Here is a 51,269-nt window from a genome sequence, read left to right on the forward strand (position 1 = left end):
GATCAATCAGTAAAAATCCACACAAGTTGTTCTTCATAATCTCTTAATGATCTTTCTAACATCTCGTCAATGCTAGAAGCTGGACTTCAATAAACTTAACAACTCAACGCTTCGCGTTTCGTTCGTTTCCGTCTATCTCGTCGGTATGGTGCTCATTATAGGGCAATTTCTTACACGTGCAAGTGCTTTTCACTCACAACGAACACGAGTGTTTTATTTTTATGCACCATTATGGTTCAAAAAATACACTTTACTCACATAAATACATGATATTTATTACAAATATCATGTAAAATATTTTTCCTATTTTGTGCGCTTAGTTTTTTTCAGGTGCTGCTTTAATCACCACACTCTGTATAACTACTGGGTTTACAGGGACATTCTGGTGCATTCCATAGTTCGCAGTTGGAACTTTTACGATTTTATCGACGATATCCATACCTTTAGTGACCTTACCAAAAACAGCATATCCCGCATTCATTGCACTTTTATTGAGGAAGTCATTGTCTGCAACATTAATAAAGAACTGACTACTTGCTGAATCAGGATGATTCATCCGTGCCATTGCCAATGTGCCACGCTTATTGCTCAAGCCATTACTTGATTCATTCTTAATCGCCGCTTTTGTTGGCTTCTCCTGCATCTTGACATCCATGCCCCCACCCTGAACCATAAATCCAGGAATCACGCGATGAAAGATTGTACCGTTATAAAATTTTTCTTTTGCATAGCTTTCAAAGTTTTTAGCTGAGATAGGTGCTTTGTCATTGAATAGCTCAATTTCAATATTGCCTTGAGAGGTTTTCATTTCGACAATAGTATTGGCAGCAAAACTGCTTAAGCTCACACAGCCAAGTGCTGCGGTAAATAAAATCTGTTTTAACATTTGCTAACTCTTCTGGTTGATCTCGTACTTGTTATTGACTGTATATTAGTCTTTGATGATTAAAAAGTAATTATTCTGCCATTATTAAAACGAGAACAATGATGACGCAAATAATACCGTCGGACACTGCATTGACACATTTACCGCCTTGGCAACTGCGTGGCGATGCTTTTATTTTGAATTATTGGATCTCTCCGAGTTTTATCCAACGAGCGCAGATGTTCCGTTTAGCGACATCAGCTTTGGGTCGTGTGGTTCAGGTGTTATTGGTCCGATACCATGATTCGCCTGTGGGTCCTTATGACGAATTGCTGATTTTAGATCACCCTTTATGGAGTAAGAAAAGGTTAAGTTCGATACCTAAGATTTATGTTTCGACAGATATCTCTGTCATTCATGGCCAAAAACTCTGGGGTATTCCTAAAGAGTTGGCAAAGTTTGAATGGCAACAACATGACAATGAAGTGGTCTGTACTATAGAAGTTGAACAACAAAAAATGCAGATCCGTTTAAAAAAATCACGTTTACAGCGTTCTTTCTATATTAATAGTCATCATATCCCAGCAGCGATGTTGCAAATCAGACAAGCGTGGGAAGGTAAGCGCTATCAATTTTCACCGAAGTTTCGCGGACGGCTCTCTAAACTGAAACAGGTAGAATGGCATAACACACAGGACATTTTTCCAAATTTTTCTGAAGCACGATTATTGCAAAGCTTTTATGTCCCAGAATTTAGCCTCGTTTTTCCTGCTGCAAAAATCCAAGATAAATAACCCAATAAATAAAAACCCAGTGTTTCACGTGAAACACTGGGTTTACTTTATATAAAGGAATGATTAGCTACGTTTATCCCAAAATTTACGGAACTTCGTACTAATCTCGATCACGTATTTTTTAGCTCGGTGCGAAACCGGGGTTAAATTGATAAAACCATGGGTTTGATCGGTATATTCTTGATAAAACACTTTCACCCCTTGCTGACGGAGTTTATGCGAATAAATTTCACCTTCGTCATGTAAAACGTCATGCCCTGCCGTCACGATATACGCGGGTGCGATACCTGCCAATTTTCCATAGGTTGGTGAAATTAATGGATCATCTAAGGCCACTGCATGTTGTTCCGCATATAAAGCAGTTACGACATCAATATCTTTTTCAGTCAGAACCAAACCATCTTTATAAGCATAGAAAGATGGGTGGCGACTTTTGAAATCCACCACGGGATAAATTAATAGCTGAGCTTGCGGGGCAAAAACTTTCTGAGCACTGCGCTGCGCAACTGCGGTAGCAATATTGCCGCCTGCACTATCCCCTGCCACCGCAATTCGATTTTTTAGAATTTTAAACTGACGACTATTTTGATAAGTCCAAGCCAAGGCATCTTCACAACTTTGCATTAATTGAGCTGGGCTGGCCTCTGGCGTGAGTGGATAATCAATACTTAAAACTTGTGCTTTGGCATGCACGGCCAATAAACGACAAACTTCATCATGCGTGTCTAGACCACCCACCACAAAACCACCACCGTGATAGAACACGATCATCGGTAATTTTTTATTTGGAGCAGGATGATAATGACGCGCAAACAGCGTAGCACTTTGTAAAGGTAGACGTATATCTTGCACTTGTTTCACAAAGGTCGGCTTGGTCTTGATCGACTCCATCTGTAAATCAAATAATTTACGAGACTTCACATAGTCTTCAGTCACAAAGCCTGACTTACCTTGCTTGAGTTGAGCCGCCATCATGCATTTCACCAGCGGATCTAATTCTGGAAAAATAAACGGATAATCGAGACGTTTTGCGAGGCTTTCTTTGGCAAAGTTAGGAAGACGATCAAGTAACCGAGCAGCCGTACCTTGGCCTTTATCTTTCATATTTTTAAGTGATTCATTCAATGCAAACATGCTCTATCCTTCGAATTATGCTCTTCATACTTTCTACATGATCTAGGTCAAATGTGACCATATTCACATATAAGTCTCAACATCGACATACATAGTACAAACCTAGTTAAGCTAATCTTCTTTTATAGAGTTGTCATTGACAATTTACCCAAGTTTTATGGGTTGATTATGCTAACCCATTCTCGATAAAGGATACTCACCATGGCTAAAAAGATCATCCTTCTGTCTTTTGCGACTGCTTTTTTGGCTGTAGGCTGCGTAGCATTCCCTGAAGATGGTTACTACGATGGACGTTATGATCAACGTTATGACCGCCGTTATGATCATAATGATCGACGCTATGATAATCGTTATGATCGCCGTTACGACAGTCGTTATGAACAAGACCGCCGTACATGGGAACGTCAGCAACAACAACGTAATCGTTTAGAGCTCGAACGTAGAAAGCAGCAACTTGACCAGCGTAACTGGGAACAAAATCGTAAAAATCAACAAGAGTGGGATCGTCGTAAAAACGAACTCGAACGTCAACGTCTAGAACAACAGCGTAAATACTCTGAAGCTGAACGTCGTAAACGTGCTGAACAAGATCGTCAAAAAGTCAGCAAAGAGCGTCAGCGCTTAGAAGAACAGCGCCGTAAAGCCAGTCAAGATCGTAGAAAACAAATTGAGCAAGAGCGCAAAAAAAATATTCAAGATTTAAGAAAGGCATCAGATCAACAACGTAAAGCGGCTGAAGAACGTCGTCGCGCATGGGAAAATCGCCGTTAATTGATGTTTTTTTCAGATCGGTTAGAAGTAAAAAGCTCATCTACAGGATGGGCTTTTTTTCGTTCACTAAAAATAGAAAAGGTAAAAAAAAGCAATAGAAAAAAAATAGACAGAAGAGGCATCCTATCTTCTGTCTATTCTTGACTGCCTGTTGTTACAGGTCAGAGAGCATTAAACAATCTTATTGCTGAACTGTAGGTTGTGGTGCAGGCGCAGATTGAACTTCAGCACCTTGAGCTGATGGATCTGCTTGAACCACAGCACCCGATTGCTCTGTTGTTACAGATGCTTCAGTTGCAGACGTTACTTGTGCGGTTTCCGGAGATTCTACAGTTTCTTGAGAAGTACAACCCACCGCAGCTAAACCAAAACCTAAAACTGCGACAGCGAATAAACCAATTTTTTTCATCTTCATTATTTCCTTCATTGAATCATTAAAAGCAAAGCTCAACTTTGCCCGAGTCATAATGGAAAAAAATTCTGTGAAGTTCCCACCTTCTGAGTTGTACTTTGTACGAGGCACGGTACAGCTTATGAAATGTTTTATTAATTAGGCGGTTTTCTTTCATTTTAAGGCTTTACATCATTTTTTTAACTCAAGTGCTTTGTTTTTTATTAAAAAAATAAATATAAATGATTTTGAATAAAGCGTGATCACAGCTTTTGAATACAACAAAGTTCAACAAAACTTGCAACTCAGTTACTTAAGTGGCTGTTTTTATAAATTTCATGCAAAAAAAAAGCCTGCTTATGAGAGAAGCAGGCCATGAAAAACACATTTGAAATAAATTAAGAAACTACAGCGATAGAATCTGAAACAAAGAATACTGTGCTGATCATTTTTTGTGAAATATTTAATAAAACTGATACTAAGAGTTTTTATGTATAAATATTAACCACTATTTTTTGAGGCAAAAAAAATGCTGATTCTTGGGAAATCAGCATGGAAAAGTGTTTCTAAAATCTAGAGGTAGTCACCATATCCCTCTCTCCAGTGGATATGGTCACTTCCGATAGATAAATTATGCAAATTTTCAGGCACAAAGAGAAACCGTTAAAATTTATGATGAAAATCTATAAATCCGATCAAAATATGATTATACATTCAAATCAATAATTTATATTTTCATAGAATTTAATTTTGCAGTCGATATTTGGCTGAAAAACCATTTATTTGAATAAAAAATTGCATTTAATCGCTGACTTCGCTTGAATTTTTATACCCTGCCCCGATTTCTTTTATTAATCATGAATTCAAAACGCATGGCAGTTACGCATCGATGTCGTTTGAACGCACAGCTATAAGGACTGAACATGTTTAAGAACCCATTTAAACGGAGTAAATCAATGGCGACTGAGCAAAACCAAGACGCTCAAGATCTTCAACAAGAGCAAGCAGAACAGCAAACTCAAGCTGAAAACGAGCAAGCTGAAGTTTCAGTTGAAGATTTACAAGCACAAATCACCAATTTAGAAGAAAGCTTAAAACTTGAAAAAGCACGTACTGCAAATGCCGTATATGAAGCGCAAAAAAGTGTAGAGCGCATTCAACGCGAATCTGAAAAGCATAAAGATACTGTGCTGGAAAAATTTGCAAAACAATTGCTTGAGTCAGTTGATAACCTTGAACGCGCGATTGCTGCGGCAGGTGATGAAAAATCAGGTTTATCTGAAGGTGTAGAACTTACACTGAAATCATTGCTCAGCACTTTAGAAAAATTTGGTGTGGTTGCTGTGGATACTGCAAATGGTTTCAATGCAGATCTTCATCAGGCTGTGGGCATCGATCCAAATGCCAAATCGAATGAAATCGGAACAGTATTGCAAAAAGGCTATAGTTTAAACGGTCGCCTATTACGCCCTGCTATGGTTATGGTTGGTGCATAAAGACAAATTTTCTGAGACGAATTAAAAATTTTAACCAATATTACTTGAAAATTTTTGATTGGCTCTCATATCGGATAACAAGCGAAAACATCGTAAAAGAATTTTAGAGGAAACATCCAAATGGCGAAAATCATTGGTATTGACTTAGGTACTACAAACTCTTGCGTAGCAGTACTTGAAGGCGACAAAGTAAAAGTAATCGACAACGCTGAAGGCGCTCGTACAACCCCATCTATTATTGCGTATAAAGACGGCGAGATCCTTGTCGGTCAATCTGCTAAGCGTCAAGCAGTGACTAACCCTAAAAACACATTATTTGCAATCAAACGTTTGATCGGTCGTAAGTACCAAGACCAAGCTGTGCAAAAAGATATCGGCCTTGTACCTTACAAAATCATCAAAGCTGACAATGGCGATGCTTGGGTTGATGTAAACGACAAGAAACTTGCACCACAACAAATCTCTGCTGAAATCTTGAAAAAGATGAAAAAAACAGCTGAAGACTACCTTGGTGAAACAGTAACTGAAGCGGTAATTACTGTTCCTGCGTACTTTAACGATGCTCAACGTCAAGCGACTAAAGATGCAGGTAAAATTGCTGGTTTAGATGTTAAACGTATCATCAACGAACCAACAGCTGCTGCACTTGCGTTCGGTATGGACAAAAAAGAAGGCGACCGTAAAGTTGCGGTTTACGACTTAGGTGGTGGTACTTTCGACGTATCAATCATTGAAATCGCTGACCTTGATGGCGACCAACAAATCGAAGTGTTGTCTACAAACGGTGATACATTCCTTGGTGGTGAAGACTTCGATAATGCATTAATTGAATACTTGGTTGAAGAGTTCAAGAAAGAACAAAGCGTAAACTTGAAACAAGATCCGCTTGCACTTCAACGTTTAAAAGAAGCTGCTGAAAAAGCAAAAATCGAGCTTTCTTCTTCGAATGCAACAGAAATCAACCTTCCATACATCACAGCAGATGCGACTGGTCCTAAACACTTAGTGATCAACGTGACTCGCTCTAAACTTGAAGGTTTAGTTGCTGAATTGGTTGCTCGTACAATTGAACCATGTAAGATTGCACTTAAAGATGCAGGTCTTTCAACCTCTGACATCTCTGACGTAATCTTGGTGGGTGGTCAGTCTCGTATGCCACTTGTACAACAAAAAGTACAAGAGTTCTTCGGCCGTGAGCCACGTAAAGACGTGAACCCAGATGAAGCTGTAGCGATGGGTGCTGCGATTCAAGGTGCAGTACTTTCAGGTGATAAAACTGACGTACTTCTTCTTGACGTAACTCCGCTTACACTTGGTATTGAAACAATGGGTGGCGTGTTAACAGCGATCATTGAGAAAAACACGACGATTCCTGCGAAGAAATCTCAAGTGTTCTCAACTGCTGCAGACAACCAACCAGCTGTAGACATTTCAGTTTACCAAGGTGAACGTAAAATGGCTCAACAAAACAAATTGTTGGGTAACTTCCAATTGGGCGATATTCCACCTGCTCCACGTGGTGTACCACAAATTGAAGTATCATTTGACATCAACGCTGATGGTATCTTGAAAGTATCTGCAAAAGATAAGAGCACAGGTAAAGAGCAATCAATTCAAATTAAAGCTAACTCTGGTTTGAGCGATGCTGAAATTGAAGCGATGATCAAAGATGCTGAAGCGAATGCTGAAGAAGATCGTAAATTTGAAGAATTAGCGAAAGCACGTAACGAAGCTGATGCACTTGTTTCTTCTGCTCAAAAAGCAGTAAAAGATCTTGGTGAACAGGTAACTGCTGATGAGAAATCTGCAATCGATGCTGCTGTAGCTGAGCTCGAAGCAGCGACTAAAGAAAACGATGTAGATGCAATCAAAGCGAAAACTGAAGCACTTCAAAACATCATTATGCCGATCACTCAACGTGCTTATGAAGCTGCACAAGGTCAAGGCGGTGCTGAAGGTTTTGATCCTAACGCTTTCCAAGGCGCTGAAGGTCAAGCTCAAAAAGCAGATGACGGCGTTGTAGATGCTGAGTTCACTGAAGTGAAAGATGACAAAAAATAATTTGTCGCTTTAACTGAGTCTTTCAAAGCTCAAAAAGACCGCGCGAAAGCGCGGTTTTTTTGTGGATGATTTTATCTGCATCAGGCAATATTCAAATAACACGCTAAAGTTCAAACAGCCACATTCTTCTCGACTGCCAATCTGTCTATACTTAGATTTGCATAGCGCTAAATTTCAGTTAAATTAATGCAAAATAATCAAGTTTTGCGACGCTATGCGTTTGATTTTAATTATTGTTGTCATCGTTTTGAGTACTTGGTGGATCTATCAAACCAAGCAGCATCCTCAACTGAAATTTAATTCAATTTCAGATCGACTTTTACACCCTCTCGATACCCGACTGCGTTATCGGGTTGCTGATGTCGATCCGCGTTTTGGATTAAGCCAGCAACAAGTCATTCAACTTAGCCAAGAAGCCGCAGAGATATGGCATAAAGGGACACTCAAACCGTTATTTATCTATGACCCAAATGCACAACTGGCGATCCATCTAATTTATGATGATCGCCAAGAACAATACAATGCCTATAAGCAAGTCCAAAAGACCTTAGCCGCAGATAAAGCCCGTAATGATTTATATGCCGAGAACTTAGCAAATTCGAGAAAAGGTCTGGAGATGAATGAGCAACAGCTCCGATCAAAACAAGCCATGATCCGTGCGGAAATCGCACAGCTGTCGCAAGAACGTATGAATTGGAGCCGAATAGAGCATGCACAAGACCCCAATATGCAACGCGTTGAAAGAGAACTTGAGCAAGTTAAAGCACAAGCGATGCAATTAGACCAAGAAATAGATCGATTTAATCAGCAAAATGATCAATTTAACCAACAAGTCTTAAGCTATAACCAGCAAATCGATCAATATAATGCAGGCGTGATACAAGCCAGTCAGCGCTTTCCTGCTCGAGAGTTTCATAAAGGCGTTTTTATGGGGGATCAGATTCAGATTTATCAATTTGATGCCGAAGATGATTTACGCCTTACCCTTGCCCACGAACTCGGACATGCTCTCGGCTTATCTCACCATAATGACCCTGCTGCATTAATGTACCCAATCTTAGGCGCGCAACAATTAGAAAACTTTAAACTGATGCCAGCAGACCAAGGCTTACTATATTATCGTTAGAACACCCTGAGCAAAAAAAACCATACAATTTATAAGGATATTATAGGATTCACCAACAATAATTAGCATTTCATGTTATTGTTGATTTGCAATAATTCCCTTATATCAATGACATCTTACGTGGAGAGCAATGTGAGTTACTACCATATCTTAATTGAAGTGAATGACCACATCAGCACGATTGAACAAACCCGTGATATTGAGATTTTTGATATTACAGACATTCAACCTTATCTCCATGCGGTACTTTTACCCTTTTTTAATGAGCAATTAATTGAGCTCGAAGACGAAAATCTTGAGTTTAAAGATGTCTTGCATTTACAGGTCAAACAAACCCTATTGCCGATCCGTGACCTCATCGAAGAAGAACAACGCCTGCTTCCGAGTGATACCGATGTCACCATTACGGCATATGAAATTTTTAATAATTATCAATTGACTCAAGACGTGACTACCGTAATTTTAGATCTATTAGAAGCACTAAAATTTGAAGCCTAATATCGATTTTAAACATTAAAAAAGCCCTCTAAATGAGGGCTTTTTTATGGCTCAATTCATCATCGCGATTAGATCGAGAATGAAGATCCACATCCACACGTGGTTGTCGCATTCGGGTTTTGAACCACAAATCGAGAACCTTCAAGACCTTCAATATAGTCGACTGTTGAACCAACTAAATATTGATAGCTCAGTGAATCAACCAACATCTTCACATCACCATTGATGAATTCAGCATCATCTTCGTTTTGGCTTTCAGCAAAATTAAACCCATATGAGAAACCTGAACAACCACCACCAGTCACATATACACGTAACATAAGGTCTTGATTACCTTCACTCTCACGCAATTGGCGTACTTTATTGGCAGCATTGTCAGTCAGCACAAGTGCTTGAGCATTCATGATGGATTCCTCTGAGTCATTGGGGTGTCTTTAAAAAGAAAAGACCATATTTCAAGTATAACATACTCAATATATGGTCAGTCTTCACAGTTTAAAGTTAAATCAGAGTATTTTTCTCAAGATTCATTTAAAACTTATTTATAGTTTTCTTCCTGTAATGCGCATTCGAAGTTTTTCGGATCTTGTTTACAGCGGAATTGCCATAATAGTTTCATCATTCGCTTGTCGTAGATACCACGTTTAGTCAAATCAATACGCGCTTCACGCATCATTTTTTGATAACCAGCTTTGTCTGCAGTTGGAACATCCATCCAATATTTGGCTGGAATTTCCGATTTCATTTTTCCTAAAATGGTGAATGCACGAGGTAATTGTGTTTTGACCCAATCACGTGATTTTTGTCCATAACCTGCAGGGAATTTATCTGGGCGAATAATGATATTTCCCGTCACTTGTAAAATTGGATAATTGACGATTGCGCCTTTGCTGCCTAAACCTTTATGTAATTCCAATGGTTTGAACACCGCAGCAGGTGCCCCAATTATATCTACCTGACCATTGTTAAATTTGGCGCCAAAATTGGTTACATCAGCACTGACTGCTTGAGCTCCGACCTGCTGCACCATAATTTTCTGTGCTTCATCATAGTCAAGCACCGCAATTTTTTTACCTGCTGCTTTAGCGACAGTATTAATACTTCGGTCATTCACTAACAGATAGGCATCACCAACAGGTATCACACCTGCCACTTCATATTTACTATTAACCATGCTCTTAGCAAATGTTGGACTTGCAAGACCTTGCATAACTTTTACGGCCAATTTCAAATCTGGAATCGCACCAATGGCATCTAAAGAACCGGTAAAATTATTGAATTGGCGACCACGCATACCAGTAACACTGATCCCATCACATTTACCAGCTTTAAAATCTTCTGCAATCACCGCTTCATTTTGACCGACGCGGAGCTCAATGTCTGCGCCCCAGTTTTTTGCCGCCAATTGATAATCTTTCATCAGGGTAAAAACATCACCATTTTTACCGACCAAATCAAATACGCATACCACTTGCTTCGCTTGAGCTACGCCATTTACCGCTATTAATGCAGCAGCAACACTCAATGCCTTTGTCCATTGTTTCATACTGACTTTCCTTGTTTTTTAATGTTTTTGTTTTTAACCATTTTTTTAATTTTGGGTCATGCTGAGTTCGATTCAATTGACTCACAGCCCACGATTTGAATTTAGATTACCTGAATATTTTGCTGACTCAATGGCGAGAATGACCTATAAATTTGCAAAAAAAAGCCTGGATAAATCCAGACTTTTTTCTTTAAATATCAGCTTATTCGCCGCCAAGTGAACATTCAAAATTAGCTTTATCGACAGAACAACGTGCCTTTTTCAAAACAGACATCATGCCTGCATCGTAAATGCCACGCTTCGTCATATCCATACGACCTTCACGCAGTAATTTTTGATATTTGGTTTTATCTTCTGCACTTAGGTTAAGTTTATATTTCGCAGGAATACCCGCTTCTAGACGGTTAATCATCGCGATACTCTTCGGTAAGTGTTTCACAAACCAATCACGAGATTTTTGACCAAAGCCTGCAGGAAACTGATCAGGACGAATAATAAAGTCCGCAGTCACTTGTAAAACTGGGAAGTTAAACATCGCACCATTGGTACCTAAACCTTTATAGATCTCTAATGGTTTGTAGGCATATGCAGGCGCACCCACCATATCCACCTGACCATTATTAAACTTCGCCACAAAGTTAGATACATCTGAAATCACAGCTTGAGCGCCGACACGTTGCACCATGATTTTTTGTGCTTCGTCATAGCCTAAAACTGCAAACTTTTTACCTGCTGCTTTTTCAATTGAGTCAATTTTTTTGTCTTTGACAAAGATGAACGCTGAACCTAGTGGGGCAATACCCGCCACTTCATATTTCTTACCACCTAGATTGCTGACCATTTTTGCAGCATTACGTTGGTCTAATGCAAAGGTAATCGCACGTTGTGCAATCGCATTGCTTGGTGCGCCACCCAGCGCATCAATAGAGCCTGCAAATTTATTGTACTGACGGGCACGCATCGCCGTCATAAATACGCCGTCACATTTACCTGCTTTGAAGTCATTGTCGGCTACTGCTTCGTCTTGACGCGGAATTAAGTTAATTTCAGCACCCCAGCCTTTTGCTGCAAGCGCCCATTCCTGAGCCATTTGATATGACTCGCCTGACTTACCCAGTAAGTCAAATACACAGATATCTACTTTTGCTGCCTGAGCTGAACCAGCAAAGCCAATTGCAGCAAACGTAGCCAATGATAGGAGCGTTTTTTTCATTCTATTTTCCTTTCAAATCTTTTTATGGTTCAGAGGTGTCCTTACACAAGCCCGATATTAAGCAAGTTAAATTAAAAAAAATAGAGCATTTACTCCATTTATTTATGTCATTTTGGCATATTCTGTTTTTCTGTGATGCATATCACTTTTTATATAAAGTAAAATTATAAATATAATCATCATCTTATATTTGCAAAAATGGCTTTTTACATTTACAGCGATTGCATCAAAATTTACAAAGAAATACAGAAAAAAGCTTATTCACCCGCCACTGAACACTCAAAATTGGTTCGCTCAATCGTACAACGGGCTTTTTTTAGTACCGTCATCATGGTGGAGTCATAGATCCCTTGTTTGGTTAAATCCATCCGTCCTTCACGCAATATTTTCTGATACTTCAACTGATCATCTTTGCTGAGATTCATCTTATATTTGGCAGGAATTTCAGCTTCCATGCGTTTTACCATGGCAAAACTTTTTGGTAATTGCTTAACAAACCATTGCCGAGAAGGTTCAGCAAAACCTTCTGGGAATTTATTATTACGAATAATCAAGTCTGCCGTGACATTCACCACAGGAAAATTCACCATCGCCCCAGTAGTGCCTAAGCCTTTTGAAATTTCGAGTGGTTTAAAGGCATAAGCCGGTGCAGCCACAATTTCAACTTCAGCCTGATTAAACTTGCGAATAAAATTAGAAATTTCTGACATCACTGGCACAGCGCCAACACGGTCTACCATCACTTTTTGCGCATAGTCATAATGTAAAATGGCAAATTTTTTACCTTCAGCTTTTTCTAAATTATTGATATTGCGATCACGGACAAAAATGTAGGCTGAACCAATTTGCCCGATCCCTGCCACTTCATAACTATCTTTGCCTAGATTGCTAATCAGTCGTTTACTGTTCCGTTTATCTAAGACATAGGTAATGGCTTTTTGTGCGATAGTATTATTCGGTACACCGCCAATGGCATCAATCGAACCGGCAAATTTGTTATACGCACGTGCCCGCATCGAGGTCATATAAAATGCGTCACATTTCCCTTCTTTAAAATCTTTATCGACTTTGGATTCATCTTGATATGAAATCAATTGAACTTGTGCTCCCCATGCCTTACTGGCCAGAGACCACTCTTCCATCAGCTTATAAGATTCCCCCGCTTTTCCAAGTAAATCGAACACACAAACCTTCTGATTGGCATAGCTTTGTGCAGACATCACACCTGAAAGAAGCGATAAAATTAAAATTCCTTTTCTCATTTCTTATATTCCCAATATGTTTTATTAATCCATTTAAAACAACAACTTGAAATATTTTTTTAATACTATAGCCCTTTCAATATACCTAAATACGTGGAATCTGTCACATTTTTTCAGATGGTTGCGATGCTTTGTTTTTTCTTTTGCAAAGCCATCCATTAGAATAACCCCACATTCTTCTTGTTTAGTTAGTTCCATGATTCAGTTAGACCAACTTTCCATTCGTCGCGGTGGGCGTGTTTTATTTCAAAAAGCATCTATGCAATTGCATCCAGGCTGGAAAATCGGCTTAACCGGTGTAAATGGTGCGGGTAAATCCACTCTTTTTTCTGCGCTTTTAGGTGGAATGGAATCTGATGGTGGTTCATTAACTCGTCCTGCGGTATGGACCGTCGCGCATATGGCACAAGAAATCAAAGCACTGGATATGAAAGCGATTGATTTCGTTCTATCAGGCGATGAGGAATATTGGGATATACAACATAAACTTGAACATCCAGAACAATTAGACAATGAAGCGTTGGCACACTTATATGGCCGATTTGATGAAATCCATGGCTATACAGCTCCATCCAAAGCCTCACAACTGATGGCCGGCCTGGGTTTCTTTGAACATCAGTCCCAGCTCAATGTTTCAAGCTTTTCAGGTGGTTGGCGTATGCGTTTAAACCTTGCGCGTACCCTGATGAGCCGTTCCGACCTCTTATTACTCGATGAACCAACCAACCACTTAGACTTAGATGCGATTTTGTGGTTAGAAGATTGGTTAAAAGCTTACGAAGGCACACTGATCTTGATTTCACATGACCGTGATTTCTTAGATGCGGTGACTGATCATATTTTACACATCGAAAATCAAGAGCTGACGCTTTACACCGGTAACTATTCAACCTTTGAACGCACCCGTTCTGAGCGCTTGGCACAACAACAACAAGCCTATGAAAAACAACTTGAAACCCGTGCACATCTCCAAAAATTTATTGACCGTTTTAAAGCCAAAGCCACCAAAGCCAAACAGGCTCAAAGCCGTATTAAACAATTAGAACGCATGCAGGAACTTTCTGCCGCGCATGTCGATACACCATTTACCTTTAGTTTCCGTGAGCCAACCAAAATGAGCTCACCGCTGCTGCAAATGGAACATGTCGATATTGGCTATGGTGACAAACTGATTGCCACCAATGTGAATTTACAGATTACCCCAAACAGTCGCATTGGTTTACTGGGAATGAATGGTGCAGGTAAATCAACCTTAATTAAATCCTTGGTTGGAGACCTTCCCTTATTACAAGGGACGCGCAAAGCTTCTGAACTGTTGAATATTGGCTATTTTGCGCAGCATCAAATGGATGCTTTAGATGGCAATGCCAGCCCGATGTTGCAATTATCTCGAATCGCTGACAAAAAAATCAGTGAAGCTGCATTACGTTCATTTTTAGGCAGCTTTGGTTTTAGTGGCGAACGCATGGATACACCAAGTGAAGGCTTTTCAGGCGGTGAACGAGCACGATTAGCTTTGGCTTTGATTGTTTGGCAGCGCCCCAATGTTTTAATTCTAGATGAACCGACCAACCATTTAGACCTTGATATGCGTCATGCCCTAACTATGGCATTACAAGATTTTGAAGGCGCTGTGGTTTTGGTTTCGCATGAACGTCAATTGATTGCCAGCGTTTGTGACGAATTATTGTTGGTACATCATGGGAAATGTCGCGAATTTGATGGCGACCTCGTGGCTTATGCCGATTGGCTGCGTCAAGCACGGATTGACATGATGAAAAATAGCCAACAAGCCCCTACTCCCATCAAATCTCAAGTTGAAACTAAACCGACGATTTCCAAAGTCGATAAAGAAGCGCAGCGCAAAGAAGCTGCACGTCAGCGTGAATTGACCCGCCCGATTCGTAAAAACATTGAAAAAAATGAAGCGCAAATCAGCAAAATTCAGCCACGCTTAAACGAAATCGAGGAATTATTAGCAGACAGTGCTTTATATGAAGCCAGTCGAAAAGATGACTTACTCAAACTGATGAATGAGCAAACAGAATTAAAAGCCAAACTTGAATCTGTCGAAGAGCAAATGCTTGAATTAATGATGGAATTAGAAGAAATGGAAAGTAGTTTTGAGGCTTAATTTAAAAGTCAAAACCCTAGATTTGCATTATTAAGAAAACCTAACTTAAGCTCAAAAAATCAATCGCCGTGAAATTTAAATGTTCCACGGCGATTTTTTATTTATACTTCACAATAATAATCACGCTATAAATCTAAAAAATATTTAAAAAATCGAATGTTCATATCCAACTGGTTATTACATTGTTAAAGCATTTCTATTCGTAAAGAATCTAAAAATTCAGCGATCGCTTTTACCCTAATTTTGTAAATGAATTCAAAAAATATACTTCACATCAAACTCATTACCACAGTTATCCACAAAAGCCATTTTTAAATTCAAATCTTAGTTTTAAATTCATTTTTTATTTTTTAAATTCAAAATATCGAACCACCTTTTTTATGGATAAATATTTTTAAATGATGTTATCCACAATTATAAATGACTTTGATGTTGAACACTATTAAATGTGAAAATTCACAAAACTTATCCATATTTGCAAGATGGATGCATTTTATCTCCATTCACGACATCAATTTAAACTTTTTATTGTTTAAGATAAGGCAGAAGGATGGGCTTTTTTTGCCTTTAAAAAACGTAATTCTTGTATTTTCCAGGTCTGATCAAAATGCCAGATTTCCTGTATTTGCTGCTGTGTTTCAGCTAAACCAATTAAAATTTTGCACTCAGTTTGGTCACGATTAAACTCATAATCTTCAAATTCTACGTCTGGTTTTTGTGGTTTCCAAACCCCATTTTTCACTGCATGTGCAATACGTTCATAGCGGACATAATTACTTTCGACACGCCCGTCTTGCTCATAAACCACCTTAAAGTGCTCATCTTCGTATTCGGCTAAAACAGTATAATTTCCGGTAAAAAATGCATTTACCCAGATGTCACGAATGTGTTCAAGTTGATTGTCCATCATATATAGACCTCTTATTTTTAGCTGCTAAGTTCAAATAGATTTGAGCTTAGCATCAGAATAAGTCAATTTTATAAAACACAAATTGGCGATTTAATATTCAATTTTATTTAAGATAGCATAAAAAAAAGCACTCCCAAGAGTGCTTTTTTGAATGATTCTGTAATCAGAATTTAGGCATCAATATCCGCATTTAACGCATTTTCCTCGATGAAGGCACGACGTGGTTCCACATCATCACCCATCAAGCAAGAGAACATACGATCAGCTTCAATCGCATCCTGTACCGTTACTTGCAGCATGTTACGGTTCTCAGGATCCATTGTAGTTTCCCAAAGCTGTTCAGCATTCATCTCACCCAAACCTTTATAGCGCTGAATCATCATGCCACGGCGTGAGTCTTGTAGGATGTTTTGCCAAACCTGATGGAAGCTGCTCACTGGAATTTTGCGCTCGCCTTTTTGTAGGTAAGCACCTTCTTCCAATAAGGTGAACCAACTCTTCGAATTTTTGAGTAAACGCGCATATTCACCTGAACCTAATAGACCTGAATCTAACAAGTATTGGTGTGGTAAGTTATGAACATAGATGGTAATACGCGGGAAATAGGTCGCTGACTTATTGCCTTCGGTATCCTCATTCTCAAACGTTTCTAAACTTAATTCAGGACGTAAGCTAGGCTGAGTTTTCTCAATATTGGCACGTAGCTGCTCACCCCAAGTCTGTACATAGTCTTGGTTACTTGCTTGATCTAACTTAAAGCCGTCCACTGCCAATAAACCATCCAACACACTTGCAGGATAACGTACAGTCAGACGATGCAAGCTCTTTTGAGAGGTTTGATAATCCGCAATCACACCCGCTAAAGCCTCACCACGAATGGCTGGCGCTTCTGCACTGATGTGTAATTCAAGCTCATCAATTGCATTTGAAATCAGGTAAGTCTCAAGTGCATCATTATCTTTGATGTACTGTTCTTGCTTGCCTTTTTTCAGCTTATACAACGGTGGCTGTGCAATATAAATATATCCACGTTCCACAAGTTCTGGCATTTGACGGAAGAAGAAGGTCAATAGTAGCGTACGAATGTGCGAACCATCGACGTCGGCATCGGTCATGATGATGATTTTGTGATAACGCAGTTTATCTGGGTTGTATTCCTCACGGCCAATACCACAGCCTAAAGCAGTAATCAACGTTCCCACTTCTTGTGAAGAAATCATCTTGTCAAAACGTGCACGTTCCACGTTGAGGATTTTACCTTTCAGCGGCAAAATCGCTTGCATCTTACGGTTACGGCCCTGTTTTGCAGAACCGCCCGCAGAGTCACCTTCGACTAAGTAAAGTTCAGACAATGCAGGATCTTTTTCCTGACAATCGGCCAATTTACCTGGCAGGCCTGCAATATCAAGCGCACTCTTACGACGAGTCATTTCACGTGCTTTACGCGCTGCATCACGCGCACGTGCTGCATCAATAATTTTGCCTGCAATCGATTTAGCAGCTTGTGGATTCTCTAAAAGATATTCAGAGAACGATTTATTCATGGCTTGTTCAACCGCAGTTTTCACTTCGCTCGACACCAATTTTTCTTTGGTTTGCGAAGAGAATTTTGGATCAGGCACTTTCACCGAAACAATTGCAGTTAAGCCTTCACGCGCATCATCACCAGAAACCGCCACTTTCTCTTTTTTGAGTAAGTTTTCGCTTTCCATGTAGCTGTTTAAGCCACGGGTTAATGCAGCACGGAAACCCGCTAAATGCGTACCGCCATCTTTTTGTGGAATGTTATTGGTAAAGCAACGAACATTTTCCTGATAAGAATCGTTCCACTGCAATGCAACTTCTACACCAATGCCATTATCGGCTTGAGTAGTGAAGTGGAAGATATCATTCAGATGGGTTTTGCCTTGGTTAATATATTTTACAAACTCAGACAAACCACCTTCATAGTCATAAACGTGTTCTAAATTGATACGTTCGTCACGTAGTACAATTCGCACACCTGCATTCAGGAAAGATAATTCACGTAAACGACGCGCCAAAATATCGACATTAAAAATCGTTTGACTGAAGGTTTCAGAACTTGGCCAAAAACGGACTGTTGTACCTGAAGTTTCAGTCACACCAGTTTCACGTAATTTATAGACAGGATCGCCATGGCGATATTCCTGCTCATAGCTCTTACCCGCACGACGAATATTTAATAGGAGCTTTTCTGATAAAGCGTTTACAACTGAAACGCCAACACCGTGAAGACCACCTGAAACCTTATAACTGTTATCGTCAAATTTACCGCCCGCATGCAGAATCGTTAAAATCACTTCTGCTGCAGAAACACCTTCTTCTGGGTGAATGTCGGTAGGAATACCACGGCCGTTATCCGATACGCTTACAGATTCATCTTCATGGATGGTGACTTGAATTTCGTCACAATGACCTGCCAACGCTTCATCAATTGAGTTATCGACAACTTCAAACACCATATGGTGTAGGCCAGTACCATCGTCAGTATCACCAATATACATGCCCGGACGCTTACGTACAGCGTCTAGACCACGTAATACTTTGATGCTAGAGGAATCATAAGCTTTTTCTATGGTTTGTTCTGTTTGAGAAGCAGCTTGATCTTCTGAACTCATGGTTTCTCCCTAGTGAAAAATAGGTCTATCCAAAGGTGGTATTTCATTGCACAACAGCCTGCACCGTACCATTTTCAACTTTGAATAATTGATAAGAAATAGATAAATCATGTAAGTGTTTTTGCACTGAATCATGGTCTAAAGTGGTAATAAAAACTTGACTACCAAGATGGCTTAAACGCTCAATTAAACGCTGTTGTGCGGTTAAATCTAATTCTGCTGTCAGATCATCTAATAATACCACAGTTTCCTTATTACAAGCATGTAGCATTGCAATCTGTGACAGTTTTAACGCCATGATCAATAACTTTTTTTGCCCACGAGAGAGTACAACATCTGCATCCCCCATAGCGGTTTTTAACCTTAAATCTGCACGGTGCGGACCATACTCGGTATAGCCACGCTCGCAGTCTTTAAAATGCTGATTGGTCAGATCATTCAACAGCCCTGTTTCGGCATGAAAGCCTGCATTGTATTCCAGTGTCACTGTTAAATCAGGCAATAAGGCTTCTAGATCTTGTTGAAAATATCGAATCCACTGTTCCACCACATTACTGCGCAGACTATGCAAGATCTCACCATAGTCACTGAGCATTTTGTTCCACGGTTCTAAGTCAGACAAACTCAAATGACGTCGTGATTTCAGCAAACTATTCCGTTGTTTTAATGCCCGTGCATAATATTGCCATGTATGGTAAAACTCTGGTTCCACGTGGAACATCAACCAATCTAAAAGTTGACGTCGTGGCTTCGCACCATGATCAATAATATCCGTACTTTGTGGGTCGATGAGTTGTAGCGGTAAAATCTTAGCCAACTGCCCTTGTGTCCCCACTAGGTCGCCATTGACTTTAATCACATGCTCGCCCGACTGCATTTTTTGCATACCAATGCGGTCTGTTGCAGACTGCGCAAAGACAACAGCGTCAGGGCTATTATTTTGAATATAGTTTTTCGGAATATGGGTTCGAAAAGAACGTCCAGTTGCCAGCAAATGTACTGCTTCTAATACAGACGTTTTACCTGAACCATTTTGCCCATAAAAGACATTAAACGGCTGCAACCCTGAGAGTGCAACCGTCTTTAAATTTCGAACACGTTCTACATGTAAACGCGTGATATGCATAATAATTGAGACGTTAGTCCGAATTAAACACGCATTGGCATCACAACATAGGTTTGATCTTGTTGTTGTGGATCTTGTACCAATACCGACTGGTTCGCTTCTGTCATGGTCATTGCAACATCATCACCATCCAATACATTCAGAACTTCCAATAAGTACTGTGCATTAAACGACATTTCCATCGGTGCATCTGCATATTGAATCGCAAGATCTTCGATTGCTTCATCTTGCTCAGGGTTATTGGCACGAAGTTGTAAAGTGTCCGCATCAAAATTCAAGAATACGCCGCGCAATTTTTCATTACTTAAAATCGCTACACGTTGCAGTGATTGTTTAAATACATCATGTGCAATGCGCACGTTTTTATCGCCACCACGTGGAATCACACGGCGGTAGTCTGGGAATTTACCATCGATCAATTTTGTGGTGAAACGTACGGTAATATCACCCTGCTCTTTATCACGGCTGGCAATGGTAATTGTTACATTTAATAATTCACGACCAATTAACAACGATAATTGCTCGTCTTCAACACTCAATAGACGCTGCAATTCACCTACGGCTTTACGTGGAACAATCGCTTGCATTGCTTGTGTCGCATTCGAGCTTGCCGCTGTTTCACACATCGCCAAACGGTGACCATCGGTCGTTACTGCACGCAATTGATTTTCATCAATTTCAAGCAAAGTACCCGTCAAATAAAAACGCACATCTTGAACCGCCATGGCAAAAGATGTTTTCTCGAATAAACGCTTTAACTCACGTTGAGTCACACCAACTTGAGTGCCTTGAGTATTTTCAGTGGTTAATAATGGATAGTCTTCTGCAGGCAAAGTACCCAATACAAAACGACTGTTTCCAGATTTTAAAATACAACGTTGGTCTTCAGTAATTTGCAAATCAATCAATGCCGCTGACGGTAATGATTTACAGATATCCATCAGTTTACGCGCAGGAACTGTCGTCACCCCTGCTTGTAAACAAGCACCGTCTGCCAGCGGTGTACTCGCAACCAATTCTACTTCTAGGTCAGAACCTGTAATGATCAATGCTTGCTCAGTAACCTGTACTTTGACATTGGATAAGATATTTAAGGTATGGCGACGCTCAACCGCTCCTACGACATGTGACAGAACATTCAGTAAGCTTTCTTTCGCGATTTTTAAACGCACAATACATTCCTCTAAAAACTGAAGACAGACAAAATAAATTAATTTTTTAGCAGTGTACTATGCGGCAGAATATACCGCATTGCAAGAACAGAATTTGAACAAAAAGACTTAACTTTGCAGCAGACGTTGCAAGTTTTTATAGTCCTCATTGAAGATTGGATCTTCTTCACGCAGGCTTTGTACTTTTTCACAGGCATGCATCACAGTACTGTGGTCACGGTTACCAAAAGCCATACCAATTTCAGGGAAACTATCCCCTGTCAGCTCACGTGCTAGCCCCATAGCCAACTGACGTGGACGTGCATAAATACGTGTACGTTTTGGGCCAACCAATTCTTTGAGTGGAATACGGAAATATTCACTCACTACACGCTGAATATTTTCAGTACTGATGGTACGTGCACGAATCGCTAACACATCTTTTAATGATTCACGCACCACATCAAGGTCGATAGCGGTACCTTTAAAACGAGAAATGGCTACAACTTTATTCAGCGCACCTTCTAGTTCACGAACATTGGCAACCACTTGTTGAGCAATAAACAGCGCACAATTACGTGGAAGTTCCACGCCATTGCTTTCCGCTTTTTTCAGTAAAATTTCAATACGAGTTTCGATATCTGGTGGTTCAACACCCACCGATAAGCCCCACGAAAAACGTGAAACCAAACGTGGATCTAGCTCAGTCAGTTCTTTTGGATAACGATCTGAGGTTAAAATGATTTGCTTAGATTCATCTAATAACGCGTTGAAGGTATAGAAAAACTCAACCAAGCTGGCCTCTTTACCCGCCAACAAATGAATATCATCCACCAATAACAAATCTAACGAACGACAGTTTTTCTTAAATTCTTCGACCTTACCTTGCTGTAACGAGCTCACAAAGTCTTGTACAAAACTTTCAGCCGTCATGTACATCACACGTGCATTCGGCTTCGCTTGCAATAATGCATTACCCACTGCTTGCATTAAGTGGGTTTTACCTAAACCTGTCGGCCCATACAAAAATAAGGGATTATGTTGTGAAGCACCGGGTTGTGTAAGTACTTTACGACAGGTTTCTGCCGCCATCTGATTGGAACGGCCTTCAACAAACAAGGAAAAGGTAAATAATGGGTTAAGCTGACGCTTACGGTTATTTTTTGAAGACGTCTCTTCTTTTTCTTTTTTAGGACGATTCGGTGCAGACACTTGCGGCGTTGACTCTAATGCTGCGGTGGTTGTTGCAGGTTGTTCAGCTGCAGATAAAATTGCACCAGGCCGTGAATCAACCAAAATCTCGACTTTACGTACCCGACCTTCAGACAACTGTTCCGCTAAAATAGAGATCAGTTCTAAATGGTGCTCTTGAATATAGCGTGTCCAATACGGATTCGGTGCATAGAGTTTTAGACTATCACCTGCATCTTCTGCCACTAGTGGGCGTATCCACATTGTATAGACATTTCCTGAAAGCTCTTGTCGCAAGCGAGTTAAGCAGTCTGTCCAAAGCATGTGAAACCCCTATTTCAGTCCATTGTACGAAAAAAATAATTCAACCCCGCCTAAGCGGGCAGCCATTCTAACCATCTTATCCACATCTGTCATGAACAAATCAGTCGAAATCGATCAAAAAAACGCAAATTGAGTTTAAATTTAAATTTAAATCGCGTGTGGATAAGTTTATCCGCAAGCTGTGGATAAATTATAGCACAAAGTTATCCACAAACTATCAAAATTATAAAAACATCATTATCCACAATATAATTATTTGTTTTTTAAATCTAAAAATGCTTTTTCCACAGAAAACATCAACACTAATAATAATAAATTTAAATTTTAAAATTTGAATTTATTTATAAGATCGACCCATTCTGGGGATAACTTGATGGTTGGTTTAAATTCAAATTTAAATTCATAAAACCAATTCACAAATTTGAGATTGTGGATAAATCTGTGAGTAAACTTGAAGATAACTTAAATAATTAATATATACAATAATTTAGCCTGTGAGTATCTTAATTTAAAACTTTCTGACTGATTTCTAATCCTTATATTATCTTGATATATCACAGCCTAGATTTTGAAAGAAAGCGTGTTTTTCATTGACAGCTCAAGCAATGAGCACTAAAATCGCGAACCTTTACTGAAAGATCATTTTTGGAGTTTCGATATGAAACGTACTTTCCAACCTTCTGAGTTGAAACGTAAACGCGTTCATGGTTTCCGTGCTCGCATGGCTACTAAAGCTGGCCGTCAAGTATTAGCGCGTCGTCGTGCAAAAGGTCGTCACAGCTTAACTGTTTAATTTCAGTTAAGACTGTCAAGACTTGGGTGTTATGACAACACTTTACGGCTTTAGCACAGATGTGCGAATACACTGTGCTGCCGATTATAAAAGTGTGTTCGATGGTGCGCTTTTTAAAGTGCATCAACCCCATTTCTTATTTCTAGCAAAAATCTCCGAACAGCCGAATAGCCGTTTGGGTATTGTTGTTGCTAAGAAAAAAGTGCGCCGCGCACATGAAAGAAATCGAGTAAAACGACTTGCACGCGAAAGTTTTCGCCTGCATCAACAGCAGTCTAATGTATTAGATATTGTCGTTATGCCAAAAATGGGCATAGAGGCGGTACCGAATGCAGAGTTGCATCAGCAATTACAATTTGCTTGGCAAAAATTGCAGCGCCTTGCAAATAAGCATAAAAAAATAGCTACCTCCTCACAAGCGTAGAGATGACCAATGGTTCGTTTACTGCATTGGCTCATTCGTTTCTATCAGATTGCGATTAGTCCTTTATTGGGACCACGCTGTCGTTATATTCCAACATGTTCTCAATATTCTTTGGAAGCAGTCCATCAACATGGTGCTGTACGGGGAGTGTGTCTAGCTGTTCAGCGTATTTGCCGTTGTCATCCTTGGGGCGGTTCAGGCTATGATCCTGTTCCATCAAAAGCAATTCGTTTTATTTCATTTCAGCAAATAGATTCTCAAACGCGTCACGTTGCTGTACCCTTTCGTGAACGTTTATTGAACCAAAATCACTCTAACCACTTGGGGTAATACCTATGCAACAATGGGCCAGGATTGCAATTCTAGGGGCCATGTTTGTTGTCGCATATTTGCTCATTTTGGCTTGGCAGAAAGATTATGGACATGCGGAACAAAAACCTCAGCAAAATGCTGCGGTGGTAACGCATGAAGTATCTGCCGATTTGCCAAATGGCCAGACAGCTACGGCTGCTACTGATGTGCCGCAAGCAAATAATGCTGCTACACAACAAACAACAGATGCCACTGCACCTGTTAGTCAACAGTTAATTTCAGTACAAACTGACCTTTACCATCTTTGGATTAATCCAAAGGGTGGCGATATTGTTCGTATTGAATTACTCAATCATGACAAAAATAAAGACAGCGACGAACCGTTTGTAATGCTTGAAAGCGATGCAAAACGTACTTATGTTGCTCAGTCTGGCTTAATTGGTCTTAATGGCCCTGACAGCAATCCGAAAGGACGTCCAACCTATGAGATTGAAAAATCTTCATATACGTTAAATGACGCAAAAGCTGTGAAGGGTAAAGATGGCCAAACAGCAAAAGTTTTGTCAGTACCAATGGTTTATAAAACAGCAGATGGTGTAGAGGTTATTAAAACCTTTAACTTTACTGAAGGTGAATACCCTGTTGTCGTGAATCATAAAATCGTGAACCGCAGTGCTCAGAACTGGCAAGGTCAAATGTTTGGTCAGCTTAAACGCGACAACTCTGAAGATCCGGGTAAATCTGATCAAGGTATTTTCACTTTAGGTACATTCCTTGGTGGTGCATGGGGTTCGCCTGAAGAACATTACAACAAGCTTAAATTTGCTAACTTCAATGAAGAAAAATTGAATGTTGAAGCAACTGGCGGTTGGGTTGCAATGGTTCAGCATTACTTCGTGAGCGCGTGGATTCCTGGACAGATCAAATTAACGCAAGCCAATGGTCAACCGTATGCTGCGAAACTTGAGTCACGTAAATCTACTGATGATATGAACATCATTCAGTTCACATCACCTGCAATTAATGTTCCTGCAGGAACAGTGGCAGAAGTAGATGCAACGTTCTATTCAGGTCCAAAAATCCAATCTGAATTAAAAGAATTGGCAGTTGGTTTAAACCAAACTGTAGACTACGGTTGGTTATGGCCTATTGCGAAATTATTGTTTGTCGGTCTTGAGTTTTTCCACGGTTTAGTGGGTAACTGGGGTTGGTCAATTATTCTATTGACCATTCTGGTGAAACTGATCTTATGGCCATTGTCGTCGAAGAGCTACCGCTCTATGGCGAAAATGCGTGTGATTGCACCTGAAATGCAACGCATGAAAGAAGAGTTCGGTGAAGACCGTATGCGCTTCTCGCAAGAAATGATGGCATTGTATAAACGTGAGCAAGTGAACCCACTATCAGGTTGCTTGCCGTTATTGCTCCAAATGCCGATCTTCCTTGCTTTGTACTGGGTGTTGATGGAGTCCGTTGAACTACGTCATGCGCCATGGTTAGGTTGGATTCAAGATTTATCTGCGATGGATCCATGGTTTATTTTGCCGCTATTAATGGGCTTGACCATGTTCATTCAGCAAAGTTTGAACCCACAACCGGCTGATCCAATGCAGGCGAAAGTCTTCAAAATCATGCCAGTGATCTTTACGGTATTTATGCTGTTCTTCCCTGCGGGCCTTGTGCTTTACTGGATCTGTAACAACAGTATTACTATTCTTCAACAAGGTTTGATTAACAAATCTGTTGAAAAAGAACGTTTAAAACGTGAAGCAGCTGACTCAGCAAACTAAGCATTGCTGATGGGCTGAATAAATCCGCTTAAGATGGTAATCTTAGGCGGATTTTTCTTTATCTGTCGTTTGAAAATTTTTAGGTAAATTTTATGTTAAACCGAACCACCATCGCAGCAATTGCCACACCGCCGGGTCGTGGTGGTGTCGGCGTGATTCGCCTGTCTGGTCCCCAATCTTATGCCATTGCAGAAGCATTAACGCAGCAATCCCTGCCTGAAGCACGTTTTGCTGGTTTCCGTAAGTTTTATGACGCATCAAATGAAATTATGGATGAAGGTTTGGTAATTTGCTTTCCAAATCCGCACTCGTTTACGGGTGAGGATGTGGTGGAGCTTCAAGGTCATGGCGGCCCCGTTATTCAAAATGCATTATTGGCACGCTTACTTGAATTGGGTGCTATTGCTGCGAAAGCGGGCGAATTTTCGATGCGCGCCTTTGAAAATGGTAAAATGGACTTGGTACAAGCCGAGGCGATTGCCGACTTGATTGATGCTACCTCACAAGCGGCGGCACGTTCTGCGGTACGTTCATTACAAGGTACCTTTTCGAGCAAGGTCAATACGGTGCTAGAAAAACTTATCCATTTGCGTTTGCATGTGGAAGCAGCGATTGATTTTCCTGAAGAAGAAATCGACTTTTTGGCGGATGGTAAGATTTTGGGCTTATTGGATGAAGTGGCAAGCTCGGTCCATGCTGTGCAGCAATCTGCCCGTCAAGGTCAGCTACTACGTGAAGGTCTACAAGTGGTGATTGCCGGTAAACCCAATGCAGGTAAGTCTTCTCTACTCAATGCTTTGGCGGGTGTTGAACGTGCGATTGTGACGGATATTGCCGGTACGACACGAGATGTTTTACATGAAAAAATCAGCCTCAATGGTTTGCCGATTACCTTGACCGATACCGCAGGTTTACGTGAAACCGGTGATATCGTCGAAAAAGAAGGGATTCGCCGCGCAATTAAAGAAATTGAGCAAGCTGACTTGTTACTTTTGGTCTATGACTTGAGTCAGGGCGAAGATCCACTACAATTGGCTCAAGCGTACTTTGCCGATCATATCGAACCGAAGCGGTTGATGTTGATTGGTAATAAATGCGATTTGACGGGATCTACCGCGGAAATGACCGATTTAAACGGTTTTCGACATATTCGGGTTTCGGCTAAACAAGAAACTGGCGTTCAAGCGCTTATTGATGCGATTACAGCGCATGCAGGCTTTCAGCCAGAGGAAGATACCTTTATTGCTCGAACACGCCATTTAGACGCAATGAAGCGCACTCAGCGCTATCTTGCAGAAGCACGTGAGCAGTTGGTTGTTTATCATGCGGGTGAGTTGGTAGCTGAGTCTCTACGGTTGGCGCAAAATGCTTTAGGTGAAATTACCGGCGATTTCAGTGCAGATGATCTACTTGGGAAGATTTTTGGATCATTCTGTATCGGCAAGTAATAAAACGATTGAGCACCTCGTTTCATCCATTGAAATATCCACCCAAAGCACGATGTTGGAAATCATCGTGCTTTTTTTACATCGTTTAGCGTGGGTTTGAGCCAAAAATGATTTTAAAGATCGTTCTCAGCACATCTTTCGTTTTCATCCCATAAAAAGGATTGTTTGCTGCTCTTTTCGATGCGGCTTCAACTTTGACTTTGAGTGTTGCATAGTCTGGAAATTGTTGCTGTTGCGAAGATTTTTTGACCGCTGACAAAATATCAATTAAAAAAGCACGATTGATTTTTGAACTTAATGGAATGGATTGATACCACTGTTTTTCAAAGCGACGATCTAAAAAGATATCGGGAATTTCGGGGCTAGTGGCATAAAACATGGCTTTGGTGCGCATACATTTACTGCATTGACCACAATTTTTTGGTCGAGCCCTATAGTCCACACAAATCGACAGGGTTTGTAAATCTAAGTCAGATTGGCTTAAAAATGCGGTTTTTTGTGATCGCGTGACATCATCGTCGAGGGTGATTAAGACCCCAGATCGGTTCTTCATCAATCGGTTGGATGCCGTATTTGAGCCATAGGGATGAACGAATAATTGTTGATCTAAACGGTAATCGGCTGAAATTCGATATTGCTGGTAATATTCAAAAATCGAAGCGCAGGAAAACAGCGAAAAGATATGTGTGACATGCGAACCTTTAGGGTTACAGCCATATTTACTGTATAGCGCGTAAGCATCGGTTTTTACCACGCGACTTTGCTTAAAAACTTGGCTTCTAAAGTCATGGGTCTGATCCATTAAGGCCTGAAATTTTTCATGGTCATCAAATTTATAATCCATTCCATGCACAGTGAGACAATCAGAATCTTGCCCATTTTCAAGAAAAGCTTTGTATGTACTATAAGTGGAGTCAATCCCACCGCTAAAAAAGCTTAAATTTTGAGTGGTTTGGTTTGCCGGTGGTGTTTGGATAATCGATGCAGCACTGAGCATGACTGGTTGATATAAATCAGGTAACCAAGCGGCCCAGACCGTTGAAACCTCCCGTGCGGAGTGGAGGGTTTGTATTGAAATAGGTCCTTCTACATGCAGCGGGATGCCAAGGCGCATGGCAATGGGTAAAAAGCCCCAAACAATAAAATCATAGGTTTCTAATTGCGGTAAGGATTCAAACGGTAAAATATAGTGAATATTACCGTATTCGCTGCTAGCAATGATTTGATTTTCTACAGTGTTAATTTGACATTGAATTTTTAGCATTTTTTAAATTTTTGAATCACATCAGACAAGATCTTAATTTAATTTGATTGATTTTTATAGGGTTTCTTAATTGTTTTTGGGTTTAAGAAGCACCCAATACAAGATGCTTCTTGAATAAGTTTAGTGGTTAATTGGTGTTCAGACTACGGTGCCAAAGCAATAAGCCGATACACAATAAACCTACACCCATACAAAAACCTAAAACACCGACGATCAAGCCGAAATGATCAGATAAATAGCCGGCTGCAATAATTGGAATAATGGTTCCTAAATATCCGATAAACAAATAGGTCGAGATCACCGCAGCACGGTTTTGATTGTTGGTCATTTGATGAACTAAGCCAAATGCGCCTAAAAGCCCTAGACCATGCCCTACACCGACTAAAATATCACTAATAAAAAACAATGCACTCCAGTGTTGGGTCATACATAGCGCAAGGAGCGCATAGCTCAGTATTAACACTATTAAGCCGGCATTGACACATTTTGCAGAAGGAATCGATTTCGCCATAAATTGCACGACAGCGGAAACCAGCAAGATACTTGCAATGGCACTACCACTGACCAAAGGGCCATGCCATGGGATCGCATCTTTGACGAAAGAGGGTGCGAGTGATGCAAATAAGCTAAAAGAACCAAAGGCACAAAAGGCAGTCAGTCCAGCGATATAAAATCGTGAATGATTACGCTTTTCAGGCAATTCCAAATGTGGTGCCACTGAAAAAGGCTGTGGCTCAAAATTCGGTGTGCGAATAAAAAATAACCCTATTAAACACGCCAACCCCCCAAAGATCACAGGGATATAAGGGGTGACTAAAGGCTGTTCCGAAAATTGGGCAATCACTCCACCAATAAATGGGCCAAGACCAAAACCAATCACGGTAATGATTGAACTCAACTGTGGAGCATTATTTTTATGCGGTTCAGGAATGGTATAGACCAAACCAAGCATGGCTGAGGTGCTGATTAAACCCGAGGCAATCCCGATAATAAAGCGCCCGATAGATAACCACAGCGCATTACTGGCAAACACCGACAAGCTTAAACCTAAGATGATGCACGCCATACCGATTTGCAGGGTTCTTAAAAAACCAAAACTATTACTGGTACGACCTAAAAACAGCAAGGTCGCTAGGCAACCAAACATGTAGCCAACAAAGATATAGGTGATATGACTCGGCAGCAGTCCCCAAAGTTGTTGATAAATGGGATACAGAGGACTAGCTAGCGCTGTACCAATAGTGCCCATACAGAGTGCAAGGCTCACCATGATAAACGGTCGCCAAGAGGGAGATGTGGTCATTTTAAAGTCGCAGAGGTACAGTCAATAGGGTCAATATTGTGCTGTATGAGAAAGACGGAAATATGGGCTCAGTTTAATGCCGATTTTTTCCCATGGTCAAATCACATTTGTAACTTTATCCATAGCGTTTAAGCAGTTTTACAAATTCTTCCAGTTCTGCTTCATTGATTTCAGCATCTTGAGGTAATACATGATGGCGTAAATGTGCTTCGATTAATTCATTCATTAATCCATTTACAGCACCTTTGATGGCCGCAACCTGTTGTAAAACCTCGATACACCCTGCTTCGGGTTGCTGTAAAGCCAGTTCAACCGCATTGACCTGACCTTGTAGGCGTTTAACCCGATTTAAAATCTTTTTGTCCTGATGTAAATGACTCAACACTTTCTCCCGAAAATAAATATACTATGGGGGAGTATATTTAAGCATAGAACCTAATGAAAACTTCCCCATCCATCCGAATTCATCATCATCAATTTGATGAAGGTAATCCACTCGCACAAAAACGGATCTTAATTGCCACTATTTTAACGGCAGTCATGATGTTGTTAGAAGTCATTGGCGGATGGATTTTTAATTCGATGGCATTATTGGCTGATGGTTGGCATATGAGTTCACATATGTTGGCATTAGGCTTGGCCTATTTTGCCTATCGTGCGGCACGCCACTATGCCCAAGATGCTCGTTTTAGTTTTGGGACTTGGAAAATTGAAATTTTAGCGGGCTATAGCAGCGCGATATTATTGATGGTCGTTGCTGCATTTATGGCCTTTCATTCGGTGGAACGCTTATTCAACCCGGTTCAAATTCATTATAACGAAGCAATCCCTATTGCGATTTTAGGTCTGGTGGTGAACTTGATTTGTGCTTGGTTATTGCATGATGACCATCACCATCACCATCACCATCATCACCATCATGAGCATAGCCATGAGGAGCAGCATGATCATCATCATGATCTCAATCAGAAAGCAGCCTTCATGCATGTAGTTGCTGATGCGGTGACTTCAGTGTTGGCCATTGTGGCTTTATTTGCTGGAAAATGGATGGGCTGGGGATTTTTAGATGCGCTATTGGGGATTGTTGGTGCGGTACTTGTTGGTAAGTGGGCCATTGGGCTGATGAAAGAAACTGGACAAACATTACTGGATGCGGAAATGGATCACCCTGTCGTTGATGAGATTCGAGAGATTTTAATGCAATTACCTGTCGACGTCGATGTAACTGATTTACATGTATGGAAAGTGGGTAAAGGTCAGTTTTCATGTATTGTGGCTTTAGAAACAAGTCAGGCATTGAGTGCAGATGAAGTGCGTCAAGCGCTGTCGATTCATGAAGAAATTGTGCATGTGTCTGTTGAAATTAATTCACCTGATGCAGCGTAATATGTTCCACGTGAAACGGCATGTAGCTATTGCGTAATGAACTGAAAAAAGCCCAAGACTTTCACCTGTTAAGGCTTAGAATGCTGAATCAATTAAATGTTGAAGTTGTTCGGTCTATGTTGAAAAAAATATGTGCGTTGGCGTTGAGTACCACCCTTTCGACTTTTGCTTTGGCGGATGTAGCACAGGTTCAAAAGCTCTTGGCAGAAAAGCACCCTAGTTTAAAAATTGAAAATATTCAAAGTACCGAAATGCCGGGCATATATAGTGGCTTTGTTGAAGATCAAGTTTTGTATTTGAGTGAAAATGCGGATTATGTGATCGCAGGTTCTATGATTCGTTTAAAAGATCAAAAAAATCTGACCAAACAATTGATCCTCAGTCAGCAAAAAACTGAGTGGAATAAACTTCCATTACAAGATGCGATTAAAACAGTCAGGGGGAATGGGAAGCGCCAAATCGCGATCTTTTCTGACCCAAATTGCCCATATTGTAAGAAGCTTGAAGTAGAACTGGCAAAACTCAATGATGTGACCATTTATACTTTTGTCACAGCGATAAAACCGCAGTCGTTGGCGCCATCGAAGCAGATTTTTTGTGAGTCAAACCCTGCTATGGCCTGGGATAATTTAATCAATAAGGGAATTCAACCGAAGTCAGCGAAAAGTTGTGCAAACCCGATTGATCGAAATTTAATATTAGCTAAAAGCTTAAAACTAGGTGGTACACCGGGAATCGTTTTTGCCAACGGTTCGATCTTAACTGGTGCTTACCCTGCTGCTGAATTAGAATCGATGTTAAAAGAGATCAAATAATTTCAGCTGTACGGCATGAATAAAATATAAAAAAAATACCCGTCTATAGGCGGGTATTTTAATGGTGCTATAAAAATTAGACGCGGGTTTTTTTCGTTACAAGGTTATAGATAAACAACACGATGATCGCACCAATGACGGAAGCGATAAATCCTGCAGCAGAATTTTCTCCATACAGACCTAATAAACGTCCGCCATAGGTCGCAAGTAAAGAACCTGCAATCCCGAGAATGGTGGTCATGATGAAACCGGCTTTGTCATCTCCAGGATGGATCGCACGTGCAATTAAACCAGCAATAAAACCAACAACAATCGCAACAATGAGTGACCACATAGTAACTCTCCTTTTGTTATCATGTATTTGTTTTTTACGACATGTTCAATCTTTATCTTTAATCAAAACTGCGCTGAGCTATAGCCTAAACATGCAAAAAACTGTTGTTTTTTTGTTCAAAACAAACCAAAAAATAAAAAAAAAGTGGCCTTCGGCCACTCTTAAGTATCTGATCTTACTTAGAGACCAATTTCGCCAATAAATGGAATATGACGATATTTTTGATCATAGTCCAGACCATAACCCACGATAAATTTATCTTCGACTTCAAAACCTAAAAATTTCACTTCGAGTTCAATCTCACGACGTGAAGGCTTGCTAACCAAAGTACAAAGCTCGATTGAGTTTGGATTACGCGTCTGTAAAATTTCTAAAACTTTGCTTAAGGTATTGCCTGAGTCAATAATATCTTCAACCACCAAGACATCTTTATCTTTAATGTCGCCGTCTAAATCTTTTAAGATTTTAACATCACGAGTAGATACGGTCCCAGCGCCATAACTTGAAACGGTCATGAAGTCGAGTTCATGCGGTTTTGAAATTGCGCGGCAAAGGTCAGCCATAAAAATAACAGAACCGCGTAAAAGACCGATTAACACCAACTCTTTGTCGCTGTTAGCATAGTGTGCATCAATTTTTGCGCCAAGCTCTTTCACTTTAGCTTGAATTTCTTCAGTGGAAATCAGTACGCTCATTTGAACAGACATGGGTAGATACCTAAAAAAGCAAATCAAAAAAATAAAAAAGGTGTTGACTTGCAACACCTCTAAAGATGAACCAATTTTAATACATCTGGCTCGCAGATGCATCTTTTTTGCCGTTGAAAATGTAATCAGCTTTTCTTGGAAGTGCTGTCACGCTTGAGTAAGCACAAACAAGCGACGGCAATCAGTCCAATTTTCAACGCTGTTTTTCGTCTCGGTCGAGCCGTTTTATGCTTTGACATACGCACATTGTCCAAACACATAGGTGGCATGGATATTACGATCATCACCCATCAGCATGAGGGCAAATAAAGCATCTTCCAGATTTTTGGCACGTTGTTGACGTAAGGCTTGTAAAGCCGTGGCATTTAAATCGAGCACCACAAAATCTGCTTCTTTGCCCAAATCAAAGTTTCCAAGTTTGTCCTCTAGATCTAAGGCTTTTGCTCCCCCTAAAGTGGCATGGTACAGCGCTTCAAATGCGGACAGTTTATCGCCTTGAAGTTGTTGAACTTTGTAGGCTTCATTGATGGTTTGTAGTTGGTTAAATGAGGTGCCTGCGCCAATGTCTGTGCCTAAGCCGACTTTCACCTGTTTTTCCCATGTTTTCTTTAATGGAAATAAACCACTGCCTAGGAACAAGTTCGAGGTTGGACAAAACGCGATTGCAGAGTTGGTCTGATGCATACACTCCCACTCGGCATCTTCCAAATGCACGCAGTGCGCAAACACGGAACGTGATCCGGTCAGACCATAATGATGATAAACGTCCAAATAGCCGTTTTGCTCAGGGAATAATGATTTGACCCACGCGATTTCATTTTTATTTTCACTTAAATGCGTATGTACATAGACATCAGGATACTCGGCTTTTAGCTCCCCTGCCCGTGCCAATTGTTCAGGCGTTGAGGTTGGGGCAAAGCGAGGCGTGATGGCATACAGGTTACGGCCCTTGCCATGCCACTTTTCGATGAGTGCTTTGGAGTCGTTGTAGCCACTCTCAGCTGTGTCACATAATGCTTCAGGTGCATATCGATCCATCATCACTTTACCGGCAATTAAGCGCATCTGATGCTGTTCTGCAGCTTTAAATAAAGCATCGACCGATTGTGGATGAACGGTACAAAAAACAAGAGCTGTTGTGGTTCCGTTTTTGAGTAACTCGTTTACAAAGAACTGTGCAATTTGCTCTGCATAAGCCGGATCTTCAAATTGGATTTCAGTTGGGAAGGTATAGGTATCGAGCCATTCCAGTAGCTGTTCACCATAAGCCCCCATCATTTCCGTTTGTGGATAATGAATATGGGTATCGATGAAACCCGGAACAATCAATTGATCGGAATAATGCTGTACTTCAACCTGATCTGGGAGATGGTGTTGGCCCTCAGACCATGGACCGAACCATTGAATTTTTCCGGCTTGCGTAATTAGCAAACCATCTTCGAAATAGCGCACTTGGTCGTGAATTTCACGTGCTTGGGCAACTGTATTCTGAATATCTAGAAAGCGACCACGGATCGCGGTAGATGCGATAACAGAAGACATGACATACCTGCAGTTTAGAATTTTTTCGGTTGATTGTAGCCCAATTTGGTTCAAAATACCGTTAGAGTAATTGTGAAAATGTATTCTAAAAAATAGAACACCTGTTTATAAGTGATTCTGTTTTTTTGTTCATTATGTTTGATTTGAATAATACAAAAGTATTGAGCCGTGTACATTGCACAACGTATGAATAAAGACTCACAGGTGCAACGCTTGCTATATTGATCTCAAGAGCGCCCTTTAAAAAAGAGAATGAGCCCTTTAATGCACATGCGTTATTCAGACCAATTAAAGCATAACCTGCTTCAGCATCAAGGCATCATGCAGATTTTACATGCCCTGTATGCCATGGATAGACAGGCTTATTTGGCTGCAGGCGTGGTTCGTAATTTGATTTGGTCACAGCGACATCAACAACACTATGCACTGGAAGGCACAGAAGTTGATGTGATTTATTATGCGGAACATGATGATGGAACACAGGGTCAAAGGATTCAACAGCAGATGCAGTTGGATTTTCCTCACATTCATTGGGATGTTACCAACCAAGCGACAGTACACCAGTGGTATCGCTTGGAAAATGGCGAGCAAATACAGGCGCTCAAGTCGATTGAGCATGCCCTATCGTTGTGGCCAGAAACTGCCACTGCTATCGCTGTTAAATTGGATGATCAACAAAAAATACAACTAATCGCCCCTTTGGGCTTAGATGATTTATTTGAATTAAAACTGCGTTGGAATTCAACCTTAGTTAGTCGAGCGACTTTTTTGCAACGTATAGAAGAGAAACAATTTTTACAACGCTGGCCGAAACTCAAACTCTTGATGATGCCTGAAGCTTAGTTCATGGCTTTGTTACAAAATCAAAAAAGCCTTCTCGAAAGAAGGCTTTTATTTATCTAAGCGTTTTATAACGTGGTTTGATGGTACTTCTTACTGTGTCGGATTGATAACCATGCAGTAATGGTTAAAGTCACCACAATAAAACCGAGTGAAATCCAAATTGGCATGTGGAACACATCGAGCAACAGCATCTTAGCGCCAATAAATACCAGGATAATGCCCAGACCATATGGTAAGTAATGCATTTTCGATGCAGCACCGGATAAGAGGAAGAACATAGCACGTAGACCTAAAATCGCCATTAAGTTTGCCGTCAGTACAATGAACGGGTCAGAGGTAACCGCAAAGATCGCTGGGATTGAGTCCACCGCAAAAATGACGTCCGATGCTTCAACCAAGATCAATACTAAAAAAAGCGGCGTTGCCCATAAGACACCATTTTGACGAACAAAGAATTTATCTTCATGCATCTGAGGGGTAATACGCATGTGTTTACGTAGCCACTTCAAAATCGCCATATCTTCGATATCTTTATCTTCTTCGTCTTGGCCTTTAAGGAATTTAAAGCCGGTATACACCAAGAACGCACCGAAGAAGTACAGCACCCAAGAGAATTCTTGAACAAACCATGCCCCAATAAAAATAAAGATGGTACGCAGTACAATTGCGCCGAGGACACCGTAGAGCAACAGTTTACGCTGCAAAGCAGGTGGAATGGCAAAGGCAGCAAAGATCATGAGCCAGACAAAAACGTTATCAATTGCGAGTGATTTTTCGAGCAGATAACCAGCGAAATATTCCATGACTTTGGTGTTTGCAACAGCAACACCAGCGGTTTGCTGTAAGTAGAGCCATAATGCACCACCGAATAAGGTAGCCACAGAGACCCATGCAATACTCCAATAGGCAGCGGTTTTGACTTTGATTTCTTGGCCTTTGTTATTTTTAAAGCCTAAAAAGTCGATGAGTAGCATGATGGTGACTAAACCGAAAAATGCCAGATATAGCCATAATGAGCCAATCGTTTCCATGTGTATTCTCCACATCTAACAACCAGCCATAAAAAAACCTCGACCAGTTGCCAGACGAAATAAAACGCCTGAGACAACATGATCAAGGTCTTGCCTACATCGTACTGTAATGATTTTCAGCAGCGATGCTCAGATACCGACTTTTTGCAAAGTGTAATGACGATATTCTGACACGTAAAACAAGGTTTACGTTTGGAGGAGGCTACTCCCCTTGTTCAAATTTTGTTTTGGACACTGTCCAAATATGCGGCAAAGCATGACAGTTTTTAGTTCAAAGTGCAATCAGCAATTTACGAATTCATTTAATGTGCCATGGGAGGGTTAAAATCACCACGGTGTACCAACGCTAAGGCTAAAAGTGTGCCGATCACCGCGATGATTCCTCCGATCACGCCAATATAACTCAAACCGAAATGTACACTGACCATGCCGCCCAAGAGTGCACCACCGCCAATCCCGACATTATAAAGTCCTGAATAAATGGCCATGGCGACATCTGTGGCGTCGGATGCGAGATGTAGTGTCTTTGACTGTAATGCGAGACTAAATCCAATGATACTCATGCCCCATAGTAGGCACACGGCACTCACACCTGCAAAACTCAAAGAAACAGGCAGCAACAGCAGCATGGATAAAGCCAGTGTGGCTGTACTCAAAGGAATCGCAACTTTGGGATATTTCCCACCAAATTTCCCAAAGAGATAAGATCCCAGAAAGCCTGCTGCACCAAAGATTAATAGCAACGTGGTGGTTTGCATGGAACTTAATGCAGCAATGTTGAGCGAAAACGGTTCGATATAGCTATATGCGGTAAATTACGCACTAATCACGATAATGGTTAATACAAACACCATCATTAAGCTTGGACGACGAATAAACTGTTTTAGGCTGCTCAGCGAGCCAGAGTTCAAACTCGGCAGTATTGGTAGCGTTTTGGCTAAAATCAGGCAAACGATACTGGCGCCAATGCCAATCAGAGCAAAGGTATTTCGCCAACCATAGGCTTCTCCGACCATACGCCCAAACGGAATACCGAGAACCATCGCCAAAGCTGTGCCTGTGGCCAAAAGCCCCAAGGCTTGAAATTCTTTGCCTTTCGGTGCAACACGAACTGCCAGCGATGCGGTAATGGACCAAAAAAGTGCATGCGAGAAAGCAATGCCAATTCGACTGAGCAATAAAGTATTAAAGCTCCATGCGAAATACGACAGAACATGGCTGATAATAAACACTATAAATAAACAAATCAGGAGCGAGCGACGTTCAATATTTTTGGTCAATAACATGATTGGCAAAGAAATCGGCGCAACCACCCATGCATAGAGCGTAATCATGATGCCGACATCGGTCGCGGCTAAATTAAAGGTTTTGCCAATATCGCTGAGTAACGCGACAGGTACAAATTCAGTGGTATTAAAAATAAATGCTGCGAAAGCCAAAGCAATCACAGCCGTCCAAGAGCCAGAAGAAGCCGTTTCGGAGGGAGAGGCAGACATGAGTGTCTTCAAATAAATAAAGTGGCTTATTTTACTATGCTCTATACACGAGCAGGAACCGATTTAAGCCCTATGCATGCGGTTTAAATTAATAAAAAACAACAGAGTTGACCTCCATTACATGCCAATTTATAAAAAAATGGAGGAAATTTGAGATGTTTGTACAACAAGATGATGATCAAAAAAAAGGAGCTTTCTTTGTTGAGCAAGATGGGGAACGTTTGGCAGAGATGACTTACTCATGGGCAGGCGGTGATAAATTTATTATTGATCATACCGACGTCAGTGACAGCTTGCGAGGACAAGGTGTTGGACGACATCTCCTCGATGCAGCAGTGAATTTTGCTCGGGAAAAGAACGTGAAAATTATTCCACTCTGCCCTTTTGCAAAATCCGTATTTGATAAAGATGAATCGATTCGTGATGTTCTACGCTAAATTGTATAGCGTGATGTAGATTAATCATTTGGATAAATAAAAACAGCCTGATCGTATTGCAATCAGGCTGTTTTTATTTGAAATCTAGTTGTGAAGTTGAATTAAGATCGTGATTTATACAGCGATACAACCAAGCATGCTGCAGCAATCAGTAATACAAAGATAGCGACAAGATAAAGGTCCATAATAAAAATATCCGGCAAGTGTGATTTAATTGTTTTTTAATTAATGTGAAAGGTGTACGGATTTATTATCACCTACAGTTGAATATAGGTTGTTTAAGTTCTGTACCAATCACTTTCTCGTTTGTTACACGGTGTATTTTTTCATAAAAAGGAAGAAAAAACAGTGACTATGCAACATCAAGATAATGGTCAAAAAGGTGAATTTTTTCAGTTAAATGCTGAGGGTGTACGCCTTGCAGAAATGAGTTATCTATGGCGTGATGAACATACCATTGTGGCAAATCACACGTGGGTAGATGATTCCTTACGTGGGCAAGGGGTTGCTCGAGTGTTATTGGATCATTTGGTGGAATTCGCTCGTGAGAAACACTTAATAATTATTCCAACCTGTTCTTATGTAGAGGTGATGTTTCGCCGAGACAAGACATTAGCCGATGTTCAAGCCTAAAAAAGCCCGCGATGCGGGCTTTTCTATCATTATGAAATTTTAAAAAAAACTTAAAAGCTAATTTGTATTTAATTGAGCTTTAATTTTAACAGCGTTGAAGGTGCTTTAAAAAGATTTGGCCAAAACTGCAATAAGATCGAGCAGCTTGATATCCCTAAAAATAAGCTTAAACACATGATATTTAATAATGCAAAGTTATTCAGTACAAAATAAATACTGCCAATAGTCATCATCATCAGTAAATAAATGAGATAGTGAGGAATCACAGTACGCAGTATTATTCCTAAAATAAATGAGCAAATAACAACATTAAAAAAATCTGAAACGCCAAAATTATTCAGTATGATCAAGGCAGCAAAATATACACAAGTGATCGATAAAAAAATGAGTAAATTTTTAAGCATGGTCGGCCTCTTTATTCATCTTCAAATGGAAATAATTTCATTGTTTTAATATGTATGAGTTTAAAAAAATGAGGGTGTTATCGGTATACGTGATCTTGGTTTTCTGTTGTAAGTTAAAAAGCACATTTGATTAAAAAATATACAAATATTTACTCATCCTATAGCGCTTTCTACGTTAAAATCGTGCAAATACTTTAAGAATAAACACAATGATACAACTCTGTTATGCCAGTACACGTGTAGAACAACAATTTGATTTAATACAAGATTTAAGTGATATTTTGGTAAGAGCTCGCAGCTTCAATAACGAACAGCGTATTTTTGGCGTGCTGTACTATGCCGAAGGCCGGTTCTTCCAATGCCTGCAAGGTGAGCAAGCGGCTCTCGAACAGCTTTTTCAGCATATTGCGAAAGATACTCGCCATCGGGATATTGTGCGTTATCCTGATCAAAATATTGATCAAATCGATTTTTCAAAATGGTCGATGAAATATGTCAACCGACATAGTGAAATTGCTAGTTTGTTTCAGCGCTTTGGACATTCAAGCTTTCAACCCGACGTGCTCAATCTAGAACAAATTCAGGCGTTTTTAACGACATTGTTAAGATTAGAGAATGTTGAACAGCCGGTTAAGCTGGATTTAGGCTATAAAAACCGAGGCTATCAGCATTATTTTTAAGCTGAGTGTGAATAAAAAAAAAGCCCGCGCAGCGGGCTTTTTTTATTTTATCTAGTGGGTTTAGGCTTTTAATGCACTGATCAACTTCTGATGTAAACCACCAAAACCGCCATTCGACATAATCACCACAGCATCGCCCTCGCCTGCCTCGCTTACGATGGTTTGAATGATCTCATCCAGTGAACGAGCCACCACAGCTTTATTCGCAGCAGCTTCAATCACAGGTTGTAAATCCCAATCCAAACCTTCAGGTTGATACCAAATCACTTCATCTGCTAAGCGTGTAGAATGTGCAAGCCCATCTTTATGGCTACCCATACGCATAGTGTTCGAACGCGGTTCAATTACTGCCCACAATTTACGCTCACCGAGACGCTTACGTGCACCTTCCAGTGTGGTATCAATGGCAGTGGGGTGATGAGCAAAGTCATCATAAACCTCAATACCACGAACTGTACCCAGAAGTTCCATACGACGTTTCACACCACCAAAATTAGATAATGCTTCACAAGCTGTTTCAATCGACACACCGACATGTTCAGCCGCAGCAATGGTTGCCAAAGCATTGGCTACGCTGTGTTGCCCAGTCATGTTCCATTTCACTTCGCCTTTCACGACACCATGCTGTAGCACTTTGAAATGTGAACCGTCAGCAGACAATTGTTCGGCATACAGTTCAGATTTGTTATTGGCATCTAAAGATGTACGCACTACAGGTGTCCAGCAGCCCATTTCCAAGACTTCATCAATATTTGTTTCAGTGATGGGCGCAATGATACGGCCTTCACTTGGAATAGTACGCACTAGATGATGGAATTGCTTTTGAATCGCAGCCAAGTCATCGAAGATGTCGGCATGATCAAATTCAAGGTTATTTAAAATCGTTGTTTTAGGATGGTAATGCACAAACTTAGAACGTTTGTCGAAAAATGCCGAATCATATTCATCGGCTTCTACACAGAAGTATTTTCCACCGCCTAAACGTGCGCTTTCACTAAAGCCTAAGGGTACGCCGCCAATCAAGAAACCCGGGTTTAAACCCGCTTGATCGAGCACCCATGCCAACATGGTTGTGGTTGTGGTTTTACCATGTGTGCCTGCAACACCTAAGACATGTTTACCTTGTAGCACGTGGTCTGCAAGGAACTGTGGGCCAGAAATATAAGGCAGGCCTTCGTTCAGCATGTATTCCACTGCATCAATGCCACGTTTCATGGCATTGCCGACAATCACGAGATCTGGGTGTGGTTGAAGGTGGCTACGGTCATAGCCTTGCATTAAGGTAATGCCTGCATTTTCCAATTGGGTAGACATTGGTGGGTAAACGTTTTGGTCTGAACCCGTCACCTTATGTCCTAAATCACGAGCCAAGAGCGCCAATGAACCCATAAAGGTGCCACAAATACCCAAGATATGCAGATGCATTCGTTCTAACTCCACTGCTTTTATCGACACATCACTTTGTTATTGTGGTGTTGTCATTATAGATTTGGTTGAAAAGGTTAATTTCATTTGAGAGCAACCATAGCAAGGGTCTTAGCGAAAAGATAGATTTTTTTGTATGAGATCGTGCAAAAAGATTAAGCTCGCAACTGATCAAATGTGCGCAATTTTCTTGAGGATAAAAACACGGAAAATAGGCGCGAAATCCTGATGAAAAACGTACAATATGCGCAATTTTTTGCGATCTTGATTGCTTATGTCACTTGCCCTGTTTTTATTGATTATTTCCAACTGTTTTATGACTTTGGCCTGGTATGGACATCTGAAGTTTTTACATGATGCACCGCTTTGGCAAGCGATTTTATTTGGATGGGCGATCGCGTTACTCGAATACAGTTTTATGATCCCAGCAACGCGACTGTTGGCCAAACATGGGTGGTCTTTGGGTCAAATGAAAATCACACAAGAAGTCGTGACGCTATTGGTCTTCGTTCCATTTATGATTTTCCTTTTTAAACAACCCTTTAAGTTGGACTATTTGTGGGCAGGTTTATGCCTTTTTGGATGTGTCTATTTTGTATTTCGCAGTGCTTAACTGATCCAATGCTGCATGGCTCTGATCATTTAAGTGAGGCGTGTTTGCAGGCATTTTTGAGGACTTTACTAAACTCACGGTCTCGTGGAGTGGGATCTTCATAGTCAAAGGCATAATCACTCTCACTGGTCAGTACAGTCATTTGACCGTCTGCTTCAAAGTTCATGAGAGCAAAACCATAGCTTTGGTCATCGCAATACACACGATATTCTGAAATTGAATACATTTTATCGCGGCCATCATCTGCTTTGTAATAGCCTGTCATCTTGACCGACTCACGTTCATCAATGATCGATTTTCCGGTGACTAAAAATTTTTCGTGGATGTAGCCATTACTCTTAATTTGGCCGTTATAGTCTTTTTGTTGCTGTAAAAGGTTAAATTCTTTCACAAATTGGTTCGTATTGAGTTGAACGAGTTGGGCAAAACTTTGAGAGCTTAGGGCTAGAGTAAGTAGGATAAACATCTGTTTCATATTTAAAGTGTTGTTATAAATATTGATTTAATAAAAGTTTTTATAAAATTGAAAAAAATAAAAATATTTTCATCAAAATATTATGGAGTTTTCTTTTAAAGACAACCGTTAAATTTTATTGAGATGAATTTTCAGTCTATAATATGGGGCTCTTATTAAAGCTTGGCTCTAGTCGAGATTTACTCTCTCTTACTTTAATCTCTGGAAACATTGCAATGAATGCGGCCGCTTCACAAGACACTCCTCTCGTTGGAATTATCATGGGTTCTCAATCGGATTGGGCAACGCTAGAAAACACTGCCAATATGCTGAAACAGCTTGGCGTCCCATTTGAAGCGGAAGTTGTATCTGCACACCGAACTCCAGATCGATTATTCGAATATGCTGAAACCGCACGTGATCGTGGTATTCAAGTGATTATTGCCGGTGCTGGCGGTGCAGCACATTTGCCAGGCATGTGCGCAGCAAAGACTGACCTGCCTGTACTTGGCGTACCGGTAAAATCATCGATTTTAAATGGTGTAGATTCACTACTTTCAATTGTACAAATGCCAGCAGGTATTGCTGTCGGTACTTTGGCGATTGGCCCAGCGGGTGCAACCAATGCAGCGATCATGGCGGCACAAATTTTAGGTTTAACACGTCCTGAAATTGCAAAGAATGTTGCAGATTTCCGTGCTGCGCAAACCGATAAAGTGGCGAGTAAAAATATTCCGGGTCAAGCTTAATTAAGGGGCATTTCTCATGGATAAAACCATTGGTATTTTTGGTGGTGGCCAGCTTGGTCGCATGATGGCGCAAGCGGCATTGCCTTTAAACATTCAATGCACCTTCTTTGAAGCGAGTACCGACTGCCCTTCTGCAGCGCTGGGTCCAGTGATTTCGACTCAAGCTGAAAATGGTTTGCAAGATTTCATTCAGAGCGCAGATGTTTTCAGCTTAGAGTTTGAAAATACTCCGTTAGCAGATGTTGATGTGTTGACCAAGAACAAAGCATTGCACCCACCGCGCCAAGCTTTAGCGATTGCACAGCATCGTTTGTCCGAAAAGGCTTTGTTTGATGAATTGGCTATCCCAGTTGCACCTTATAAGGCCGTGACATCTTTCGAGGGTTTACAAGCTGCTGTTGCTGAGTTGGGTTTACCCATCGTACTGAAAACATCGCGTGGCGGTTATGATGGTAAAGGTCAATTTGTGCTACGTAGCGCTGAGCAAATGGATCAAGCATGGGCTGAACTAGGCCCTGCAGGTGAATTGATCGCGGAAAGCTTTGTAACCTTCTCACGTGAAGTCTCAATCATTGCGGTGCGTGGTCAAGATGGTGATGTGAAAACATGGCCATTGGCGGAAAACCACCACCACAACGGCATTTTGTCGCATTCGATTGTGCCTGCGCCAAACAGCGCAGACTTACAACCAGTTGCGCAAGACTACATTACTCGCCTGCTCAATCATTTGAATTATGTCGGTGTTTTGACGCTAGAGCTGTTTGTGACAGATAAAGGCTTATATGCCAATGAGATGGCGCCACGTGTGCATAACTCGGGGCATTGGTCGATTGAAGGTGCAGTGTGTTCACAGTTTGAAAACCATATTCGTGCTGTAGCGGGGTTACCTTTAGGTTCGACTGAAGTTGTTCGTCCAACGGTCATGGTGAACATCATTGGTCAACATCCGAAGTCTGAAGATGTATTGGCACTGAATGGCGCACATTTGCATCTGTATAACAAAACAGAGCGTGAAGGTCGCAAAATCGGTCACATCACTTTAATGCCGAACGATACTGCAGAATTAACAGCTTTATGTCGTGCTTTGGCGAAAATTTTGCCGAATCCACTGGCACTTAGCGAAGATATGACCATTTAAACCATAGTTTGAATGATAAAAAAGCGGTCATGCACATGGCCGCTTTTTTTATCGCTATAGTTCGGGCATCATTGCGCCTCTTTGCAAAATCACACCGCTTATCGCTGAAACGATAAGAAACTATTGATCATAAAGTGTTCATTCATTTATAAATATTCTGCGCTAATCTTCGTATGGTTTTTTGTGTATCAATAGCCTGTGATGTGTGTGAATCAAAATCAAAAAATAACCAAAGCGTTTTGAATTTAAATTGTGTTTTTGAATTCAAACTATGAATTTGAATTCAAAAAATCCTATACGAAAAAAATGAATTTAAAGTTTATGAATTCAAATTTGAAAAATGAATTCATTTCGCCGTGTTTAAATTTAAAATTTGAATTTAAAAGTTGCTCAGACTTATTGGATCTATAGGGAGTATATTTTAAAACCTATAATATTTTGATTGTTAATAATAAAAATGAATTTTTACCCCATTTTGCATTTGTGGATAATTTTTTATGCACCTAATTTATCTTTAAATTTAAAAGTTTTGAATTTAAATTTAAACCGGTGTTTGGTTTGTAATGAATTTAAAGTTGGGTTGTGGATAACTACTTTTGAATTCAAATTTTAAAAATGAATTTAAATAAGTAGAAAATATGAATTTAAATTTACGTTTTGAACCTTTAACTTTTGCTTTGAGCTGTTATTGTTAAAGCAACAATTTAAATTCAAAAAAGATCTAGGGTATGAAGTATCACTTAGGATTTGTTTTCGGGACTGCTTTATTGGCAATAACTCAGGCAAATGCCGAGTTGATTATTAATGGTCAGTCTGTCAATTCGTCGAGCATTCCTACAACAAGCAGCATTTCACCACAAAATAACTTTCAAGGTTGTTTAGCCAATTTGCGCTCGCAAGCAATGAATGCTGGTGTGAGTGCATCCACTTATGATCGCTATACACAAAATTTAACACCTGATTATTCTGTGATTGAAAAGCTCAACTATCAGCCTGAGTTTTCAACTCCGATTTGGGACTATCTGTCCGGTCTGGTAGATGAAGAGCGTGTACAACTGGGTCAGCAGAAATTGGCGCAGCATCGTGATGTATTAAACCGTGTCGCAGCGGCTTATGGTGTGCCTGCTGAAACCGTGGTCGCGGTTTGGGGTGTAGAGAGTAATTTTGGTGATATTGCGGGTAGCTATCCTTTATTACAGTCATTGGGCACTTTAAGTTGTGAAGGACGCCGTCAAAGCTATTTCCGTGGCGAGTTTTTTGCAGCCATGCGGATTTTGCAGCGTGGTGATTTAAATGAATCACAATTGAAAGGTTCATGGGCAGGTGCATTTGGTCATACCCAATTTATGCCGAGTACCTATGAAGAACTGGCCGTGGATTTTGATGGTGATGGCCGCCGTGATTTGGTGTCGAGTACCACGGATGCGTTGGCATCTACAGCCAACTTCCTGAAAAAGCGTGGTTGGCAAACTGGTCAGCCGTGGGGCTTTGAAGTAAAAATTCCCGAAGGAATGTCGATCAGTGGTGAAAGTCGCCGTAATAAAAAATCCTTGGACAGCTGGATGAATCGTGGTTTGCAGCGTGCCGATGGTACACCGTTAATACAAGGTAACCTTTCTGGATCGAGCCAAGCAGGTTTAATGGCACCGGCTGGGGCAAGTGGGCCTGTGTTCTTGGTGTTTAAAAATTTCGATGCAATCTATAGCTACAATGCCGCAGAGAGTTATGCATTAGCGATTGCGCATTTATCCGATCGCTTGCAAGGCAAGGGTGGCTTTAGTACGACATGGCCAACCGATGATCCTGGGACTTCACGTGCGGAACGACGTGAGATTCAACAATTTTTACTTAACCGCGGCTATGACATCGGTAAAGTGGATGGATTAATTGGAGATAAAACCCGTCAAGCCATTCGACAAGAGCAAAATCGACTGGGTTTAAGTCCAACAGGACGTGCAGGGCAACAGATTTTACGCGCATTTCGCAATGAAAATGCGAAAAATATGATGCGTTAATTCATCAATAATAAAAAGGTCTGCAATTGCAGACCTTTTTTATATGTTTTTGACTCTTAAACCGCAGTGATTGTACCTAAGATACGATAGCCAGCAGCACCCGTCACACTTGGTAAATTTGCACTAAGCTGATTGACAAAGCGCATCGCCAACCAAGCAAAGGCCGTCGCTTCCACCCATGTTGGGCTTAAGCCTAAATCTGCGGTACTTTGCACCGTCCATTCATGTTTACGTAAACGCCAGCGCAGTTGCTCTAATAGGTGCGAATTGTATGCACCACCACCGCATACATAGACTTCACCAGTATCCATATCAGAACGGTAAATGGCTTTTTTAATGGCACGTGTGGTGAGTTTCATTAAGGTTGCTTGAATGTTTTCTGGCGTATCTTCGAGTTCATCATATTCGAGATCTCCACGCCAATCGAGAATCTGTTCATCTAACCATTCTAGATTGAAGTCTTCACGACCTGTGCTTTTTGGCGGTTCTTTAGAGAAAAACTCATGTGCTTGTAAGCGGTCGAGCAGACTGCGAATAGGTTGACCATAAGCTGCCCAGTTCCCATTTTCATCATAGGGCTGACCAGTATAACGTTCGCACCATGCATCCATTAAAATGTTTGCAGGGCCTGTATCAAAGCCATAGACATCTTCAGGTTTACCCGCAGGCAACATGCTAACATTGGCAATACCACCCAAATTTAATATCACACGGTGAATACTATCGTGTTGGAAGAGCGCTTGATGAAATGCAGGTACCAACGGTGCCCCTTGACCACCTGCAGCCATATCACGGCGGCGGAAGTCTGAAATTACAGGGATTTTAGTGAGTTCGGTAATAATGTTTGGGTCGCCAATTTGTAGGGTAAAACCATGTTCAGGACGGTGGCGGATGGTTTGTCCATGTGAGCCAATCGCCTTGATTTGACTACGATCTAGCTCATTCTTCTCGATCAATTCATTGATGCCCTGACCGATCATTTGAGCTAAAGCAACGTCTGCCTTACCCATGCGATCAATTTCGTTATCATCAGGCAAAGTAAGTGCCATCAGTTCATCACGAAGGTCTGGGTCAAAGGGAAGTGTGAGCGTCGCATGAATCTCTAAAGGATCAAAAGAAGCAGCAACAATATCGACACCATCCATGCTCGTGCCGGTCATTACCCCAATGTAGATCGCTGTCATGATGATTCTTAAGCCTGCAATGTGCTGAAAAAGTGTTAGTATATCGCACAAATTGTATAACTGATCTATTTGGATTTTGTGATGTCAAATTTCCTGCCGGCTGAAGAACAACTTGCCCTCATCCAACGAGGCACACATGAGATTATTTCTGAAGAAGATCTTCTTAAGAAATTAAAGCAGAATCGCCCATTAAAAATTAAAGCGGGTTTTGACCCGACTGCACCTGATTTACATTTAGGTCATACGGTTCTGATTAATAAATTAAAAGTTTTCCAAGATTTAGGTCATGAAGTTTACTTCCTGATTGGTGACTATACAGCCATGATCGGTGACCCAACCGGTAAGAGCGCTACGCGTCCACCGTTGTCACGTGAAAAAGTTTTAGAAAATGCTAAAACGTATCAAGAACAAGTATTTAAGATTCTTGACCCTGCGAAAACTAAAGTTGTGTTCAACTCAGAGTGGTTTGGTCAAAAAACTGCTGCTGACTTGATTCAGTTGGCTTCACAGCAAACTGTGGCACGTATGTTGGAACGTGATGACTTCACTAAACGTTATAACAGCCATCAACCAATTGCGATTCACGAATTTTTATATCCATTGGTGCAAGGTTATGACTCAGTTGCGCTAGAAGCGGATGTAGAGCTGGGTGGTACAGACCAAACCTTTAACTTGCTGATGGGTCGTACATTACAAAGCCGTTATGACCAAGAATCTCAAGTGTGCATTACTGTGCCAATTCTTGAAGGTTTAGATGGCGTAAATAAAATGTCTAAATCTTTGGGTAACTATATTGCCGTATTTGATGCACCCGGTGCGATGTACCAAAAAGTGTTGTCAATGCCAGATGATTTGATCGAACGTTACTTTGACTTATTGAGCTTTAAATCGATTGAAGAAATTCAACAGTTGCTTAAAGAAGTGGCTGAAGGTCGTAACCCACAAGAAGTGAAGAAAATTCTTGCACTTGAATTGGTTGAGCGTTTCCATGGAGCAGAAGCTGCAGCAAATGCGCACAAAGGCGCAGGTAACTTGATTACTGAAGGTGAACTTCCAGAAGGTACACCAGAAGTGACGATTTCTCGTGGCGCATTTGGTGGTGAGATTTTCATTACTTCTATTTTGCGTGAAGCGGGCTTGACTAAAAATGCAGCTCAAGCAAAAGATGCAATTGGTCGTGGCGCGGTAAAAGTGGATTGGGAAGTGGTTGATGCAGGTTATGCTGTGTCAGAAAACAAAACTTTGATCATCCAAGCGAGCAAAAAAGCGATCGCAAAAGTAACTTTTACCGACTAATAAATTCTTGAATTTATAGTTAAGTTATTGAATTAAAAGCAGGCTTCGGCCTGCTTTTTTTTACCAATTAATATATTAATAATATAAATAAGAAAATTCAAAAAAAACCTTATAAAAACAACACTTAAATTTTGCCAAATGTGTTGCATTTCTTGAATTTTATGTATAAGATTTATTCATCTAGAGAGATATATACCATCTAGAGGGTACATAACGATAACTCCACTTTTTATAAGTCTCTTCCCCAAGGGACTCTTTTTTTAGTGAGTTAACAAATAACTATAATAACTACACGATGGATCGACTAAAGATTCAATTCTAAGGGAAAGATTTTGGGAGAGATCTTTCCCTTTTTTATTTGTAAAATTGAGCTATTCCTTTCAAAAATCACATTCATTTCTGTATTAAAGATTTTAATCGCGCCAGAAAAAAAGCCCGATTCAATCGAGCTTTAAAATATCTTTACTTAGATAGATGTTCATGGAGCTTGGTTTTAGGGCTTAGAACCAAATTGAATGAAGCTTAATTTAGGTAAGATCCGCTTAACTAATGTTCCCACTAAAAGTGCGGTAATAATGGTGCCTTCACGTACTCCGATGACTTGATGTAAGACCAGCCAACTGCTGATAACCGCAATACTGACCAAGAGGATGTCGCCATAGGTTTTACAGTTGCCAAAATCAAGGCGATAACGAACAGCAATGGCTTGATAGAGGCCTTCTGCAGCCAAGAGGACTAGACTGGCTTTGACCACTAAGCTCACACCTAAAGCAGTAATCAGGCAACTTGCCAAGCAAGCCAGGAGTTGAAGTGGGTAACTTTCTATGCTCCAGCCTTGGGTGAACCACATTAAACCGTCAATAAATGCACCAAACAAAATTCCCACGGGTAATTGCAACCACTGTATCCACTGAAAGCGTGATTTTAAGATCAGCATTTGCAGCAGAATCATGACGATATGCATTAATACTGTTAATGTGCCGACGGTGAGTGGAAAGATATAGCTAAAGCTGTAGGGCACCGAAGAAATAGGGGATGTCCCTAAATTTGAATGTATAGAGAGTACGACACCAAAAGCTAATAATCCTAATCCGCTTAATAGTAAGAATAAGCGTGGAAAAAACTGTGTTGGCATCCTGCACCTAAAAAATAAAAAGAGTGTACGTGAAATGCAGCCTGCGCTCTATGCGTCTAAAGCCCAAAAATAGTGGCTTTTTATGACTGTGATCGTTAATAGTGATTATTCACATAAATAGGCTGTATTTTTATCAGCAAAAATGACTAAGCATGTAATTAAAATAATTTTTGCAAAAAACAGGCCTTATGGAACAATGGTCAAAAATCAAAAAAGAGCAACAACATGGCGTATTACAATACCGATAATCATGATGAACAGATCGATCGAATCTTGAGGTATTTATTTGACTACCAAACCACACAGCATAAGCGAGCATTATTTTGTGAGGCGCAGCAACAATTACATGATTTGGATATCGCAGCACAGTACCAACTATTCGCATTGGTAAGAGAACAACTCCCTCGACGTGCAAAGCTGCTATTTTCTGCTGAAGATTTCCGTGGAAAGCAACAAGTCATCTTGGAAGTCATGCAACATTTAGCATATGAACGTTAAAAGAATGCTGGGAAATATAAAAATGCACGCTAAAAAAGTCTATGAAGCTTGAATCGGTGTGATGACAGAAAAAATGATGTGCTTTGAGGCAGAAAAGTAGACTAATGATTAATAAATAATCAAAGTCACTTTTATTAGACTTAAAAGCGCTGAAAAAGATTTGCTAGATATAAGAAATTTACTTAATTAAATATCGACTATTTGCTAAAAGTTTATAAAAAATGCTTAAAAAAAAGTAAAAGTGCAATTTTTTTAGCAAAAACGCTTATAAAAAATACATACGTGAAAAATATAGTGAATTGGGGGTTGCAATGATTCTGAAATGCTCTAGAATGCACCCCATACCGACGAAATAGACGGAAACGAACGAAACACGAAGCGTTGAGTTGTTAAGTTTATTGAAGTCCAGCTTCTAGCATTGACGAGATGTTAGAAAGATCATTAAGAGATTATGAAGAACAACTTGTGTGGATTTTTACTGATTGATT

General features: G+C 40.5%; 47 protein-coding genes and 1 pseudogene. 24 read left to right on the plus strand and 24 right to left on the minus strand.

What is annotated here, in order from left to right:
• Nucleotides 1-316: 316 nt before the first annotated feature.
• Nucleotides 317-886 (minus strand): peptidylprolyl isomerase, encoded by a 570-nt coding sequence (locus FTT99_RS15115; RefSeq protein WP_180024952.1) that lies wholly within the window; start codon nucleotides 884-886, stop codon nucleotides 317-319.
• A gap of 101 nt (nucleotides 887-987) precedes the next feature.
• Here FTT99_RS15115 and FTT99_RS15120 point away from each other — a divergent pair, with 101 nt between their 5' ends.
• Nucleotides 988-1,659: an acetoacetate decarboxylase family protein gene (locus FTT99_RS15120; protein WP_180131309.1), complete on the plus strand. Its 672-nt coding sequence runs from the start codon at nucleotides 988-990 to the stop codon at nucleotides 1,657-1,659.
• A 63-nt stretch (nucleotides 1,660-1,722) separates the two neighbouring features.
• On the opposite strand, the gene FTT99_RS15125 is transcribed toward FTT99_RS15120, so the two are convergent.
• Complete coding sequence (locus FTT99_RS15125) at nucleotides 1,723-2,793, minus strand: alpha/beta hydrolase (RefSeq protein ID WP_078194436.1); 1,071 nt, start codon at nucleotides 2,791-2,793, stop codon at nucleotides 1,723-1,725.
• 201 nt (nucleotides 2,794-2,994) lie between these two features.
• On the opposite strand from FTT99_RS15125, the gene FTT99_RS15130 reads away from it, so the two are divergent.
• A complete protein-coding gene (locus FTT99_RS15130; protein WP_078194437.1) occupies nucleotides 2,995-3,564 on the plus strand; it encodes a hypothetical protein in 570 nt (189 codons plus the stop codon).
• Nucleotides 3,565-3,745: 181 nt separating this feature from the next.
• Here FTT99_RS15130 and FTT99_RS15135 read toward each other — a convergent pair whose 3' ends face one another.
• Nucleotides 3,746-3,973 carry a hypothetical protein gene (locus tag FTT99_RS15135; protein WP_228144800.1) on the minus strand — a complete coding sequence of 76 codons (228 nt, stop codon included), beginning with the start codon at nucleotides 3,971-3,973 and terminating at the stop codon, nucleotides 3,746-3,748.
• 938 nt (nucleotides 3,974-4,911) lie between these two features.
• On the opposite strand from FTT99_RS15135, the gene grpE reads away from it, so the two are divergent.
• The 4 genes from grpE (at nucleotide 4,912) to FTT99_RS15155 (ending at nucleotide 9,136) form a co-directional block, all read left to right on the plus strand.
• Entirely contained in the window at nucleotides 4,912-5,451 is a 540-nt protein-coding gene (gene grpE / locus FTT99_RS15140) for a nucleotide exchange factor GrpE (protein WP_111885723.1), read from the plus strand.
• A gap of 120 nt (nucleotides 5,452-5,571) precedes the next feature.
• Nucleotides 5,572-7,512: a molecular chaperone DnaK gene (gene dnaK, locus FTT99_RS15145; RefSeq protein WP_078194438.1), complete on the plus strand. Its 1,941-nt coding sequence runs from the start codon at nucleotides 5,572-5,574 to the stop codon at nucleotides 7,510-7,512.
• A 214-nt stretch (nucleotides 7,513-7,726) separates the two neighbouring features.
• The gene (locus tag FTT99_RS15150) at nucleotides 7,727-8,638 is read left to right on the plus strand and encodes a matrixin family metalloprotease (RefSeq protein ID WP_180131260.1); all 912 of its coding nucleotides are present in this window, start codon (nucleotides 7,727-7,729) and stop codon (nucleotides 8,636-8,638) included.
• Nucleotides 8,639-8,758: 120 nt separating this feature from the next.
• Nucleotides 8,759-9,136: a hypothetical protein gene (locus FTT99_RS15155; protein WP_171263823.1), complete on the plus strand. Its 378-nt coding sequence runs from the start codon at nucleotides 8,759-8,761 to the stop codon at nucleotides 9,134-9,136.
• 68 nt (nucleotides 9,137-9,204) lie between these two features.
• Here FTT99_RS15155 and erpA read toward each other — a convergent pair whose 3' ends face one another.
• From erpA to FTT99_RS15175, 4 genes are all read right to left on the minus strand, one after another.
• Nucleotides 9,205-9,540 carry an iron-sulfur cluster insertion protein ErpA gene (gene erpA, locus FTT99_RS15160; RefSeq protein ID WP_078194440.1) on the minus strand — a complete coding sequence of 112 codons (336 nt, stop codon included), beginning with the start codon at nucleotides 9,538-9,540 and terminating at the stop codon, nucleotides 9,205-9,207.
• Nucleotides 9,541-9,674: 134 nt separating this feature from the next.
• On the minus strand, nucleotides 9,675-10,682 hold the full coding sequence (locus tag FTT99_RS15165; RefSeq protein WP_180024958.1) for a putative solute-binding protein: 1,008 nt from the start codon (nucleotides 10,680-10,682) through the stop codon (nucleotides 9,675-9,677).
• Between the two features lie 202 nt (nucleotides 10,683-10,884).
• The gene (locus tag FTT99_RS15170) at nucleotides 10,885-11,895 is read right to left on the minus strand and encodes a putative solute-binding protein (RefSeq protein WP_078194442.1); all 1,011 of its coding nucleotides are present in this window, start codon (nucleotides 11,893-11,895) and stop codon (nucleotides 10,885-10,887) included.
• Between the two features lie 257 nt (nucleotides 11,896-12,152).
• Nucleotides 12,153-13,157 carry a putative solute-binding protein gene (locus FTT99_RS15175; RefSeq protein WP_078194443.1) on the minus strand — a complete coding sequence of 335 codons (1,005 nt, stop codon included), beginning with the start codon at nucleotides 13,155-13,157 and terminating at the stop codon, nucleotides 12,153-12,155.
• A 196-nt stretch (nucleotides 13,158-13,353) separates the two neighbouring features.
• Between FTT99_RS15175 and FTT99_RS15180 the strand changes: the two genes are divergently transcribed.
• On the plus strand, nucleotides 13,354-15,291 hold the full coding sequence (locus tag FTT99_RS15180) for an ATP-binding cassette domain-containing protein (RefSeq protein ID WP_180056038.1): 1,938 nt from the start codon (nucleotides 13,354-13,356) through the stop codon (nucleotides 15,289-15,291).
• Between the two features lie 532 nt (nucleotides 15,292-15,823).
• Here the strand turns inward: FTT99_RS15180 and FTT99_RS15185 are convergent.
• The 5 genes from FTT99_RS15185 to dnaA form a co-directional block, all read right to left on the minus strand.
• Entirely contained in the window at nucleotides 15,824-16,201 is a 378-nt protein-coding gene (locus FTT99_RS15185) for a hypothetical protein (protein ID WP_078194445.1), read from the minus strand.
• A gap of 170 nt (nucleotides 16,202-16,371) precedes the next feature.
• A complete protein-coding gene (gene gyrB / locus FTT99_RS15190; protein ID WP_180110247.1) occupies nucleotides 16,372-18,840 on the minus strand; it encodes a DNA topoisomerase (ATP-hydrolyzing) subunit B in 2,469 nt (822 codons plus the stop codon).
• A gap of 43 nt (nucleotides 18,841-18,883) precedes the next feature.
• Nucleotides 18,884-19,966: a DNA replication/repair protein RecF gene (gene recF, locus FTT99_RS15195; protein ID WP_180131263.1), complete on the minus strand. Its 1,083-nt coding sequence runs from the start codon at nucleotides 19,964-19,966 to the stop codon at nucleotides 18,884-18,886.
• Nucleotides 19,967-19,989: 23 nt separating this feature from the next.
• The gene (dnaN, locus tag FTT99_RS15200) at nucleotides 19,990-21,138 is read right to left on the minus strand and encodes a DNA polymerase III subunit beta (RefSeq protein ID WP_180131266.1); all 1,149 of its coding nucleotides are present in this window, start codon (nucleotides 21,136-21,138) and stop codon (nucleotides 19,990-19,992) included.
• Between the two features lie 108 nt (nucleotides 21,139-21,246).
• On the minus strand, nucleotides 21,247-22,632 hold the full coding sequence (gene dnaA / locus FTT99_RS15205; protein WP_180131269.1) for a chromosomal replication initiator protein DnaA: 1,386 nt from the start codon (nucleotides 22,630-22,632) through the stop codon (nucleotides 21,247-21,249).
• A 658-nt stretch (nucleotides 22,633-23,290) separates the two neighbouring features.
• Here dnaA and rpmH point away from each other — a divergent pair.
• The 5 genes from rpmH to mnmE all read left to right on the plus strand — a co-directional run bounded on the left by rpmH (nucleotide 23,291) and on the right by mnmE (nucleotide 27,399).
• Nucleotides 23,291-23,425 (plus strand): 50S ribosomal protein L34, encoded by a 135-nt coding sequence (gene rpmH, locus FTT99_RS15210; RefSeq protein ID WP_000831329.1) that lies wholly within the window; start codon nucleotides 23,291-23,293, stop codon nucleotides 23,423-23,425.
• A gap of 31 nt (nucleotides 23,426-23,456) precedes the next feature.
• Nucleotides 23,457-23,849 (plus strand): ribonuclease P protein component, encoded by a 393-nt coding sequence (gene rnpA / locus FTT99_RS15215; RefSeq protein ID WP_078194450.1) that lies wholly within the window; start codon nucleotides 23,457-23,459, stop codon nucleotides 23,847-23,849.
• A 9-nt stretch (nucleotides 23,850-23,858) separates the two neighbouring features.
• A complete protein-coding gene (gene yidD / locus FTT99_RS15220; protein ID WP_111885710.1) occupies nucleotides 23,859-24,179 on the plus strand; it encodes a membrane protein insertion efficiency factor YidD in 321 nt (106 codons plus the stop codon).
• A 5-nt stretch (nucleotides 24,180-24,184) separates the two neighbouring features.
• Nucleotides 24,185-25,951 carry a membrane protein insertase YidC gene (gene yidC, locus FTT99_RS15225; RefSeq protein WP_078194451.1) on the plus strand — a complete coding sequence of 589 codons (1,767 nt, stop codon included), beginning with the start codon at nucleotides 24,185-24,187 and terminating at the stop codon, nucleotides 25,949-25,951.
• 92 nt (nucleotides 25,952-26,043) lie between these two features.
• A complete protein-coding gene (gene mnmE, locus FTT99_RS15230; RefSeq protein ID WP_180161641.1) occupies nucleotides 26,044-27,399 on the plus strand; it encodes a tRNA uridine-5-carboxymethylaminomethyl(34) synthesis GTPase MnmE in 1,356 nt (451 codons plus the stop codon).
• 85 nt (nucleotides 27,400-27,484) lie between these two features.
• Here mnmE and FTT99_RS15235 read toward each other — a convergent pair whose 3' ends face one another.
• From FTT99_RS15235 to FTT99_RS15245, 3 genes are all read right to left on the minus strand, one after another.
• A complete protein-coding gene (locus FTT99_RS15235; RefSeq protein ID WP_180161643.1) occupies nucleotides 27,485-28,663 on the minus strand; it encodes a hypothetical protein in 1,179 nt (392 codons plus the stop codon).
• A gap of 127 nt (nucleotides 28,664-28,790) precedes the next feature.
• Nucleotides 28,791-29,966, minus strand: a complete 1,176-nt coding sequence (locus FTT99_RS15240) for an MFS transporter (protein WP_257229289.1) — start codon at nucleotides 29,964-29,966, stop codon at nucleotides 28,791-28,793.
• 115 nt (nucleotides 29,967-30,081) lie between these two features.
• A complete protein-coding gene (locus tag FTT99_RS15245) occupies nucleotides 30,082-30,348 on the minus strand; it encodes a metal/formaldehyde-sensitive transcriptional repressor (protein ID WP_078194474.1) in 267 nt (88 codons plus the stop codon).
• A gap of 56 nt (nucleotides 30,349-30,404) precedes the next feature.
• On the opposite strand from FTT99_RS15245, the gene dmeF reads away from it, so the two are divergent.
• Complete coding sequence (gene dmeF, locus FTT99_RS15250) at nucleotides 30,405-31,352, plus strand: CDF family Co(II)/Ni(II) efflux transporter DmeF (RefSeq protein ID WP_180161647.1); 948 nt, start codon at nucleotides 30,405-30,407, stop codon at nucleotides 31,350-31,352.
• Nucleotides 31,353-31,468: 116 nt separating this feature from the next.
• Nucleotides 31,469-32,167: a DsbC family protein gene (locus FTT99_RS15255; RefSeq protein WP_180128887.1), complete on the plus strand. Its 699-nt coding sequence runs from the start codon at nucleotides 31,469-31,471 to the stop codon at nucleotides 32,165-32,167.
• A 76-nt stretch (nucleotides 32,168-32,243) separates the two neighbouring features.
• On the opposite strand, the gene FTT99_RS15260 is transcribed toward FTT99_RS15255, so the two are convergent.
• From FTT99_RS15260 to guaD, 3 genes are all read right to left on the minus strand, one after another.
• A complete protein-coding gene (locus FTT99_RS15260; protein ID WP_078189516.1) occupies nucleotides 32,244-32,501 on the minus strand; it encodes a GlsB/YeaQ/YmgE family stress response membrane protein in 258 nt (85 codons plus the stop codon).
• A gap of 179 nt (nucleotides 32,502-32,680) precedes the next feature.
• Complete coding sequence (gene hpt, locus FTT99_RS15265) at nucleotides 32,681-33,208, minus strand: hypoxanthine phosphoribosyltransferase (RefSeq protein ID WP_180103148.1); 528 nt, start codon at nucleotides 33,206-33,208, stop codon at nucleotides 32,681-32,683.
• A 225-nt stretch (nucleotides 33,209-33,433) separates the two neighbouring features.
• Nucleotides 33,434-34,750 (minus strand): guanine deaminase, encoded by a 1,317-nt coding sequence (guaD, locus tag FTT99_RS15270; RefSeq protein WP_180131283.1) that lies wholly within the window; start codon nucleotides 34,748-34,750, stop codon nucleotides 33,434-33,436.
• A 264-nt stretch (nucleotides 34,751-35,014) separates the two neighbouring features.
• On the opposite strand from guaD, the gene FTT99_RS15275 reads away from it, so the two are divergent.
• Nucleotides 35,015-35,593, plus strand: a complete 579-nt coding sequence (locus FTT99_RS15275; protein WP_180131286.1) for a nucleotidyltransferase family protein — start codon at nucleotides 35,015-35,017, stop codon at nucleotides 35,591-35,593.
• 65 nt (nucleotides 35,594-35,658) lie between these two features.
• Here FTT99_RS15275 and FTT99_RS15280 read toward each other — a convergent pair whose 3' ends face one another.
• Both FTT99_RS15280 and FTT99_RS15285 read right to left on the minus strand, forming a co-directional pair.
• Nucleotides 35,659-36,624, minus strand: coding sequence for a TerC family protein (locus FTT99_RS15280; protein WP_180095140.1), 966 nt, complete (start codon nucleotides 36,622-36,624; stop codon nucleotides 35,659-35,661).
• A gap of 302 nt (nucleotides 36,625-36,926) precedes the next feature.
• Nucleotides 36,927-38,120: pseudogene (locus FTT99_RS15285) on the minus strand (sugar transporter).
• A 131-nt stretch (nucleotides 38,121-38,251) separates the two neighbouring features.
• Between FTT99_RS15285 and FTT99_RS15290 the strand changes: the two are divergent.
• The 3 genes from FTT99_RS15290 to FTT99_RS15300 all read left to right on the plus strand — a co-directional run bounded on the left by FTT99_RS15290 (nucleotide 38,252) and on the right by FTT99_RS15300 (nucleotide 40,274).
• Nucleotides 38,252-38,557 carry a GNAT family N-acetyltransferase gene (locus tag FTT99_RS15290; RefSeq protein WP_326489504.1) on the plus strand — a complete coding sequence of 102 codons (306 nt, stop codon included), beginning with the start codon at nucleotides 38,252-38,254 and terminating at the stop codon, nucleotides 38,555-38,557.
• 306 nt (nucleotides 38,558-38,863) lie between these two features.
• Nucleotides 38,864-39,190, plus strand: coding sequence for a GNAT family N-acetyltransferase (locus FTT99_RS15295; RefSeq protein WP_257225408.1), 327 nt, complete (start codon nucleotides 38,864-38,866; stop codon nucleotides 39,188-39,190).
• Between the two features lie 613 nt (nucleotides 39,191-39,803).
• Nucleotides 39,804-40,274: a BLUF domain-containing protein gene (locus FTT99_RS15300; protein ID WP_180131292.1), complete on the plus strand. Its 471-nt coding sequence runs from the start codon at nucleotides 39,804-39,806 to the stop codon at nucleotides 40,272-40,274.
• A 60-nt stretch (nucleotides 40,275-40,334) separates the two neighbouring features.
• Here FTT99_RS15300 and mpl read toward each other — a convergent pair whose 3' ends face one another.
• Nucleotides 40,335-41,699 (minus strand): UDP-N-acetylmuramate:L-alanyl-gamma-D-glutamyl-meso-diaminopimelate ligase, encoded by a 1,365-nt coding sequence (gene mpl, locus FTT99_RS15305; protein ID WP_180131295.1) that lies wholly within the window; start codon nucleotides 41,697-41,699, stop codon nucleotides 40,335-40,337.
• A 274-nt stretch (nucleotides 41,700-41,973) separates the two neighbouring features.
• On the opposite strand from mpl, the gene FTT99_RS15310 reads away from it, so the two are divergent.
• A complete protein-coding gene (locus FTT99_RS15310) occupies nucleotides 41,974-42,312 on the plus strand; it encodes a DMT family protein (protein ID WP_078189529.1) in 339 nt (112 codons plus the stop codon).
• Between the two features lie 25 nt (nucleotides 42,313-42,337).
• Here the strand turns inward: FTT99_RS15310 and FTT99_RS15315 are convergent, their stop codons facing one another.
• On the minus strand, nucleotides 42,338-42,787 hold the full coding sequence (locus FTT99_RS15315; RefSeq protein WP_180131298.1) for a hypothetical protein: 450 nt from the start codon (nucleotides 42,785-42,787) through the stop codon (nucleotides 42,338-42,340).
• A gap of 215 nt (nucleotides 42,788-43,002) precedes the next feature.
• On the opposite strand from FTT99_RS15315, the gene purE reads away from it, so the two are divergent.
• The 3 genes from purE (at nucleotide 43,003) to FTT99_RS15330 (ending at nucleotide 46,668) form a co-directional block, all read left to right on the plus strand.
• Nucleotides 43,003-43,515, plus strand: a complete 513-nt coding sequence (gene purE / locus FTT99_RS15320) for a 5-(carboxyamino)imidazole ribonucleotide mutase (RefSeq protein WP_078189531.1) — start codon at nucleotides 43,003-43,005, stop codon at nucleotides 43,513-43,515.
• A 16-nt stretch (nucleotides 43,516-43,531) separates the two neighbouring features.
• A complete protein-coding gene (locus FTT99_RS15325; protein WP_111886091.1) occupies nucleotides 43,532-44,653 on the plus strand; it encodes a 5-(carboxyamino)imidazole ribonucleotide synthase in 1,122 nt (373 codons plus the stop codon).
• Between the two features lie 728 nt (nucleotides 44,654-45,381).
• A complete protein-coding gene (locus FTT99_RS15330) occupies nucleotides 45,382-46,668 on the plus strand; it encodes a lytic murein transglycosylase (protein ID WP_180131301.1) in 1,287 nt (428 codons plus the stop codon).
• 56 nt (nucleotides 46,669-46,724) lie between these two features.
• Here the strand turns inward: FTT99_RS15330 and FTT99_RS15335 are convergent, their stop codons facing one another.
• On the minus strand, nucleotides 46,725-47,852 hold the full coding sequence (locus FTT99_RS15335) for an anhydro-N-acetylmuramic acid kinase (RefSeq protein WP_180131304.1): 1,128 nt from the start codon (nucleotides 47,850-47,852) through the stop codon (nucleotides 46,725-46,727).
• Between the two features lie 63 nt (nucleotides 47,853-47,915).
• On the opposite strand from FTT99_RS15335, the gene tyrS reads away from it, so the two are divergent.
• Nucleotides 47,916-49,148 carry a tyrosine--tRNA ligase gene (gene tyrS / locus FTT99_RS15340; RefSeq protein ID WP_171262600.1) on the plus strand — a complete coding sequence of 411 codons (1,233 nt, stop codon included), beginning with the start codon at nucleotides 47,916-47,918 and terminating at the stop codon, nucleotides 49,146-49,148.
• A gap of 493 nt (nucleotides 49,149-49,641) precedes the next feature.
• Here the strand turns inward: tyrS and FTT99_RS15345 are convergent, their stop codons facing one another.
• Nucleotides 49,642-50,283, minus strand: a complete 642-nt coding sequence (locus FTT99_RS15345; protein ID WP_180131306.1) for a YitT family protein — start codon at nucleotides 50,281-50,283, stop codon at nucleotides 49,642-49,644.
• A 225-nt stretch (nucleotides 50,284-50,508) separates the two neighbouring features.
• Here FTT99_RS15345 and FTT99_RS15350 point away from each other — a divergent pair, with 225 nt between their 5' ends.
• A complete protein-coding gene (locus FTT99_RS15350; RefSeq protein ID WP_078194471.1) occupies nucleotides 50,509-50,781 on the plus strand; it encodes a hypothetical protein in 273 nt (90 codons plus the stop codon).
• Nucleotides 50,782-51,269 lie beyond the last annotated feature (488 nt).

It is taken from the genome of Acinetobacter sp. YH12040, from assembly GCF_013420005.1.
GTDB classification, from domain to species: Bacteria; Pseudomonadota; Gammaproteobacteria; order Pseudomonadales; family Moraxellaceae; genus Acinetobacter; species Acinetobacter amyesii.

Coding starts and splice junctions, on each gene's coding strand:
- FTT99_RS15115 (WP_180024952.1), bottom strand. CDS start 886: ATGTTAAAACAGATTTTATTTACCGCAGCACTTGGCTGTGTGAGCTTA.
- FTT99_RS15280 (WP_180095140.1), bottom strand. CDS start 36,624: ATGGAAACGATTGGCTCATTATGGCTATATCTGGCATTTTTCGGTTTA.
- rpmH (WP_000831329.1), top strand. CDS start 23,291: ATGAAACGTACTTTCCAACCTTCTGAGTTGAAACGTAAACGCGTTCAT.
- FTT99_RS15260 (WP_078189516.1), bottom strand. CDS start 32,501: ATGTGGTCACTCATTGTTGCGATTGTTGTTGGTTTTATTGCTGGTTTA.
- FTT99_RS15310 (WP_078189529.1), top strand. CDS start 41,974: ATGTCACTTGCCCTGTTTTTATTGATTATTTCCAACTGTTTTATGACT.
- FTT99_RS15255 (WP_180128887.1), top strand. CDS start 31,469: ATGTTGAAAAAAATATGTGCGTTGGCGTTGAGTACCACCCTTTCGACT.
- yidD (WP_111885710.1), top strand. CDS start 23,859: ATGGTTCGTTTACTGCATTGGCTCATTCGTTTCTATCAGATTGCGATT.
- guaD (WP_180131283.1), bottom strand. CDS start 34,750: ATGTCTTCTGTTATCGCATCTACCGCGATCCGTGGTCGCTTTCTAGAT.
- rnpA (WP_078194450.1), top strand. CDS start 23,457: ATGACAACACTTTACGGCTTTAGCACAGATGTGCGAATACACTGTGCT.
- FTT99_RS15130 (WP_078194437.1), top strand. CDS start 2,995: ATGGCTAAAAAGATCATCCTTCTGTCTTTTGCGACTGCTTTTTTGGCT.
- hpt (WP_180103148.1), bottom strand. CDS start 33,208: ATGTCTGTTCAAATGAGCGTACTGATTTCCACTGAAGAAATTCAAGCT.
- FTT99_RS15135 (WP_228144800.1), bottom strand. CDS start 3,973: ATGAAAAAAATTGGTTTATTCGCTGTCGCAGTTTTAGGTTTTGGTTTA.
- FTT99_RS15150 (WP_180131260.1), top strand. CDS start 7,727: ATGCGTTTGATTTTAATTATTGTTGTCATCGTTTTGAGTACTTGGTGG.
- recF (WP_180131263.1), bottom strand. CDS start 19,966: ATGCATATCACGCGTTTACATGTAGAACGTGTTCGAAATTTAAAGACG.
- FTT99_RS15330 (WP_180131301.1), top strand. CDS start 45,382: ATGAAGTATCACTTAGGATTTGTTTTCGGGACTGCTTTATTGGCAATA.
- FTT99_RS15165 (WP_180024958.1), bottom strand. CDS start 10,682: ATGAAACAATGGACAAAGGCATTGAGTGTTGCTGCTGCATTAATAGCG.
- FTT99_RS15240 (WP_257229289.1), bottom strand. CDS start 29,966: ATGACCACATCTCCCTCTTGGCGACCGTTTATCATGGTGAGCCTTGCA.
- FTT99_RS15325 (WP_111886091.1), top strand. CDS start 43,532: ATGGATAAAACCATTGGTATTTTTGGTGGTGGCCAGCTTGGTCGCATG.
- FTT99_RS15120 (WP_180131309.1), top strand. CDS start 988: ATGACGCAAATAATACCGTCGGACACTGCATTGACACATTTACCGCCT.
- FTT99_RS15125 (WP_078194436.1), bottom strand. CDS start 2,793: ATGTTTGCATTGAATGAATCACTTAAAAATATGAAAGATAAAGGCCAA.
- FTT99_RS15180 (WP_180056038.1), top strand. CDS start 13,354: ATGATTCAGTTAGACCAACTTTCCATTCGTCGCGGTGGGCGTGTTTTA.
- FTT99_RS15350 (WP_078194471.1), top strand. CDS start 50,509: ATGGCGTATTACAATACCGATAATCATGATGAACAGATCGATCGAATC.
- mnmE (WP_180161641.1), top strand. CDS start 26,044: ATGTTAAACCGAACCACCATCGCAGCAATTGCCACACCGCCGGGTCGT.
- FTT99_RS15275 (WP_180131286.1), top strand. CDS start 35,015: ATGCACATGCGTTATTCAGACCAATTAAAGCATAACCTGCTTCAGCAT.
- gyrB (WP_180110247.1), bottom strand. CDS start 18,840: ATGAGTTCAGAAGATCAAGCTGCTTCTCAAACAGAACAAACCATAGAA.
- FTT99_RS15300 (WP_180131292.1), top strand. CDS start 39,804: ATGATACAACTCTGTTATGCCAGTACACGTGTAGAACAACAATTTGAT.
- dnaA (WP_180131269.1), bottom strand. CDS start 22,632: ATGCTTTGGACAGACTGCTTAACTCGCTTGCGACAAGAGCTTTCAGGA.
- FTT99_RS15315 (WP_180131298.1), bottom strand. CDS start 42,787: ATGAAACAGATGTTTATCCTACTTACTCTAGCCCTAAGCTCTCAAAGT.
- FTT99_RS15235 (WP_180161643.1), bottom strand. CDS start 28,663: ATGCTAAAAATTCAATGTCAAATTAACACTGTAGAAAATCAAATCATT.
- FTT99_RS15170 (WP_078194442.1), bottom strand. CDS start 11,895: ATGAAAAAAACGCTCCTATCATTGGCTACGTTTGCTGCAATTGGCTTT.
- purE (WP_078189531.1), top strand. CDS start 43,003: ATGAATGCGGCCGCTTCACAAGACACTCCTCTCGTTGGAATTATCATG.
- FTT99_RS15335 (WP_180131304.1), bottom strand. CDS start 47,852: ATGACAGCGATCTACATTGGGGTAATGACCGGCACGAGCATGGATGGT.
- yidC (WP_078194451.1), top strand. CDS start 24,185: ATGCAACAATGGGCCAGGATTGCAATTCTAGGGGCCATGTTTGTTGTC.
- dmeF (WP_180161647.1), top strand. CDS start 30,405: ATGAAAACTTCCCCATCCATCCGAATTCATCATCATCAATTTGATGAA.
- dnaK (WP_078194438.1), top strand. CDS start 5,572: ATGGCGAAAATCATTGGTATTGACTTAGGTACTACAAACTCTTGCGTA.
- FTT99_RS15175 (WP_078194443.1), bottom strand. CDS start 13,157: ATGAGAAAAGGAATTTTAATTTTATCGCTTCTTTCAGGTGTGATGTCT.
- grpE (WP_111885723.1), top strand. CDS start 4,912: ATGGCGACTGAGCAAAACCAAGACGCTCAAGATCTTCAACAAGAGCAA.
- erpA (WP_078194440.1), bottom strand. CDS start 9,540: ATGAATGCTCAAGCACTTGTGCTGACTGACAATGCTGCCAATAAAGTA.
- FTT99_RS15345 (WP_180131306.1), bottom strand. CDS start 50,283: ATGCCAACACAGTTTTTTCCACGCTTATTCTTACTATTAAGCGGATTA.
- FTT99_RS15185 (WP_078194445.1), bottom strand. CDS start 16,201: ATGATGGACAATCAACTTGAACACATTCGTGACATCTGGGTAAATGCA.
- mpl (WP_180131295.1), bottom strand. CDS start 41,699: ATGCATCTGCATATCTTGGGTATTTGTGGCACCTTTATGGGTTCATTG.